The organism is Acidobacteriota bacterium (genome assembly GCA_016716715.1).
Classification (GTDB): Bacteria; Acidobacteriota; Thermoanaerobaculia; order UBA5066; family UBA5066; genus Fen-183.
Genome location: JADJVE010000003.1, coordinates 112,276 through 169,331, shown reverse-complemented (window position 1 = coordinate 169,331; position 57,056 = coordinate 112,276). Strand labels below are relative to the sequence as shown.

At 70.0% G+C, this 57,056-nt stretch carries 51 protein-coding genes (2 of these 51 only partly in view); 15 read left to right on the top strand and 36 right to left on the bottom strand.

The genetic code is table 11. The features are described from left to right. Window position 1, top strand: a 1-nt sliver of a protein-coding gene (locus IPL89_05635; protein MBK9062663.1) for an SPFH/Band 7/PHB domain protein. It extends 956 nt beyond the left edge of the window; just 1 of its 957 coding nucleotides falls inside the window; its start codon lies beyond the left edge, outside the window; the stop codon is cut by the window's left edge — 1 of its three bases falls inside, at window position 1. Between the two features lie 12 nt (window positions 2-13). Here the strand turns inward: IPL89_05635 and IPL89_05630 are convergent, their stop codons facing one another. The 5 genes from IPL89_05630 to IPL89_05610 are packed head-to-tail and all read right to left on the bottom strand — an operon-like array spanning window position 14 to window position 4,732. Beyond that, window positions 14-286, bottom strand: a complete 273-nt coding sequence (locus IPL89_05630; GenBank protein MBK9062662.1) for a UBP-type zinc finger domain-containing protein — start codon at window positions 284-286, stop codon at window positions 14-16. Next, window positions 283-1,239 (bottom strand): L-histidine N(alpha)-methyltransferase, encoded by a 957-nt coding sequence (gene egtD / locus IPL89_05625; GenBank protein ID MBK9062661.1) that lies wholly within the window; start codon window positions 1,237-1,239, stop codon window positions 283-285. The genes IPL89_05630 and egtD overlap by 4 nt, the downstream gene beginning before the upstream one ends. Continuing rightward, entirely contained in the window at window positions 1,224-2,549 is a 1,326-nt protein-coding gene (gene egtB / locus IPL89_05620; GenBank protein MBK9062660.1) for an ergothioneine biosynthesis protein EgtB, read from the bottom strand. Before egtB ends, egtD begins: the two co-directional genes overlap by 16 nt. 15 nt (window positions 2,550-2,564) lie before the next feature. After that, entirely contained in the window at window positions 2,565-2,936 is a 372-nt protein-coding gene (locus IPL89_05615; protein ID MBK9062659.1) for a hypothetical protein, read from the bottom strand. Window positions 2,937-2,947: 11 nt separating this feature from the next. Next, window positions 2,948-4,732 (bottom strand): CocE/NonD family hydrolase, encoded by a 1,785-nt coding sequence (locus tag IPL89_05610; protein MBK9062658.1) that lies wholly within the window; start codon window positions 4,730-4,732, stop codon window positions 2,948-2,950. Window positions 4,733-5,061: 329 nt separating this feature from the next. Between IPL89_05610 and IPL89_05605 the strand changes: the two genes are divergently transcribed. Further along, complete coding sequence (locus tag IPL89_05605) at window positions 5,062-6,885, top strand: long-chain fatty acid--CoA ligase (protein MBK9062657.1); 1,824 nt, start codon at window positions 5,062-5,064, stop codon at window positions 6,883-6,885. A 7-nt stretch (window positions 6,886-6,892) separates the two neighbouring features. Here IPL89_05605 and IPL89_05600 read toward each other — a convergent pair whose 3' ends face one another. The 4 genes from IPL89_05600 to IPL89_05585 are packed head-to-tail and all read right to left on the bottom strand — an operon-like array spanning window position 6,893 to window position 10,933. Continuing rightward, the gene (locus tag IPL89_05600) at window positions 6,893-7,933 is read right to left on the bottom strand and encodes a fatty acid desaturase (protein ID MBK9062656.1); all 1,041 of its coding nucleotides are present in this window, start codon (window positions 7,931-7,933) and stop codon (window positions 6,893-6,895) included. A 25-nt stretch (window positions 7,934-7,958) separates the two neighbouring features. Beyond that, window positions 7,959-8,510 carry a 3-isopropylmalate dehydratase gene (locus IPL89_05595; protein ID MBK9062655.1) on the bottom strand — a complete coding sequence of 184 codons (552 nt, stop codon included), beginning with the start codon at window positions 8,508-8,510 and terminating at the stop codon, window positions 7,959-7,961. A 1-nt stretch (window position 8,511) separates the two neighbouring features. Further along, window positions 8,512-9,801 carry a 3-isopropylmalate dehydratase large subunit gene (locus IPL89_05590; GenBank protein ID MBK9062654.1) on the bottom strand — a complete coding sequence of 430 codons (1,290 nt, stop codon included), beginning with the start codon at window positions 9,799-9,801 and terminating at the stop codon, window positions 8,512-8,514. Between the two features lies 1 nt (window position 9,802). Then, a complete protein-coding gene (locus IPL89_05585) occupies window positions 9,803-10,933 on the bottom strand; it encodes an isocitrate/isopropylmalate dehydrogenase family protein (protein MBK9062653.1) in 1,131 nt (376 codons plus the stop codon). Between the two features lie 154 nt (window positions 10,934-11,087). Here IPL89_05585 and IPL89_05580 point away from each other — a divergent pair, with 154 nt between their 5' ends. The 3 genes from IPL89_05580 to IPL89_05570 are packed head-to-tail and all read left to right on the top strand — an operon-like array spanning window position 11,088 to window position 16,252. Then, window positions 11,088-12,869 carry a long-chain fatty acid--CoA ligase gene (locus IPL89_05580; protein ID MBK9062652.1) on the top strand — a complete coding sequence of 594 codons (1,782 nt, stop codon included), beginning with the start codon at window positions 11,088-11,090 and terminating at the stop codon, window positions 12,867-12,869. 36 nt (window positions 12,870-12,905) lie between these two features. Continuing rightward, entirely contained in the window at window positions 12,906-14,903 is a 1,998-nt protein-coding gene (locus IPL89_05575; protein ID MBK9062651.1) for an oligopeptide transporter, OPT family, read from the top strand. A gap of 2 nt (window positions 14,904-14,905) precedes the next feature. Continuing rightward, window positions 14,906-16,252, top strand: a complete 1,347-nt coding sequence (locus IPL89_05570) for a hypothetical protein (GenBank protein MBK9062650.1) — start codon at window positions 14,906-14,908, stop codon at window positions 16,250-16,252. A 5-nt stretch (window positions 16,253-16,257) separates the two neighbouring features. Here the strand turns inward: IPL89_05570 and IPL89_05565 are convergent, their stop codons facing one another. Further along, entirely contained in the window at window positions 16,258-17,694 is a 1,437-nt protein-coding gene (locus tag IPL89_05565; GenBank protein MBK9062649.1) for an NAD-binding protein, read from the bottom strand. A gap of 58 nt (window positions 17,695-17,752) precedes the next feature. Further along, window positions 17,753-18,250 carry a CBS domain-containing protein gene (locus IPL89_05560; protein ID MBK9062648.1) on the bottom strand — a complete coding sequence of 166 codons (498 nt, stop codon included), beginning with the start codon at window positions 18,248-18,250 and terminating at the stop codon, window positions 17,753-17,755. Between the two features lie 145 nt (window positions 18,251-18,395). On the opposite strand from IPL89_05560, the gene IPL89_05555 reads away from it, so the two are divergent. Both IPL89_05555 and IPL89_05550 read left to right on the top strand, forming a co-directional pair. Then, window positions 18,396-18,701: a hypothetical protein gene (locus tag IPL89_05555; GenBank protein MBK9062647.1), complete on the top strand. Its 306-nt coding sequence runs from the start codon at window positions 18,396-18,398 to the stop codon at window positions 18,699-18,701. Between the two features lie 94 nt (window positions 18,702-18,795). Next, window positions 18,796-20,361 (top strand): malate synthase A, encoded by a 1,566-nt coding sequence (locus IPL89_05550; protein ID MBK9062646.1) that lies wholly within the window; start codon window positions 18,796-18,798, stop codon window positions 20,359-20,361. Window positions 20,362-21,652: 1,291 nt separating this feature from the next. On the opposite strand, the gene IPL89_05545 is transcribed toward IPL89_05550, so the two are convergent. The 4 genes from IPL89_05545 to IPL89_05530 form a co-directional block, all read right to left on the bottom strand. Beyond that, complete coding sequence (locus IPL89_05545) at window positions 21,653-23,068, bottom strand: DUF1501 domain-containing protein (GenBank protein ID MBK9062645.1); 1,416 nt, start codon at window positions 23,066-23,068, stop codon at window positions 21,653-21,655. Between the two features lie 2 nt (window positions 23,069-23,070). Further along, window positions 23,071-25,080 carry a DUF1800 domain-containing protein gene (locus tag IPL89_05540; GenBank protein MBK9062644.1) on the bottom strand — a complete coding sequence of 670 codons (2,010 nt, stop codon included), beginning with the start codon at window positions 25,078-25,080 and terminating at the stop codon, window positions 23,071-23,073. Between the two features lie 186 nt (window positions 25,081-25,266). Next, window positions 25,267-25,677: a hemerythrin family protein gene (locus tag IPL89_05535; protein MBK9062643.1), complete on the bottom strand. Its 411-nt coding sequence runs from the start codon at window positions 25,675-25,677 to the stop codon at window positions 25,267-25,269. 12 nt (window positions 25,678-25,689) lie between these two features. Then, window positions 25,690-26,631 carry a GDP-L-fucose synthase gene (locus tag IPL89_05530; protein MBK9062642.1) on the bottom strand — a complete coding sequence of 314 codons (942 nt, stop codon included), beginning with the start codon at window positions 26,629-26,631 and terminating at the stop codon, window positions 25,690-25,692. An 83-nt stretch (window positions 26,632-26,714) separates the two neighbouring features. Between IPL89_05530 and IPL89_05525 the strand changes: the two genes are divergently transcribed. Then, complete coding sequence (locus tag IPL89_05525) at window positions 26,715-28,124, top strand: PKD domain-containing protein (protein ID MBK9062641.1); 1,410 nt, start codon at window positions 26,715-26,717, stop codon at window positions 28,122-28,124. A 13-nt stretch (window positions 28,125-28,137) separates the two neighbouring features. On the opposite strand, the gene ligD is transcribed toward IPL89_05525, so the two are convergent. The 5 genes from ligD to IPL89_05500 form a co-directional block, all read right to left on the bottom strand. Continuing rightward, window positions 28,138-29,082 carry a non-homologous end-joining DNA ligase gene (ligD, locus tag IPL89_05520; GenBank protein ID MBK9062640.1) on the bottom strand — a complete coding sequence of 315 codons (945 nt, stop codon included), beginning with the start codon at window positions 29,080-29,082 and terminating at the stop codon, window positions 28,138-28,140. 10 nt (window positions 29,083-29,092) lie between these two features. Next, window positions 29,093-30,511: a DUF1501 domain-containing protein gene (locus tag IPL89_05515; GenBank protein ID MBK9062639.1), complete on the bottom strand. Its 1,419-nt coding sequence runs from the start codon at window positions 30,509-30,511 to the stop codon at window positions 29,093-29,095. Window positions 30,512-30,518: 7 nt separating this feature from the next. Further along, window positions 30,519-32,414 (bottom strand): DUF1549 domain-containing protein, encoded by a 1,896-nt coding sequence (locus tag IPL89_05510; GenBank protein ID MBK9062638.1) that lies wholly within the window; start codon window positions 32,412-32,414, stop codon window positions 30,519-30,521. 61 nt (window positions 32,415-32,475) lie between these two features. Continuing rightward, window positions 32,476-33,876, bottom strand: coding sequence for a DUF1501 domain-containing protein (locus IPL89_05505; GenBank protein ID MBK9062637.1), 1,401 nt, complete (start codon window positions 33,874-33,876; stop codon window positions 32,476-32,478). A gap of 8 nt (window positions 33,877-33,884) precedes the next feature. Next, window positions 33,885-35,804 (bottom strand): DUF1549 domain-containing protein, encoded by a 1,920-nt coding sequence (locus IPL89_05500; protein MBK9062636.1) that lies wholly within the window; start codon window positions 35,802-35,804, stop codon window positions 33,885-33,887. 115 nt (window positions 35,805-35,919) lie between these two features. On the opposite strand from IPL89_05500, the gene IPL89_05495 reads away from it, so the two are divergent. Continuing rightward, entirely contained in the window at window positions 35,920-37,431 is a 1,512-nt protein-coding gene (locus IPL89_05495) for a protein kinase (GenBank protein MBK9062635.1), read from the top strand. On the opposite strand, the gene IPL89_05490 is transcribed toward IPL89_05495, so the two are convergent. Next, on the bottom strand, window positions 37,428-38,111 hold the full coding sequence (locus tag IPL89_05490) for an HAD-IA family hydrolase (protein ID MBK9062634.1): 684 nt from the start codon (window positions 38,109-38,111) through the stop codon (window positions 37,428-37,430). The two genes, IPL89_05495 and IPL89_05490, sit on opposite strands and share 4 nt — an antisense overlap. 110 nt (window positions 38,112-38,221) lie before the next feature. Here IPL89_05490 and IPL89_05485 point away from each other — a divergent pair, with 110 nt between their 5' ends. Continuing rightward, window positions 38,222-40,843, top strand: a complete 2,622-nt coding sequence (locus tag IPL89_05485; protein ID MBK9062633.1) for a protein kinase — start codon at window positions 38,222-38,224, stop codon at window positions 40,841-40,843. A gap of 38 nt (window positions 40,844-40,881) precedes the next feature. Here the strand turns inward: IPL89_05485 and IPL89_05480 are convergent, their stop codons facing one another. Continuing rightward, a complete protein-coding gene (locus tag IPL89_05480) occupies window positions 40,882-41,070 on the bottom strand; it encodes a hypothetical protein (GenBank protein ID MBK9062632.1) in 189 nt (62 codons plus the stop codon). A gap of 255 nt (window positions 41,071-41,325) precedes the next feature. Between IPL89_05480 and IPL89_05475 the strand changes: the two genes are divergently transcribed. Beyond that, the gene (locus tag IPL89_05475; GenBank protein MBK9062631.1) at window positions 41,326-41,964 is read left to right on the top strand and encodes a DUF1345 domain-containing protein; all 639 of its coding nucleotides are present in this window, start codon (window positions 41,326-41,328) and stop codon (window positions 41,962-41,964) included. Between the two features lie 32 nt (window positions 41,965-41,996). On the opposite strand, the gene IPL89_05470 is transcribed toward IPL89_05475, so the two are convergent. Then, window positions 41,997-43,124, bottom strand: coding sequence for a 4Fe-4S binding protein (locus IPL89_05470; protein ID MBK9062630.1), 1,128 nt, complete (start codon window positions 43,122-43,124; stop codon window positions 41,997-41,999). A gap of 87 nt (window positions 43,125-43,211) precedes the next feature. Between IPL89_05470 and glnA the strand changes: the two genes are divergently transcribed. Continuing rightward, window positions 43,212-44,630: a type I glutamate--ammonia ligase gene (gene glnA, locus IPL89_05465; GenBank protein ID MBK9062629.1), complete on the top strand. Its 1,419-nt coding sequence runs from the start codon at window positions 43,212-43,214 to the stop codon at window positions 44,628-44,630. Here glnA and IPL89_05460 read toward each other — a convergent pair. From IPL89_05460 to IPL89_05410, 11 genes are all read right to left on the bottom strand, one after another. Beyond that, window positions 44,618-44,914 carry a hypothetical protein gene (locus tag IPL89_05460; GenBank protein ID MBK9062628.1) on the bottom strand — a complete coding sequence of 99 codons (297 nt, stop codon included), beginning with the start codon at window positions 44,912-44,914 and terminating at the stop codon, window positions 44,618-44,620. The two genes, glnA and IPL89_05460, sit on opposite strands and share 13 nt — an antisense overlap. Further along, complete coding sequence (locus IPL89_05455; protein MBK9062627.1) at window positions 44,911-45,198, bottom strand: EutN/CcmL family microcompartment protein; 288 nt, start codon at window positions 45,196-45,198, stop codon at window positions 44,911-44,913. The genes IPL89_05460 and IPL89_05455 overlap by 4 nt, the downstream gene beginning before the upstream one ends. Continuing rightward, window positions 45,195-45,797 carry a BMC domain-containing protein gene (locus IPL89_05450; protein MBK9062626.1) on the bottom strand — a complete coding sequence of 201 codons (603 nt, stop codon included), beginning with the start codon at window positions 45,795-45,797 and terminating at the stop codon, window positions 45,195-45,197. Before IPL89_05450 ends, IPL89_05455 begins: the two co-directional genes overlap by 4 nt. A 10-nt stretch (window positions 45,798-45,807) precedes the next feature. Then, window positions 45,808-47,172, bottom strand: a complete 1,365-nt coding sequence (locus tag IPL89_05445) for an aldehyde dehydrogenase EutE (protein MBK9062625.1) — start codon at window positions 47,170-47,172, stop codon at window positions 45,808-45,810. Window positions 47,173-47,254: 82 nt separating this feature from the next. Continuing rightward, a complete protein-coding gene (locus IPL89_05440; GenBank protein MBK9062624.1) occupies window positions 47,255-47,572 on the bottom strand; it encodes a EutN/CcmL family microcompartment protein in 318 nt (105 codons plus the stop codon). Window positions 47,573-47,605: 33 nt separating this feature from the next. Beyond that, the gene (locus IPL89_05435; GenBank protein MBK9062623.1) at window positions 47,606-47,926 is read right to left on the bottom strand and encodes a BMC domain-containing protein; all 321 of its coding nucleotides are present in this window, start codon (window positions 47,924-47,926) and stop codon (window positions 47,606-47,608) included. Window positions 47,927-47,980: 54 nt separating this feature from the next. Next, window positions 47,981-48,607 carry a hypothetical protein gene (locus tag IPL89_05430; protein MBK9062622.1) on the bottom strand — a complete coding sequence of 209 codons (627 nt, stop codon included), beginning with the start codon at window positions 48,605-48,607 and terminating at the stop codon, window positions 47,981-47,983. 5 nt (window positions 48,608-48,612) lie between these two features. After that, window positions 48,613-49,251 carry a hypothetical protein gene (locus IPL89_05425; GenBank protein MBK9062621.1) on the bottom strand — a complete coding sequence of 213 codons (639 nt, stop codon included), beginning with the start codon at window positions 49,249-49,251 and terminating at the stop codon, window positions 48,613-48,615. Further along, the gene (gene deoC, locus IPL89_05420) at window positions 49,248-50,690 is read right to left on the bottom strand and encodes a deoxyribose-phosphate aldolase (GenBank protein MBK9062620.1); all 1,443 of its coding nucleotides are present in this window, start codon (window positions 50,688-50,690) and stop codon (window positions 49,248-49,250) included. The genes IPL89_05425 and deoC overlap by 4 nt, the downstream gene beginning before the upstream one ends. Window positions 50,691-50,747: 57 nt before the next feature. Continuing rightward, complete coding sequence (locus IPL89_05415; protein MBK9062619.1) at window positions 50,748-51,980, bottom strand: ABC transporter permease; 1,233 nt, start codon at window positions 51,978-51,980, stop codon at window positions 50,748-50,750. Between the two features lie 16 nt (window positions 51,981-51,996). Further along, on the bottom strand, window positions 51,997-52,854 hold the full coding sequence (locus IPL89_05410; GenBank protein MBK9062618.1) for a DUF4878 domain-containing protein: 858 nt from the start codon (window positions 52,852-52,854) through the stop codon (window positions 51,997-51,999). Window positions 52,855-52,986: 132 nt separating this feature from the next. Here IPL89_05410 and IPL89_05405 point away from each other — a divergent pair, with 132 nt between their 5' ends. After that, on the top strand, window positions 52,987-53,913 hold the full coding sequence (locus IPL89_05405; protein MBK9062617.1) for a hypothetical protein: 927 nt from the start codon (window positions 52,987-52,989) through the stop codon (window positions 53,911-53,913). Window positions 53,914-53,969: 56 nt separating this feature from the next. Continuing rightward, window positions 53,970-54,506 (top strand): hypothetical protein, encoded by a 537-nt coding sequence (locus IPL89_05400; protein ID MBK9062616.1) that lies wholly within the window; start codon window positions 53,970-53,972, stop codon window positions 54,504-54,506. An 18-nt stretch (window positions 54,507-54,524) separates the two neighbouring features. Here the strand turns inward: IPL89_05400 and carA are convergent, their stop codons facing one another. Both carA and aroF read right to left on the bottom strand, forming a co-directional pair. After that, the gene (gene carA, locus IPL89_05395) at window positions 54,525-55,619 is read right to left on the bottom strand and encodes a glutamine-hydrolyzing carbamoyl-phosphate synthase small subunit (GenBank protein ID MBK9062615.1); all 1,095 of its coding nucleotides are present in this window, start codon (window positions 55,617-55,619) and stop codon (window positions 54,525-54,527) included. Between the two features lie 11 nt (window positions 55,620-55,630). Next, entirely contained in the window at window positions 55,631-56,632 is a 1,002-nt protein-coding gene (gene aroF / locus IPL89_05390) for a 3-deoxy-7-phosphoheptulonate synthase (GenBank protein MBK9062614.1), read from the bottom strand. 89 nt (window positions 56,633-56,721) lie between these two features. Between aroF and IPL89_05385 the strand changes: the two genes are divergently transcribed. After that, window positions 56,722-57,056, top strand: partial view of a hypothetical protein gene (locus IPL89_05385; protein ID MBK9062613.1) — the start only. The gene runs 451 nt beyond the window's last position; the window shows 335 of its 786 coding nt (coding positions 1-335); the start codon lies at window positions 56,722-56,724; the stop codon falls past the right edge of the window.

Here is a 57,056-nt window from a genome sequence, read left to right as displayed (position 1 = left end):
AGCCGGGCCGGAATCAGTACTCGGCGGTGTCGTCGTCCGGATAGCAGTAGAGCCAGCTCTCGCCGGGCTCGGCGGAGGAGATCACCGGGTGGCCGGAGCTCTTTGCGTGCTTGCTCGCATGGCGATTCGGCGACGAGTCGCAGCAGCGCGTGCCGCCGCACGTCTGGCAGGTCCTCAGGTGAACCCACGTTGAGCCGATCTTCACGCATTCCTCGCACTCGAGTTTCTGCGCGGGGAAGATCTTTTCGAGCTTCGCGATGTGGGCGCAGGCGCCGGGCAGCTTCATGTTTCCTCCTCCGCGCGGCACAGGGTCAGGGCGAACTTCGCGGACCGGTCGATCCAGCGGCGCTCGCGGCGGAAGCCGGCTCCCGCGACGAGCCGGTCGACGTCGGCCGGCCGGTACTTGTGCGAGCTCTCCGTGTGGATCGCCTCGCCGGCCTCGAAAACGGCCGCGAAGGAGGCTCGCGGGATCGTCACGCGCTGCCGTACGAGGCTCACGAGGTGCATCTCGACGCGGCGCGCCCGCGCGTTCCAGACCGCGTGATGGCACCACGCCGGGACGTCGAAGTCGGCGCCAAGCTCGCGGTTCAGGCGGACGAGAACGTTCCGGTTGAACGCCGCGGTCACGCCGAGCGGGTCGTCGTAGGCCGCGAGGAGATCCCGCGCGGGCTTCACGAGGTCGGTCCCGAGGAGGAGCGCGTCGCCGGGGCGCAGGCGGCGACGCACGACGGCAAGCAGCCGCGCCGCGTCCGGGGGATCGAAGTTCCCGATGTTCGAGCCGAGGAAGAGGACGAGGCACGCACCCGCCCCGCGCCGCGCCGCCGTCGCATCCGCGAGGCCGCGCTCGTACGCCGCACGGTGACCCGTCGCCGTCACGCCCGGGATCTTCGCGAGGCGCGCGAGCGACGCGGACACAGCCGCGGCCGAGAGGTCGACGACGTGGACGTCCGGCTGCTTCCGCCCGGAGCGGAGGGCCTGAACGACGACGGCGAGCTTCTCGCCGCTGCCCGAGCCCAGCTCGACGGCTCGGACGGGTCCGCGCAGGGCGCGCGCGACGGCCGGCGCCGCTCGCCGGAGAAGCCGCGTCTCGGCCGCCGTGATCCGATACCACGGCAGCCGGCAGATGGCGTCGAAGAGGCGGGATCCGAGCTCGTCGTAGAAGTACTTCGGCGGCAGGGAGCGCGGCGTCTTCGCGAACCCGGCCTTCACGTCGGCGGCAAGGCTCACGGGTGCACGCACCGGAACTTCGCGTAGACGTGGGGATAGCGCGCCTGGAACCAGTTGCGGAACGTCCGCCGGACGAGCGGCGCGGGCGTCGCCGGGGACGCACCCTTGAGGACGTAGTGGCGGCCGTCGAAGAAGTCCGCGGAGTAGCGCGGATACGTCGCCATCGGCGCGAAGCCCTCGAACGGCGCGAACGGCGTCGACGTCCACTCCCAGCCGTTCCCGACGAGCTCGTGCACGCCCCACGCGCTCGCCCCCCCGGGCCGGGACCCGGCGGTCACCGGATCGTCGCGGTCGCCGCCGAAGTTTCCGTGCTCCGGCGCGGGCGCCGCGTCGCCCCACGGGAACGCGCGATCCGGCCCGTCCGGCGTTCCGAATGCGGCGCGATGGTACTCGGCCTCGGTCGGAAGGCGCCGCTTCCTCCAGCACGCGAAGGCCGACGCTTCGGCGTGGCTCACCCAGACGGGCCAGGCGGGCGGCAGCGGGACGAGACCGAACTGCCCGACCCAGAACCAGACGCCGCCCTGCCGTCGCCAGAAGGGCGGATGCGAGACACCCTGCTCGAGGAGCCACTCGGCATCCCCCTCCCGCCAGAAGGAGGAATCCGAATAGCCGCCGGCCTCGACGAACTCGAGGAACTCCCCGTTCGTCACGGGCAGAGGGTCGATCGTGAAGGCCGGAACCATCCGGCTCGTTCGCGGAAATTCGTTGTCCCACCCGAAGGGGATCTCGTCCCTCCCGGCGCCGAGCGTCGCGACGCCCGCGGGGACGCGCACCGCTTCCGCGTGGTCTGCGTGGCTCGCCGCCTCGTGAGCTGGCGCGCCCGCGGGAGCGCGCTTCTCCGCGTACGGCAGCCGATGGAGCATGTACCGCAGCGTCTCCTGGTGCATGAGCTCGTGCTCGAGCACGGTGAAGACGGCGTCGCGGTGCTCCTCGCCGCTCCCGGACGCGAGTGCTTCCGCGACGGCCGCGTCCGCGCGCCCGACGTACGCGAGCACCGCCTCGCGCGCGGGCCACCCGACCGCCGGCGCGGCGCCGCCCTCTGCCGGCGGGTCGATGCCGCGCTCGAAGAGCGTTTCGAGTACGGCGTCGAGCGGCGGACGACCGAGCGCTTCCCGGAGAAGCTTGATCACGGCGAAGGCGGCGAGATGCCCCTCGTAGAAGACGAACGGGTGGCGGAGCGCGATCGGGCGCGCCCGATACGCGCCCGGAGTCAGCGTCTCGTCGAAGAACCGCCGCGTCCCGGCCCGTGCCGCGCGCCACCGGGAAAGGGCGGAGAGGTCCGCCGCGGGCCGGGGCGCGGAGCCATGTTCCCGCCCGCTCATCGAGGCGAATTCTAGCTACTTCGCCTTCGTGGCCGCGCGCGTCGGAACGCGCGTCGGGCCGGGCGTCGGAAGCACGAGCCGGCCGGCCCGAATCTCGACGTTCCCCGCGGCCCCCCCGCCGGTCCGGTAATGCCCGTCCTTCGGGACCTTGCCGGTCTCCGGCCGCCTGCCCTGCGCGCCGTCGCCGAACACGACCTCGCCGCTCTGGGCGTTCACGACGAAGGTGCGGCCGTCCGCGAGATTGATCTTCTTGTCGGAGGCGGAAAAGACCCTCACGTTCGGGTACGGCACCGGGACCGGTCCGCCGGGCGGGGGAGCCTTCTCGGCCGCATGCGCGGCTCCGGCGAGCGCGAACAGGGCGGCGGCGATCGCCGGCGTGCGTTTCATCGCTCCTCTTCTCAGGGCGCCGTCACGAGCGGAAGCTCGACGAAGCTCGCCTGTCCCGGCGCGTGGTAGATGCGCTGCGTCGCCTTTACGAAGTCGGCCGGCTTCGCCCAGAAGATGCTCGGGACGAACGTCTGCGGGTTGCGGTCGTAGAGCGGGAACCACGTGGACTGCACCTGGACCATGATGCGGTGCCCCTTCTTGAACACGTGGTTCGCGTTCGGGAGCGCGAACCTGTACGCGAGCGGCTTGCCGCTCTCGAGCGCCTTCGGCGTCTCGAAGCTCTCGCGGTAGCGCCCGCGGAAGACGTCCATCGCGACCGGCAGCTGGTAGCCGCCCATCGCCGGCTGCAGCGGCACCTCGGGCGGGTAGACGTCGATGAGCTTCACGACCCAGTCTGAGTCAGACCCGCTCGTCGAGGCGACGAGGTTCGCGACGGGCTCGCCGGCGATCTTGACGGGCGCCGTCAGGACCTCCGTCTCGAAGACGAGGACGTCGGGCCGGGTCGCGACCTCGCGCTGGTCCGTCACGAGCCACGTGCGCCAGGCCGTGTTGTTCTCGTAGCTGGAAACCGGATACGGACGCCCGCGGAACGGCACCGGCTTGGCCGGGTCGGAGACGTACTCGGAGAACGCGGGCGCGCCGGCCTTCGGCGCCTCGAACGACGCCCTCTGCCCCGCCGCGACGTAGAGCGGCGTCGCCTTCGGCGCGCAGCCGCTCTCGCAGCCCGCGGGCCAGGCGTTCAGGCGGCGCCACGCGTTCGTGCCCGTCTCGAACGCGGTCACCGGCGCGATCCCGGACTTCGGGGCGCCGTCCTTGAGGTGCTCGTCGAGGAACGGCCCGAGGACGTTTCGCCGGAACCAGAGCGCCGTGTCGGAATCCCACTTCACGGCGCCGAGCGCGCTCCCCTCGCGAATCTCCTGCCCGTGGTGCCACGGCCCGAGGACGAGGAAAACCATGTCGTTCTTCGCGTCCTTCGGCTCGATCGCCTTGTAGACGGCGGGCGCCCCGTAGATGTCCTCCTGGTCGAAGAGGCTGTGGACGATCAGCACGGGAACCTTGAGCGGCTGCGCGGCGAGGATCCGGTCCAGGGCCTGGTCCTGCCAGAACGCGTCGTAGGTCGGATGCGCGAGGATTTTCCGCCACATCCCGACCTGCTCGAGGCCGCGGCGGCGCCCCAACTCGCCCGCCGTTCCCGCCTCGAGGTACGCCGCGTAGTCGTCGTAGTGCGAGGACCACCACTTCACCTCGCTCTTGCGCGACGCTTCCTGGTCGTAGTGGTACGACAGCCCGCCGATCTGCCGGAACGCGCCGTTGTGGAACCAGTCATCGCCGCGCCAGCCGTCCACCATCGGGTTCATCGGCACGGAGCACTTGAGCGCCGGGTGCGGGTTCACGAGCGCCATGAGCGGCGTGAAGCCGTCGTAGGAGATCCCGAGGATCCCGACCTTCCCGTTCGACTCGGGGACGTTCTTCACGAGCCAGTCGATCGTGTCCCACGTGTCCGTCGCGTGGTCGACGGGCGTCGGGTTCTGCGGCCCGTGGAGCGGCCGGTTCATGACGTAGTCGCCCTCGGAGCCGTGCTTGCCGCGCACGTCCTGCGCAACGCGGATGTACCCGCCCTCGACGACGGTCTCGACCGGGTTGTCGTAGCCGTCGAGCGCCATCCCGAGGTGCGAGCTTTCGTTGCGCTTCGTGAGCGCGTCCGCGTCGTACGGCGTGCGCGTGAGGAGCATGGGCGCGGACTTCGCCCCCTTCGGCACGAGGATCACCGTGTGAAGCTTCACGCCGTCGCGCATCGGGATCTCGGCCGTGCGCCGCACGTAGTCGAATCCGTCGTACGTCGGTGTGAACGTCGCCGGGATCTCGCTCGGGTAATCCGGGTACTTCGGCGGCGCGGGCGCCGGCGTCGGCGCCTGCGCGCGTGCCACGGTTGCGAAGAGAATCGCGGAGAGAAAGAAGAGAAAGGAGATTTTCTTAGAAAGAGTGGGCAAGGGCGGCCTCCGATTCTTCCCCTGAGACGGCGGATCATGGCACGGCCGCCGTCGAGCTGCGCCCTCCCCCTCTTCCCCTCTAAGAAGATCCTCCTCTTCGTCTCTCTCTCGCGGCTGTAGACTCGCTGTCCGCCATGAGACCGCCCCCGTACCGCTCGATCACCGACCTCTTCCTCGCGCGCGTCGCCGCGACGCCGGACGCGCCCGCGTTTCTGCATCCCGCGGAAGGGACGTGGAGGACCTTGTCGTGGCGCGAGACGGCGTCGCGCGTCCGCGACCTCGCCTGCGGGCTCCTGTCTCTCGGCCTCGCGCCCGGCGACCGCGTGGCCATCGTCTCGTCCACGCGGCTCGAGTGGATCCTCGCGGACCTCGCGATCGGCTGCGCCGGCGGCGTCACGGCGACGGTCTACCCCGTCTCGACCGAGGAGGACACGTCCTTCATCCTGACCGACTCGCGGGCCGCGATCGTCTTCGCCGAGGACGCCGCGCAGGCGCGGCGGATCGCGAGCCGCAGCGACGCGCTCCCCCGCCTCCGCCATCTCGTCCTGTTCGACGTGTCGGCCGGCCTTCCGGGCGACACGCTGTCCCTCCTCGACCTCGCGGCCCTCGGGCGCGCGTGGGACGCGGCGAACCCCGGCGGGTTCGAGGCCGCCGCCTCGGCCGCCGGGCCGGCCGATCTCGCGACGCTCATCTACACGTCCGGAACCACCGGTCGGCCCAAGGGCGTCGAGCTGCCGCACGACTGCTGGCTCTTCGAGATCGAGTCCATCGGCTCGCTCGGCCTCCTCGGGCCTGACGACCTCCAGTTCCTCTGGCTCCCTCTCTCGCACGTGTTCGGCAAGGTGTGCGTGACGCTCGGCATCGGCTTCGGCTTTCCCACGGCCGTCGACGGCCGCGTCGATCGCATCGGCGCGAATCTCGCGTCCGTGAAGCCCACGTTCGTCTGCGTCGTGCCGCGCATCTTCGAGAAGGTGCACGCGAGGATCCTCGAACAGGCCCGCGCGGGCGGGAAGGTGAAGGCCGCGATCTTCAACTGGGCCCTGTCGGTCGGAATCGAGGTCGCGCGGCGCCGGAGCGAGGGGCGGCGCGTCGGAGCGCTTCTCGGGGTGCAGCGCCGGATCGCGGACGCTCTCGTCTTCCGGAAAGTCCGGCAGCGCTTCGGCGGGCGCCTCCGCTTCTTCATCTGCGGCAGCGTCGCCCTCGCGCGCGAGCTCACCGAATTCTTCGCCGCGTTCGGCGTCACGATCCTCGAAGGCTACGGCCTCTCCGAATCGACGGCGATGACCGTCTCCAACCTGCCGGACCGGAACCGCTGGGGCACGGTCGGGCTCCCGATCCCCGGCATCGAGGTGTCGTTCGCGGGGGACGGCGAGATCCTGCTGCGCGGGCGCGGGATCATGCGCGGCTACTTCGGCCTCCCGGAAGAGACGGCCCGCACCCTGGACCCCGACGGCTGGCTCCATACGGGCGACATCGGCGCCCTCGACGCGGCCGGCCACCTCACGATCACCGACCGGAAGAAGGACATGATCAAGACCTCGGGCGGGAAGTTCGTCGCGCCGCAGCACGTCGAGGGAATGCTGAAGCTCGAGACGTCGCTCATCGGCCAGGTCCTCCTGCACGGCGAAGGGCGCCGTTTCTGCACCGCGCTCGTGAGCCTCTCCGAGGAGGACCTTCTTTCGTGGGCGCGGACCGAGGGCCCGGTCGACGCGACCTATGCGGAGCTCGTGCGCGACGAGCGCATCGTCACGCTCATCCACCGGCACGTCGAACACGTGAACGCGAACCTGGCGCGCCACGAGGCGATTCGCCGCTGGGCAATCCTGCCCGCGGAGCTGAAGGTCGAGACCGGCGAGCTGACCCCGAGCCTGAAGGTGCGCCGCCGGGTCGTCGAGCAAAAGTACCGCGACGTGCTCGAAAGCCTCTACGCCGAGACGCCGCCTCCGGACCCTGCCTAGGTCCGGTTCAGGCTTCTACCGGCACGGCCGGCACGCGGACCGTCGACTCCGCGAGGGCGACTGGAACGCCGCCGCGGTCGGCCCTCACGACGCGCGACCAGAGCGAGATGCCGGGGTCGAAGAGGAACCGGAAGAGGAGCTTCGTCCACGAGCGGTGCCAGAGGAGCGTGTCGTACGCCTCGGGCGCGGCGGCCCGCACGAGCGGCAGCCGATGCCACGGCACCCACGGGAAGTCGTGGTGTTCGTTGTGGTACCCGACGTTGAGCGCCGGGACGTTCAGGAAGCCGTAGTAGCTCGAGGTCTCCTGATTCGTGCCGTGGACGAGGTAATGCTCCTGGATCCAGCGGGCCCCCAGCGGGTGGAGACCCACGGAGAAGAAGAACGCCGCGCCGAGGAAGAGGAGCGCCTTCGGCCCGAGAAAGAAGAGGACGGCCGCGTCGTAGGCGACCTGGACGGCGATGTTCACGACGACCCAGCCGTCGAAGAGGGAGATCTCCTTCAGGCGCGGCGGGCGAGAGAGCTGGAAGAACGGGAAGAAGAGGAGCCAGAGCGCCTTCCGGAACGCGGAGTTCCCGACGAGGCGCGCCTCCCAGCGGTTCGGAAGGTCCGCGTCCAGCTCGTAGACGCCCTGAAAGGCGTGGTGCTTCAAGTGATACTTCTGGAACGACACGGCGCTCGGGAACAGGTGCGGCAGGTTCGCGGCCATCGCGAAGACCTTGTTCCACGGGCCGCTCTTCACGACGAGGTTGTGCGCGCAGTCGTGGATGAGGACCCAGAGCGCGTGGCTCGCGAACGCGCCCACGAGCCAGGCGACGAGGAGAATGAGCCAGACGGGCTGTCCCGAGAGGAGACCTGCGAGCGCCGTCTGGAAGGCGACGAGCGCGACGATGAGGACGCCGCTCCACGGGTTGCGCCCCGCGAGCTTCCGGATGTCGGCGTGGGCCTTGAGGATCTCCTTCGCGCGCGCCGCGTGCGGCTCGCGGCCGGCCGCGAAGACGAATGTCGAGGGCGCCGCAGCAGGCGCCGGGGAGGAATCCTGGCTGCTCATGGGAGCCCCCTTTACCGGGGCCAGCTTATCCCCCGAGTCGGACCTGCGCCATCAATCTCGCGCGCGTGAACGAAATCAGCCCGCCCGCGTCGATGATCGCCTGCCGCGCGAACGGGAGCGGCACGACGTCGTAGGCCGTGCGCTTCGTCCGGTTTTCGACCCCGCCGCGCTCGAAGGCGATCTCGTCGCCCTCGTCCGCCGTGAAGCCGGGCGCCACGACGACGTTCAGGCCGAGGTTGATCGCGTTCTGCAGGAAGATGCGGGCGAAGCTCCGCGCGACGACGACGACGTCGAGCCCCTTCAGGCACGACGCGGCCTGCTCGCGCGACGAGCCGCAGCCGAAGTTCTCCCCTCCGGCGATCACGGCGCCCTTCGGGATCGCCTTCGCCTTAACGGCCGCCTGGAAGGCGGCGTGGTCCGCGAACGCGAGGGCCGGGGTCTCCGAGGGGAGGACGGTCGCCATGAAGCGCCCCGGGTAGATCACGTCGGTCGAGACGTCGTCGCCCAGGCTCAGGATCACGCGGGCGGTGTCGGCCTTCTTGACGCGGGTGGTTTCGGCCTTCTTCGCGCGGGCCATCTCAGCGCTCCTTTCGCGGGTCGGTGATGACGCCCGTGAGGGCCGATGCCGCCGCGACGGCGGGCGACGAGAGGTAGACCTCCGCGCCCGGGTTTCCCATCCGTCCCTTGAAGTTCCGGTTCGTCGTCGAGATCGCCGTCTCGCCGTCGCCGAGCGCGCCTTCGTGGACGCCGAGGCACGGGCCGCAGCCCGCGTTCATGACGACGGCGCCCGCGGCCATGAAGTCGGAAAGATAGCCGAGCTTCAGCGCCTCGGCCCAGATCCTCCCGGATGCGGGAAAAACGAGCATGCGCGTCCCGGCCGCCACGTGTTTGCCCCGGACGATCGCCGCGGCCTCGGCGAGGTCGTCCAGGCGGCCGTTCGTGCACGACCCGATCACGACCTGCTGCACGGGCTTCCCGGCCACCGCGGACACGGGCTTGACGTTGTCGACCGTGTGCGGGCACGCGACGAGGGGTTCGAGCTTCGAGACGTCGACCTCGATGGTCTTCTCATACGTCGCGTCCGCATCGCTCGTGACGAGATCGAGCGGATCGGTGACGCCGGCCTCTTCGCGCAGGTACCGCACGGTCTCGGCGTCGCCCGGCACGATGCCGGCCGTCGCGCCCGCCTCGACCGACATGTTGCAGAGGACGAGCCGCCCCGACGTCGAAAGGTTCGCGATCGTCTCGCCCGTGAACTCGAGAACGCGGAAGTTCGCGCCCTGCGCCGTGAGGACCCCGATGAGGTGGAGGATGAGGTCCTTCGGGCCGACGTGCTTCTGGAAGGAGCCGGAGACGGCGACACGGATCGTCGCCGGGACCTCGATGTTCAGGGCGGCGCCGAGCGCCCACGCGCTCGCCATCTCCGTGGCCCCGATCCCGAAGGCGAACGCGCCGAGCGCGCCGTGGCTCGTCGTGTGGGAGTCCGTCCCGACGACGACCATCCCGGGCCGCACGTAGCCGCGCTCGGGGAGGATCTGGTGGCAGATGCCGCCGACGTCGCCGCGGACATCGTGGAACTTCGCGATCCCGTGCTCGGCGACGAACGCGCGGACCCTCTTCTGGTTCGTCGCGGTCTTGGCCGACTCGGCCGGGACGCGGTGGTCGAAGATGATCGCGATCCGCGAGGGGTCCCAGGGCTTCGCCGGAAGGCCCGTGCCCTCGTAGATCTCCTTGAACTGGTTGATGACGAGCGCGGCGTTCTCGTGCGACATCGCGAGGTCGACGCGCGGCTCGACGACGTCGCCCGCCTTGACGGCCGGTTTTCCGGAGGCTCGGGCGAGGATCTTCTCGACGGCGGTGAAACCCACGTCAGGCCTCCTTCGGCAGCGCGCGGGCGACGGCCTCGCCCATCTCGGAGCAGGTAGCCGTGCCACCCATGTCGTACGTCCGGACCTTGCCGTCCGCAAGGACCTTCGCGACCGCCGCCTCGACGGCGCGGCCCTTAGCGCCCTCTCCGAGCCAGTCCAGCATCATCTTGGCGGCGAGGATCGTCGCGATCGGGTTGACCTTGTTCATTCCCGTGTACTTCGGCGCCGAGCCGTGAGACGGCTCGAACACGCCGAGCTTCAGGCCGATGTTCCCCGAGCAGCCGAAGCCGAGGCCGCCGACCATCTGGGCGCAGAGGTCGGAGATGACGTCGCCGTAGAGGTTCGGCGCGACGAGGACGTCGTAGCTCTTCGGGTTCTTCAGGAGCCACATGCAGATAGCGTCCACGTTCGCCTCGTCCATCTCGATCTCGGGAAACGCCTTCGAGACCTTTCGCGCTTCCTCGAGGAAGACGCCGTCCGACGCGCGGACGACGTTCGCCTTGTGGACGACCGTCACCTTCCTGCGCTTGTTGGTCCGGGCAAACTCGAACGCGGCGCGCACGATGCGCTCGGACCCCCTGCGCGTATTGATCTTGCACGAGATCGCGTAGTCGTCCGGCCGGAGGTCCTTGAAGGGCGCAAAGGACGGCGACAGCTTCGCGAGCGTCTGCGACAGCTCCGGCGGCACCGGCGAGAACTCGACGCCCGCGTAAAGATCCTCGGTGTTCTCCCGGAAGATGACGAGGTCGAGGCCTTCCTTGTAGTTGAGCGGGTTGCCCGCGTAACCCTTGCAGGGCCGGAGGCACACGTAGAGGTCGAAGAGCTGCCGCATCCGGACGATCGGCGAGCGGTAGACGAGCCCCTGGGCCCTCAGGGCGGGCGCCAGCTCCTCGGCGGCGGCCTTCGACGGCTTGGACGTGATCGCGCCGAACATCGCGGCGTCGACGCTCCTGAGCAGCTCGATCGTGCGGGCGGGGAACGCATCCCCTTCCGAGCACCAGAAATCCCACCCGATGTCGCCGTGCGGGTACTCGGCGTCGAGGCCAACGGCATCCAGGACCTTGCGCGTCGCATCCATCACTTCCACGCCCACGCCGTCCCCGGGCAGCCACGCGATCCGGTAACGAGACATACACACCTCTCCATCTGAAAAGTACCCCCTGGAAGGCACGGCGCGGAGGAGGCAGGTGCATCAGTGCCCGGCATGAAGCTCCTGAATCAGGGTTTAACGCCGTCCCCGGACGCAGGATTACAGGCTGGAGGGCTCTGCATTGGCTTCACGGACGATCCCCGAGCTCCTTCTCGCCCGCGTCGACGCGACGCCGGACGCCCCTGCGTTCCTTCACCCCGACGGCAAGGCCTGGAAGACGCTCACGTGGCGCGACACCCTCGTCCGCGCGCGCGAGCTGGCCTGCGGCCTCCTCGCTTCGGGCCTGAAGCCCGGACAGTGCGTCGCGATCGCGTCGTCGACGCGCGTCGAGTGGGCGCTGGCGGACCTCGCGATCGGCTGCGCCGGCGGCGCGACGGCGACGATCTACCCCTCGTCCTCCGACGAGGATACGGAGTTCATCCTTCGGGACTCGGGGGCGCCGGTCGTGTTCGTCGAGAACGCGGCGCTCGCTAAGAAGGTGCTGAGCCGCCGCAGCGCGCTCCCCGAACTCCGGCACGTCGTCGTCTTCGAGGCGCCCGAAACGCCGGTGGAGGGCGCGACGTCGCTCGGGGCGCTCACGGCGCTCGGGCGCACGTGGGATTCCGCGCACGCCGGCGGCTTCGACACGGCCCTCCGCGCCGTCAAGGCGGACGACCTCGCCGCCGTGATCTACACGTCGGGCACCACGGGCCGGCCGAAGGGGGTCGAGCTGCCCCACGACTGCTGGGTCTTCGAGGCGGCGTCCGTGGAGACGACCCAGACGATCGGATACCGCGACGTGCAGTTCCTCTGGCTGCCGCTCGCGCACGTCTTCGGGAAGATGTGCCTGACGCTCGGCGTCCAGATGGGTTTCCCGACGGCGATCGACGGCCGGCTGGACAAGATCGGCGACAACATGGCCGCCGTCGAGCCGACGTTCGTGTGCGCGGTGCCGCGCGTCTTCCAGCAGGCGCGCGCGAAGGTCATCCGCAAGGCGCTGGCCGAGGGCGGCGCGAAGGCGGCGATCTTCAAGTGGGCGCTCGACGTCGGGCTGGACGTCGCGCGGCGGCGGCAGGCCGGGCGGGCGGTGGGGCTGCTCCTCGACGCGAAGCACCACGTCGCGGACCGCCTCGTGTTCTCGAAAATCCGCGCCCGCTTCGGCAAACGGCTCAAGTTCTTCTTCAGCGGCAGCGTCGCGCTGCCGCGGGGCCTCACGGACTTCTTCGCGGCGTCGGGCATCGCGATCGCCGAGGGCTACGGCCTGACGGAGTCGACCGCGATGACGTTCTTCAACCGGCCGTGGGCGAACCGCTTCGGCACGGTCGGGACGGTCGTGCCCGGCATGGACGTGAGGATCGCCGAGGACGGAGAGGTCCTGCTGCGCGGGCGCGGGGTCATGCGTGGCTACCGGAATCTCCCCGAGGAGACGGCCGCCGTGATCGACGCGGACGGCTGGTTCCACACGGGCGACATCGGGACGCTCGACGCGGACGGATACCTCTCGATCACCGACCGCAAGAAGGACCTCGTCAAGACGTCGAGCGGCAAGTACGTCGCGCCGCAGCGCGTCGAGGGGCGCCTCACGACGGAGACGCCGCTCGTCGCGCAGGCGGTCTTCCACGGCGAGGGGCGCAACTACGGGACCGCGCTTCTCGCGCTGTCGGAGGAGGAAGTCCGCGCCTGGGCAGCCAAGAACGACCTCGAGGATCGCGCGCACGAGGATCTCGTGAAAGACGAGCGTCTTCTCGCGCTCCTGCGCCGGCACGTCGACAAGGTGAACGAAGGCCTCGCGCCGCACGAGGCCGTGCGGAAGTTCGCCGTGCTGCCGCGCGAGCTGAGCGTCGCGGCCGGCGAGCTGACGCCGAGCATGAAGGTCCGCCGGAAGGTCGTCGAGGAGCGCTACAAGGACGTCCTCGACGCCCTGTACGTGGAGCGCTAAGTCGCTCTGTCAAGATCCCCGGACACCGGAGGACTGATGGACGCACCCGACTCGAAGTCGCTGCCCGAGAACGCCTACGAGCCGCTCAAGCCCGGCGAGACGTACGCCCCGGTCGTGCCGGCGACGCAGGCGCCGCCCGAGACGACGTGGCGCTCCGTCCTCTGGGGCCTGTTCTTCTGCGTCGTCTTCACAGTCGCCTCGGCGTACTCGGGCCTCAAGGTCGGCCAGGTGATGGAAGCCGCGATCCCGATCTCGATCCTCGCGATCGGCCTCGCGCGCGTCTACACGCGCCGCTCGCACCTCCTCGAGAACGTCATCGTCACGACGATCGGCGGCGTCGCGGGCGGCATCGTCGCCGGCGCGATCTTCACGCTCCCCGCGCTCTACACGCTCAAGCTCAACCCTCACCCCGCCCAGACGATCTTCATCTGCCTCGCGGGCGGGTGCCTCGGGATCCTCTTCATCATCCCCCTGCGCCGCTACTTCGTGAAGGAGATGCACGGGCAGTTCCCGTTCCCGGAGGCCACCGCGATCACGGAGGTCCTCGTCACGGGCGAGAAAGGCGGCGCGCAGGCGAAGCTCCTGATCCAGGCCACGGTCATCTCCGGCATCTACGACTTCTTCGTCACGACGTTCCAGGTCTGGAAAGAGTACGTCGACTTCCAGTTCCTCCCGTTCATGAAGGACGCCGCGGACAAGGCGAAGGTGATCGTGAAGTTCGACGCCGTCGCCTTCATCCTCGGCCTCGGCTACGTCATGGGCCTGCGCGCGTCGATGATCCTCGTCGCCGGGGGCGTCCTCGCGAACTTCGTCCTCGTGCCGCTCATCTGGATGCTCGGGCGGCACATCCCCGAAGCCGTCTACCCCGCCCTGAAGCCGATCGCCCAGATGTCCGCCGAGCAGATCTACCGTGGCTACGTCCGGTACATCGGCGTCGGAGCGATCGCGACGGCCGGGATCTTCGGGATCCTGAAGTCGCTGAAGATCGTGGCGGGTTCGTTCGGAATCGCGGCGAAGGCGTTCCGGGCGGGGACCGGCGTCTCGTCGGAGCGGACGGATCGCGACATTTCGCTGATCGCGATCCTCCTCGGAACGGTCCTGTCGGCCGTCGCCGTCGGGGCCTTCTTCGGGACGCTCGGCTCGACGCTCACCGCGGTCCTGATCGCGCTCGCCCTCGCGCTCGGCTTCTCGTTCTTCTTCGCGTCGGTCGCCGCAAACGCGATCGCGACGATCGCGCGCAACCCCGTGTCCGGGATGACGATGCTCACGATCATCATCTCGTCGGTCATCCTCCTGAAGTTCGGCGTCTCCGGGACGACGGGCATGTTCTTCGTCATGGCGCTCGCCGGGATGGTCTGCACGGCGCTCTCGGTCTCCGGCCAGATGATCACGGACCTCAAGACCGGCTACTGGCTGGGCTCGACGCCGGCTGCCCAGCAACGTGTCAAGTTCATCGGCGTCCTCGCGTCGGCGATCGCGGTGGGACTCACGATCTTCCTTCTCGCGAAGGTCTACCAGTTCGGCGAGGTGGCTCCCGGGGACGCGCGCGAGGTCCTCGCCGCGCCGCAGGCCTCGATCATGAAGGTGCTCGTCGAGACGTTCATGAACCGGCAGCCCATCGCGTGGTTCCTGTTCGGGACGGGCGCCGCGATCGCGGTCGCCATGGAGATGCTGCGGGTTCCCGCGCTCATCTTCGCGCTCGGGATGTACCTGCCGCTGGAGCTGAACTCACCCGCTCTCGTGGGCGGAATGATCTCGCACTTCGTGATCCGCAAATCCGAGAAGGCGGGCGGCGCGGCGGGCCGCACGATGCGCGAGCGGGCAATCATCATCGCGTCGGGCCTCATGGCGGGCGGCGCGCTCGGCGGCGTCTTCGGCGCCGCGCTGCGCCTCTTCGGGTGGTACCGCGAGGATCTCGTCAGGACGCCCTTCTACGGGAACGACGCCGTCTCGCAGGGGGTCTCGATCGCCTTCTTTGTCGGCCTCTGCCTCTATCTCTGGATCGACTCGACTCGAAAGGTCAAGGAGAGCTGAACATGCCGCTCACGGGACTCGACGCCTCGACCGCCGAAGCGCTCATCGGGATCGACACGCTCTGGGGCGGCGACGTCATGAACCCGTCCGGGACGGGCCGGTTCATCGCGGACTGCTGGTTCTCGGACGAGCCCCTGCCCGCCGCGTACACGCACCCGTCGGCCGCTCCATTGCGCGCGAACGGCGGAGTGGGCGCGAAGGCCCCGGACAAGGCGTCGATCGAGGCCTACGTCGCCGCCGTGGACGTGAAGGGCGCGATCGGGCGCGTGATCGAGGGAGCCCGCAAGGCGGGCGGCCTTCGCGGCGCGTACCTCGAAGGCCTCGGCCTGTGCAGCGAGGTCATGTGGGACCTCGGGATGGAGATCCTCGGCAAGGGCCCCGAGGTGCCGTACGAGCGCTGCGTGAAGACGATTCTCGGCCGCTCGCCCGAACCGTCGAGGCCGGAGGAGAAGCGGCGGCGCGTCGCGGATCTCCTGGCGCACGCCGGACACGCGTCGAGCGGCGGGGACTCGCTCCTCGCGGCCGTGGACGCGTGGCGCCGCGCGCGTCTCGTGCCGGGCAAATCGATTCCGGCGCTCGGCGACGCCTTCATCGCGCACTACGACGCCCTAACGGCGAAGAACCTGCTCCCGTTCCTGCCGAAGGAGCTCGCCCGCGTTCCCCGGGCGAACGTCAAGTTCCTCGCGATCGAGAACGCATGGTTCTCGGGCTCGATGAACTACCTCGGCCACGCGCGCAAGGCGGACGGCTCACCCGAGTACGAGGCAACGTACGAGCTGAACGCGTCTCTCCAGATCTCGGTACCCGAGTTCCAGCAGCTCGTGAGCCACGAGGTCGTGCCGGGGCACGTGACCACCTTCGCCTACCTGCAGGACCTCTTTGTGAGGGGGCTCGTCGGGTTCGAGGCGTCGGTCCTGACGATGAACACGCGCGCGGCGGTTCTCTTCGAGGGCATCGCGAACAACGGCGTCCTCGTCGCGCACGGCGTGAAGGAGCCGCACGAGCTCCCGGACCGCGACCTCGAGCTCGGCCTCCTCCTCGCGCTCCTGCAGGACGATGCGAAGAACCACTCCTCGTACCTCACGTGGAAGGAGAAGCTCCCGCAGGCCGACGTCGCGAAGACCCTCCGGAACGAGTTCCTCGTCTCCGCCGAGCGCGCGGACAAGCTCTCGGGCGCGTGGGGCCGGCACCCGCTCCTCGGACGGATGTACCTGCCCGCCTACCGCGCGGGCACCGAGCTCGTCGCCGACCTGCGCCGCCGGCATTCACCGGAGAAGGTTCTGCCCGCAATGTACGGCGTGAACGGCCTCGTCGACGCAACGACGCTGCCGCGGATGCTGGAGGGCTGACCCGGTCAGGTCGGGGGGGCCGCGAGCGGCCGCCGGCTCCAGGCGAGGCCGGCGTCGCTCCGACGCAGGACGTGCAGCGCGTCGCCGGAGACGACGGCCGTCTCGACGCCCTCCTCGAGCGCCGCGGCCACGAACATCGGCGCGGCGACGCGCGCCGCGCCCATCGCGACGTCCACGTCCAGCCCGGCCTGCACCTTCGCGGCGAGGCCGGCGTCGAACAGGCGCACGACCGTCCGGATCTTCGGGTTGAGCTTCCGGGCGAGAAGCGCGACGCCGAGGTTGACTGCGTCGTCGCCGGTGACCGCGACGACGGCGCGCGCCGTCGCGACCCGCGCTTCCTCGAGGACCGCGAGCCGGCGCGCGTCGCCCGTCACGACGGCCGCGTGCGCCCCGTCTCCCCGCGCCCCCGCGGCCGCCGGGTCCACGTCGACGGCGACCGTCGCGATGCCCGCGCGCGCGAGTTCGGCCATCGTGCGCGATCCGACGTTTCCCAGGCCGACGACGACGACGTGGCCGGAAGCAGGCACGCGGCCACGCCCAAGGAGGCGCTCGAACCGCTCCGTCACGACGAAGGCCGTGAGAATGGACGTGAGCGTCGCGAGCGTCGCCGACCCGAGCACCATGAGGAGGCAGCCGAAGAGCTTGAGCGCGGGCGACGCCTTTAGGGGCGTGATGTCTCCGTAGCCGACCGTCGTCACGGTCGTGACGACGAAGTAGAACGCGTCCACGAGGGACAGGTCCATGCCCCACGAGAAGACGAAGACGGAGAGCGCCGTGAGGCCGATCAGAGCCGCGAAGACCCACCTGAGGCCGAGCGGCGCGCTCTTCCAGACGCGGGCGAGGCCGGAAGAGAAGGGACGGCGGCCCTCGGCCCGAGGCGGGTTCCGCCGCGAGACGAGCCGGGCGCGCGCCTCGTGTTCCTCGAGGACGAGGAGCGCTCCGTCCTCGCCCCGGAGCACGACGTCCAGCTTCCCCTCCGAGGCGAACGACGCGAGGACCGACTCGCCGAGCGCGGCGCCGGCGAACGCGGGCGCGGCGAGCGCGGAGACCGAAAGTGCGCGCCGGACGCCGTGCGTTGCCTCGAGCTGCTGCGCAAGGTTCTGGTCGAAGAGGCGGGCCACGACCGGGAGGTCCGGCCTGAGCCGCCGGGCGTCGAGCGCGATCTCGAGGTTTATGGGGTCGCGGTCCGTGACGGCGAGGAGCGCGCGCGCCTCCATGAGGCCCGCGGCCTTCAGGAGCTCCGGATCCCGCGCGTCGCCCGTCACGACCGTCGCGCCGGCCGCGGAAGCCGCACGCATCCATTCCGAGCGCGTCTCCTGCGTCACGACGACCACCCGCTCGCCGAGCCGGGTCAGGAGCTCGACGATCCGGAACCCGACGTGCCCCATCCCGCACACGAGAAAGGGCCCGGGCGCCGGGTCGCGGGAGGGCGGACTGCTCATCGGAGGCGGCCGCCATTATCGCGGACGCGCTGCACCCCTCCCCGGCCGGACCCCTGGGTCAGTGCTTCTCGATCCGCGGGGTCGCCTCGCGGCGGGCAACCTGCCGGAGGAGCTCGCCGGCCCGAGGGCCTTCCTCGGCCATGGGAATGTCCGACAAGCTGATGACGCCGACGACGTGGCGGGCGTCGTCCACGACCACGATGCGCGATTTGCGCTCGGCCGCCATCCGCTCCTCGGCGAACCAGAGCTCGTCCCCGTCGCGGCACGTGACGAGCCGCTTCGTCATGATGTCGGCTGCCTCGGCCGTGAGCGGACGGCCCTCCGCGATTCCGCGCACGACGAGGTCGCGATCCGTCACGACGCCGACGAGCTGGTGCTTCACGTCGACGACCGGGAGCATCCCGATCTTCCACTCGCGCATGAGGTCGGCGCACTTCTTGAGGGAGTCCTTCTCCCGGCAGGTCACGACCTTCTTCTTCATCACGTCCTGGACGTACATGGACGCCTCCTCGCGGCGCGTCCCGCACCGGGTCCCCGCGATCCGGACGTGAACCACCGCTGAATGCAACGTGGGAGCCGGAACGGGCGCACCGCGAGGGATACACGTGCATCATGTGGCGCCGGCGCCGCCCGGCAGGATTGATGCAATGGCACGATTCTCCCAACGGCCGGGGCCGTGGAGAATTCCCACGGAGACGAGCATGGCGATCATCCCCGTAACCCGGGTGAAGGTCGAGCGCGCCGGCCGCGTCCTTCTCGACGGCAGCCCGGTCACGCTCGCGGCGCTCAAGAAGGCGCTCCCGGGCCTGAAGAAGAAGAAAGCCCGCATCCGCTACTACCGCGAGGGCGCCCGCACCGAAGCCACGAAACAGGCGCTGGCCGTGTTCGAGGCGGTGATGGACAGCGGCCTCCCCGTCGAGCTCTGCGACGACGAGGCGCAGTTCCAGGGAGACAGGATCGGGCTGCCGAAGGAAGAGAAGCCCGACGACGACTCCTGGTGGGGCTGAACCGCGGCGCCGTTCCAGCCACGGCCCTACATTTGCTTCATGAGTCCCGGGGCGGAGCTTCGCCTCCATAATCCCGGGCCTCGGAGGGAGTCTGATGGACGGCATCCAGGTCCTGTCGCGCGCGCCCGAGGCGACGGACGCGATCCTCACGAAGGAGGCACTCGACTTCGTCGCGCGCCTTCACCGCACGTTCGATCCGCGGCGGCAGGAGCTCCTCGCACGCCGCGCCGAGCGCCAGAAGCGGTTCGACGCCGGCGAGCCGCCGGCTTTCCTCGCCGAGACGAAATCCGTCCGCGACGCCGCATGGAGGGTCGCGCCAGCGCCGTCCGACCTCCAGAAGCGCTGGGTGGAGATCACCGGGCCCGTCGAGCGCAAGATGATGATCAACGCGCTCAACTCCGGGGCCTGCGTCTTCATGGCCGACTTCGAGGACTCGCTCGCCCCGACGTGGGCGAACGTCGTCCAGGGCCAGCAAAACCTCAAGGACGCCGTCCGCCGGACGATCGCGTTCACGAGCCCGGAGGGCAAGGAGTACCGCCTCGCCCCGGAGATCGCGACCCTCCTCGTGCGGCCGCGCGGATGGCACCTCCCGGAGAAGCACGTCCTCGTGGACGGTGCGCCGCTCTCGGCGAGCCTCTTCGACTTCGGCCTCTACCTCTTCCACAACGCCTACGCGCTGAAGGAGCGCGGCACCGGCCCGTACTTCTACCTCCCGAAGATGGAGAGCCACCTCGAGGCGCGCCTCTGGAACGACGTCTTCGTCGCGGCGCAGGAGGGCCTCTCGATTCCGAAAGGGACGATCCGCGCGACCGTCCTCGTGGAGACGCTGCCGGCGGCGTTCGAGATGGACGAGATCCTCTACGAGCTGAAGGACCACATGAGCGGGCTCAACGCGGGCCGCTGGGACTACCTCTTCAGCCTCATCAAGAAACTGCGCGCGCACGCGGACGTCCTGCCCGACCGCGGGCAGGTCACGATGAACGTGCCGTTCATGCGCGCCTACGCCGAGCTCCTCGTGAAGACGTGCCACCGCCGCGGCGCGCACGCGATGGGCGGGATGGCGCCGTTCATTCCGACGCGCAAGGACGCCGAGGTGAACGAGCGGGCGCTCGCGAAGGTCCGGGCCGACAAGGACCGCGAGGTCGCCGACGGTTTCGACGGCACATGGGTCGCGCACCCGGACCTCGTCCCGACGGCCTGGGAGGTCTTCGAGAAGGCCTTCGGGACGAAGCCGAACCAGAAGGAGCGCCTGCGTGAGGACGTCGTCGCCGACGCGCGGAGGCTGACGGACCTCGCCGTGCCCGGAGGCACCATCACGGACGCCGGCCTCCGCCTGAACGTGAATGTCACGCTCCAGTACCTGAACTCGTGGCTCCTCGGAAACGGCGCCGCGGCAATCTACAACCTGATGGAGGACGCCGCGACGGCCGAGATCTCGCGCGCCCAGCTCTGGCAGTGGATCAGCCGGAAGGCGACGCTCGCCGACGGCAGGACCGTGACGAAGGATCTCTACCGGAAGGTGCGCGACGAGGAGCTTCCAAAGGTCGGAGGGCTCGCGAACGGCCGGATGAAGGACGCGGTCGAGATCCTCGACCGCCTCGTCCTCGACGACACGTTCGCGGAGTTCCTCACGCTCCCCGCGTACGCGTACCTCGAATAGGCCTCAACCCGGGGCGGGCCGGCCCCCCCCCACCCCCCCCCCCCCCCCCCCCCCCCCCCCCCCCCCCCCCCCCCCCCCCCCCCCCCCCCCCCCCCCCCCCCCCCCCCCCCCCCCCCCCCCCCCAACCACCCCCCCCCCCCCCCCCCCCCCCCCACCCCCCCCCCCCCCCCCCCCCCCCCCCCCCCCCCCCCCCCCCCCCCCCCCCCCCCCCCCCCCCCCCCCCCCCCCCCCCCCCCCCCCCCCCCCCCCCCCCCCCCCCCCCCCCCCCCCCCCCCCCCCCCCCCCCCCCCCCCCCCCCCCCCCCCCCCCCCCCCCCCCCCCCCCCCCCCCCCCCCCCCCCCCCCCCCCCCCCACCCCCAAACCCCCAGAAGGGGGCCCCCCCGAGAGCCCCCCCCCCCCCCCCCCCCCCCCCCCCCCCCCCCCACCCCCTCCACCCCCACCCCCCGCCCCGCCCCCCCCCCCCCCCCGCCCCCCCCGCCCCCCCCCCCCCCGGCCGCCGCCCGCCCCGCCGCGCCGGACAAGGAAGGGGGGGGGGGCCCGGGGGGGGCCCCGCCCCCCCCCCCCCCCCCCCCCCCCGCCCCCGCCCCCGGGGGCCCCCCGGGCCCCCGGCAGCCCCGGGGGCACAGGCCCCCCCCCCCCCCCCCCCCCGCCCCCCCGGGCCCCGGGCCCCCCGCCCCCGCGAGGCCCACGGGCGCAGGGGGCGGCCCCCCCCCCCCCCCCCCGCCCCGCCCGCGCGCAGGGGCGCCCCGCGCCCGCCCCCGCGCCCCCCGGCCCCCGCCCCCCCGCCGGGCGCGCCCCGCCCGCCCGCGCCCCGCCCCCCGCCCCCCCCCCCCCCCCCAGGGGCGGGCCGCCGCCCCCCCCCCCCCCCGCCCGGGCGCCCCCCCCCCCCCCCCCCGGGGCCCCCCCCCCCCCCGCCCCCCCGGGGCCGGGGCCCCGCCCCCCCCCCCCCCCCCCCCCCCCCCCCCCCCCCCCCCCCCCCCCCCGGCGCGGGGCGGAAGCGGGGGCCGGGGGGCCAAAAAAAAAAAAGGGGCCCGGGCCCGGGCCCCCCCCCCCCCCCAGCGGCCGCCCCCCCCCCCCACGCCGGGGGGCGCCCCCCCCCGCGCCAGCCGCCGGCCAGGGCCCGGCCCGGCCGGGCCCCCCCCCCCCCCCCCCCGCCCCCCGCCCCCCCCCCCCCCCCGCGCCCGCCCCCCCCCCCGGCGGGGGGGGGGGACCCGCGGGGGGGGGGGAAGGCGGGGCCGGGGCGTCAGGGCCACGCGGGGAGCTTACCGCCCCCCGCGCGGCCCGGGTTCGATCAGGGGTTCAGGAATCCGAGGTCGTTCGTCGGGAAGCGGTAGAGATTCGGGAAGACCGTGTTGAGCTCGGCCGGCGTCGCGCCGAGCCAGAGGCCGAGCGTGGCCGCGTACTGGTCGACGGCCGTGTTCGGGATCCAGCGGCCGCGGCTGTCCGTGTCGTACGCCGTCCCGAGCGCGAGATCGGGGAAGGGCGTCAGGTTCAGACCGGCGTTGCCGTAGAAGTCGGCCGCCTTGATCGCGCCGCCCATGACGAGCTGGTGGCTGCCCCACGCGTGGTCCGATCCGACGGACGTGCCGGAGCCGGACGGCGCCATCGTGCGGCCGAAGTCCGACATCGTGAACGTCGTGACGTTGTTGTGGAGGTTCTGGTTGAACATCTCCTGATAGAACGCAGCCATGGCCTTCGAGATCTGCGTGTAGAGGCTCGTGTGGGACGCGAGCTCGTCCTGGTGCGTGTCGAACCCGCCGATCGAGCAGAAGAAGACCTGCCGGCTCACGTTGAGGGACACCTGGTTCTGCTTGATGATCTTCGCGACCTGCTTGAGCTGGTTGCCGAGGCCCGTGGCCGGGAAGGTGGCCGTGACGACCGGATCCGACGCGAGAGACGCCTGGATGTCGAGGCCCTGCTGCGTGATGTCGCTCGTCGCCTTCACGAGCGGGACTCCCGTGTCGAAGGTGCGGAGCGAGTTGAAGGCCGTCTTCCGCGCGTTGTCGACGGCGTTCGCTGCGAATCCATTCAGCGGGAAGATCGCGTTCAGAGCCGTCGGCGCCGGGGCGACGTTCAGGGACTTGATCGTCTGGCCGATGTTGAACTGGTTGTTGCCCGAGAGGGAGAGGGATGCGGGGAACGACGTCCCCGTGTTTAGATCGGAGACCATGTCGATCACGCGTCCGCCCCAGCCGTAGAGGGATTTCGCGTCGGACTGCGGCGCCATCCACGAGGACTGCTGGTCGCTGTGCGAGAAGAGCTGGTACGGGCGATACGCCGCGTTGGAGTTGTAGAGCGCCTTCGTCGTCGGCCAGCGCGTCATCGGCCCGACGTTCGAGACGACGGCGAGCTTGCCCGCGTTGTATAGCGCCGCGAGCTCGGGCATCGCGGGATGCAGGCCGAAATTGAGGCCGAAGCTCGTCGGGGCCGTGAAGGCGGTGGCCCCCAGCGGCGCGATCGCGAGCGACGCCCCGCGCGACTGCGCGTAGGCGTTGTACCCCGAACCGCCCCCGGCGGTGACCGGGATGACCATGTTGTTCGCGTCGTTGCCGCCGAACATGAAGATGCACACGAGCGCCCGGTACTGGTTCGGCGGCGCCGCGGAGGCGGCGTGAGCCAGCAGGCCGAACCGGTCGAGGCCCTGTTCGAAGGCGGCGAACCCGGCGGCGCCGCACGCGAGCTTGAGGAAGTCCCTGCGATTCGTCATGTTTACCTCTCGACCTGGAACTGCGAGGACGTGGCGACGAGATACGTCGCCTGCTGCGCGCGCTGCTTCGGGCTGGACGCCGGGATCGCGTTGACGGCCGTCACGATCGCCGTCTTCGCGCCTGCGGACAGGAGGCCGCGGCAAAGAAGCTGGTTGAGCTGTTCGACCATTGCGGCCGGGTCGTTCGAGAGCGACTGGATGACGCTGAGGTCGAGCGACGTGCCGAATGGATTGTTCGCGCCGGTCGGGATGGACGAATAGACGAACGTATTCACGAGGTTCGCCCGCCGGAGCGCCGTGAGCGCCGACTGGATCCCGAACTCCGGCCCGAACATCGTCGACGAGCCCGGCAGCTGGTTGTCGTTCGGGTAGTAACTGAAGACCGTGTCCGGGTTGAAGAGGTTCTGCCCGATGTTCGTCAGCTGAGTCGCGAGGACTCCATCCGACACCCCCGTGCCGTTCGCCGCCCTCGCGCCGAGCGCCCGAAGGAGCGCGATCGTGAAGTACACGGGGTCTCGGAGGATGCCGAAGTTCGGATCCGTGGCGCCCGCCAGCGCCTCGGAATCCGTCACGACCGCGCGGACGACGGCGGCGAGGTCTCCCTTGACGCCCGAGCCGTTGTTGTTGAACTTGGCCGCGACACGCCCGACGTAGGCCGGACTCGGGTTGGACGTAACGAGGCCGCGGATCAGCTGCGTCGAGACGTACGGCGCCGTGTTCGCGTGCGCCATGATCGCGTCGATCGCCTGGTTGACCTCGATGTCCCCGTTCGTGTTCGCGTTGAACGTCCAGGCACAGCCCGTCGGCGTGATCGGGTTCGACCAATCGCAAAGGAACGACTTCTTGCCGCGGTCGTGGCTCGCCTCGACGAGGACCATGTTGGAGTTGTAGTTGGACGTGCCGGCCACCGGAGGCGCCGCGAGCTTCCAGCCCGTGAAGACGCGAGAGAGCTCGTTGATGTCGTACTGCGTGTACGTCGGGATCGTGTTGCCGCCGAGGTCGAGCTTCGGCGTCCCGTCCGTGTTGAGCTGCACGAGCCCGATCGAGAAGAGCTGCAGGATTTCGCGCGCGTAGTTCTCGTTCGGGTTCTGGAGGGTCGAGGTCCTCATGTTGAGGTAGTCGCCCATCGCCGGATTCAGCGTGAGCTGGTAGAGGATGTCGCGGTAGTTCCCGAAGGCGTTCCCCACGAGGATGTTCAGGTAGGGAACCATGTGGCTCGGCTGGATCTCCTGCTGGCCGGAGATCACGAGGAACTTGTGCAGGGCCCAGACGACGCGCTGGCGGAGCTGGTCCGGGTAGTAGAGCGCGTTGTAGATGAACGTGTTCTGGAGCGGGTACATCGTGTAGTTGTCCCGCTGACAGGTGCCCGTGCAAGCCCCCGGAATCGTGTCCGGGAAGAGCGCCGACGGAACGAAGTAGTTCGGCGGAATCGAGAACTGCTCGTTCAGCCAGCCGTTCATGCCGACGTCCCGGATGTGGGCGACGAGCTGCGGCGTCGCGCCAAAGCTCGTGAGGTTCGCCACCGCGGCGTACGTGGACAGCGGCGAGGCCGGCAGGTCTTCGAAGTATCCCGAGACGTCGATGAGGAAGTGAACGGTTCCCGCCGGCATCTCCGTGAAGACGGCGATGTCTCCCGTGGTCCCGAGGCGGGCGATGAAGTTGTTCGCCCGTGTCCGGCCGGCCTTGAAGTTGATCGCGGTGGCGCCGGTGGGCGACGGTGTCCCGGTCGGAAAGATCGCGAGGTCGCCCGCGGTCGACGGGTTGACCACGGTCACGTTCGTGACCACGGCGCGCGCCGTGATCGGGACACCGCACGCGCCCGCGAGCTGAAACGCGCGCGCCCCGCCGGCGACGAGCGCCGGGCCGCCCGCGGCGCCGTTCGGGTTCCGCGTGTCGACCGCGCGGCAGGGCGTGATCGGGTAGAACTTCGACTGGGGCGACTGGGCCAGGGCCGCCCCGGGCAGGAGCAGCGACAGGAGAGCGACCGACCGGGCCGAAAGGCAATACTTCATCCCGTACTCCCGCGGCATTGCCGCACGTCGATGGAATCTGTTCAGTTCTGCCGGACACCCGGCTGAATGTGACCTGGATCTCTAGAGGGGAGTGTCGGCACCTATCGCGGCAACCCGTCCGGCGCCGAACGTCTTGCGGCGCAACGGTTTAGCTGAGACGGCGTCTCGGTCCAGCCGGACGCCGCGTCAGACCGGGGACCGGCTCGCGGCTTTCGAAGCCAGGAAGTTCGCGAACGCGCGGTCCTGGGTCCTCACGTGGCCGGAAAGCCACGAGCGCAGACCGGCGACGGCGACGTGGGTCATGGGCAGCTCCCCGCCCTCGTAAGCCGCGCGGAGCTTCTGGAGCTCGGCGAGGAGCTCGCCGTGCTCGCCGTGGTGAGCCTCGTAGCCGGGATAGCCCTCCATCCGCATCATGAGCTCCTCGGCGAGGAAGTGGACGCGCGTGTAGTCGAGGAGTTTTTCGAGGATCTCGTCGGCGACTTCGCGGCTCTTGCCCTCGGCGACCGCGCGGCCGAGCGCCTCGACGAGGTCGATCTGCAGCGCGTGCTCTGCGTCGAGGGCCGGAACGTCGAGGCGGAGGTCGCGGTCGAGCGCCACGCCCGGACGATATCAGGGCCGGAGCGTGGTTCGGTACCAGTCGACGGTCCGCCCGAGACCCTCGGCGAGCGTCGTCTTCGCCCGCCACCCAAACAGGCCCGCGGCGCGCGAGACGTCGAGGCGCCGGCGCGGCTGGCCGTTCGGCTGCGACGCGTCCCAGCGGATCGCGCCGGCGTATCCGGTCGCGTCCGCGACGCGGCGCGCGAGGTCGCGCACCGCGATCTCCTCGCCGGAGCCGAGGTTCACAGGCTCGGACCCGTCGTACGCCTCGGCCGCCGCGACGATCCCCTCGACCGCGTCGTCGACGTAAAGGAACTCGCGCGTCGGGGAGCCGTCGCCCCAGAGGATCACCTCGGCGGCCCCCGCGGCTTTCGCCTCGAGGAACTTCCGGATCATCGCGGGGATCACGTGGCTCGTCGCGAGGTCGAAGTTGTCGCGCGGGCCGTAGAGGTTCACGGGCAGGAGGTAGATCCCGTCGAAGCCGTACTCCTGCCGGTAGGCCTGGAGCTGGACGAGAAGCATCTTCTTCGCGAGGCCATAGGGCGCGTTCGTCTCCTCGGGATACCCGTTCCAGAGGTCCTCCTCGCGGAACGGCACCGGCGTGAACTTCGGGTACGCGCAGATCGTCCCGAGGCAGACGAACTTCGCGACGCCCGCGCGGCGCGATTCCTCGATGAGCTGGATCCCCATGACCGCGTTCTCGTAGAAGAACCGCCCGGGGTGGGCCCGGTTCGCGCCGATGCCGCCGACGACGGCCGCGGCGTGGACGACGACATCCGGTTTTTCGCGCGCGAGAAACGCGCGCACGGCGTCCCGCTCGCGCAGATCGAGCTCGGCCGCGCGCGGCGCGAGCACGTCGCCGGCCCCGCGCCGCCGCAACGTTTCGACGAGCGCCTGCCCGAGGAACCCTCCTCCCCCGGTGACGAGGACGCGGCGGCCCGCCCAGTAGCTCATGTGCGGCGGAGTCTAATGGAGTGACGCCCGTCAACCTCGATCGGTGGTGCTCCGTCTACACTCCCGCCCGACGGAGGATCTGCATGGCACCGCGCGCTCTCGTTTTCGCTCTCGCAGCCCTGTTCGCCGCATCGGCGGCGAGCGCCGACGTCGTGATCCCGTCGACCGTGTACCGCCGCGGCGCGGGCGGCGCGGAGTTCCGGAGCGACGTGCGGATCTTCAACCCGACGAACGCACCCGTGAACGTCACGCCGATCCTGTACGACCAGGTCTCGGGCCAGACGATCACGAAGCCCGTGGAGACGATCCCGCCGCGCGCCCAGAAGGCGTACGACAACATCGTCGGGACGCTCTTCGGCAAGACGCTCGACGACGGCGCCTTCGGGCCGATCCGTTTCCAGACGACGGGAACGGTGATCGTTTCCTCGTCGGTCAACAACTACAACGCGTGCGGCAACGGGTCGGTCTCGGGCCAGTGGCTACCCGGCCTCGACGCGACGGCTGCCCTGAAGACCGGCACGCTCGTCCAGCTCGCCGCAAGCACCGACGGCGCGACGGGCTACCGGTCGAACGTCGTCTTCACGAACTCCGGCGCCTCCGACGCCACCGTGACGACCCGGCTGCGGCAGGGCGACGGCACGCTCGTCAAGGAAGTCGTGGTCGGGCCGCTGCCGGCGAACGGCTTCACCCAGATCGGCGCGCTCGCCGCCTGGCTTCCGAGTCCGAACACCATCACGAGCACGAACCTGTGGCTGGAGTTCACGAGCGACCAGCCGGTCCTCTCCTTCGCCTCCGTCATCAACAACGCCTCGGGCGACCCTTTTGCGATCGTCATGACGGCCGAGCCGAACGTCTCGGCCCCTGTTCTCCCGCCCGTCGCGTCGTACGGTACGAGTCCCGCCAGCCCGGCGCCGGGCGTGGCCGTCACGTTCACGGACACGTCGAACAACTCGCCGGTGAACAGGTTCTGGGCCTTCGGTGACGGAGCGTTCGCCGCGAACTCGGGGACCACGACGGCACACACGTACGCGGCCTCCGGAACCTACAAGACCGCGCTCTTCGTGGACAACACGGCCGGCGCGAGCAGCACGACGAAGGACGTCGTCGTCGCTTCCGCGACGCCGATCGCGGTCACGATCTCGGCGACGACGACGAACAACACGAAGTGGACGTTCATCTGCCAGGTGGGTCCTTGCAGCGGCGCGGGCAACAACAACGTGAACCTGAAGGTCGGCCAGCCCTACGCGATCACGTGGACGACGCCCGCCTCCGAAGCCAAGACACACGGCGTGGGCGGCCTTGCCACCCTCGGGATCGGCACGGAGTGCGACGTCATCCGGGCGAACCAGCCGTGCACGGTGAGCTTCACGCCGACGGCCGGGATGCTGAACTTCCCCGGACCCCTGTACACGTACGTGTGCACGCAGTCGACGTGCGCGCCGTCGCAGGCGGTGCACGACGCCATGCAGGGCACGATCACGATCGTTCCATGAGCCCTATTACCTTCTAGGAAATCTCCCTCTCGGCCCAGCGGCATTCCCGCGGGTCCTTGTCCTCGCGCAGCCCGAGGAACGACGGCTGGCGGAGCCGGAGCTCGCCCGTCCACTCGGCATACGCAACCTGTGCGACGAGCGCCGGCCTGACCCAGGCCGCATCCTTCACGCCGTGCGGCGGCGGCGTGAACGGACACGCGTCCTGGTGCAGCGGCTCGAGTTTCTCGAGAAGCGAGAGGAGGATCTTGTCCGAGAACCCGGTCCCGACCGCGCCGCAGAAGCGCAGGTTCTTGCCTTCGTAGAGGCCCACGAGGAGGGCTCCGAAGTGCGGGCGCGGATCGCTCGGCAGCGTGAGCCCGCCGATCACGAACTCCTGCTCGCGCCGCACCTTGACCTTCAGCCAGCGCAGGGAGCGCCGGCCGGACTCGTAGGGCGAGGAGAGATCTTTCCCGACCACTCCCTCCCATCCCTTCTTCACGGCCTTCGCGAACGCGGCGGCGCCGTCCGTCCCGAGCCGCTCCGCGAGCGCGAGAGGCGGCGCCGGGTGCTTCCCGACGAGCGCCTCCAGAGCGGCGCGGCGCTCGCCGAGCGGAAGCGACATCAGGGAGACGCCGTCCGCGTCGAGGCAGTCGAAGAGGACGAGCATCGGAGGCCTCGCGCCCGGCTCGTTCCTCCCCTGGAGAAGCTGAAAGCTCGCCACGCCGCGCTCGTCGAGCACGACGAGCTCGCCATCCACCGCGAGATTCCCGCCGGGCAGCGCCTCGACCGCCTTCACGATGTCCGGCAGCTCCTCGGCGATGTCGATCCCCCGGCGCGTGGCGAGCGTGACGCGGCCCTTCCGGCGGATCGCGACGATGCGCCAGCCGTCGTACTTCGGCTCGAAGATCCATCCCCGCCGGCTGAACGGCTCCTTCACGCGCGTCGCGAGCATCGGAGCAAGAGGCGAGAGGGGCCTCACGGCGTCATTTTCATCCGAACAGCCGGTCGATGGGCGCGTAGACGCCCGCGCCGGCATTCGGCACGTACTCGAAGCCGCGGCCGAGCGGGTCGTCATGCCGCGTCGTCGTCCAGTCGATCCCGAGCGCCGAGTAGACCGTGCATGCGAGGTCCTCGGCGCGGAGCTCCGTACGGCCCGTCACGCCCGAATCGGCGATCGTCGCGCCCGCCGCGTCCGTCGCGCCGATGACCTGCCCGCCCTTCACGCCGCCGCCCGCGAAGACGGCGCTGTAGATCTCGAAGTGGTCGCGGCCGGCCGCGTCGCCGAGCGCCCCGACCGTCCGGCCGAACTCCCCCGCGACGACGATCAGCGTCTCGTCGAAGAGCGTCTTGCCGGCGGTCTTCCCGGGCGTCGCCTTGAGGTCCCCGATCAGGCTCGCGAGCCCCGGGTCGAGCTGCCCAGCCTGGCTGTAGAGGCTCACACGCCCGGCCGCGACGTTCGGCGCCTTGTCGTAGATGGCGCTGTGCATGTCCCAGCCGGTCAGCGAGATCATGACGAAGCGCGTGCCGCGCGCGCCGGCGAGGACCTGCTTGGCGACGAGGCAGGCGTTGCCGAAGGGTGAGTTGCCGTAGCGCTGCGAGTCCGCCGTCCCGAACTTGAAGAGGTCGTTGACGGCGGGCGTGTCCATGAGCAGCTTGGCCTGCGTGTAGAAGTCCACCGCGTCGGCCGCGTCCTTCCCGAGTGGCTGGCCATTCCGGAGCGCGGCGTCGAGCTCCTGGAGGGTCTTCCAGCGGTTCACGATCGTGGAGCCATCCGGGTGCGTCAGGCTCGTCAGCCCCGTCGCCGAAGCCTGGGCGGCGAACGGCGCCGTCGTGGACGGGAAGTAGCCCTCGTCGGAAAGCGCCGACTGAGGCGTGTTCAGCGCGAGGAATGCCGGGAGGACGTCGTTCGGCCCGCGCTGCTTGTCGAGCTCGAGCGCCGCGACGGAGCCCATGTTCGGCGCGACGGCGCCCGTCGCGCTGGCCGGGTTGCGCGCGATCTGGAGCCAGTTCTCGCTGATCCCGTGGACGAGCGCCGCCGCCTTCATCGAGCGCACGATCGAGAGGTCGCCGAGGCGGTTCGCGAGGTTCGGCATGAGGCCGGCGGGAAACCGCAGCCCGGAGCCGAAGCTGGTGGGCGCGAAGTCCGGCGGCGTCCACGCGCCCTCCTTGAGGTCCCACGTGTCGACCTGGCTCGGCGCGCCCCTGAGGAACACGAAGATGACGTTCTTCGCCGTGTTCTTCGTCGTCACGGCCGCTGATCGGGCGGCCCACGCCGCCGCGGGCGACTTGAGGAACCAGGACGCGACGAGGCCGGAACCCCCGAGGCGCAGGAAGCCGCGGCGGGACAGATCCGCGCCCGTGACCGGGGTGACGCCGGGAACCGGGAGGCTCGGGAGAAGCGTCTTCACGTCGGGCTCAGTAGTTGTAGACGAAGTCGAGCTTGTTGAGGAGCACCCACTGGAGGTCGTTGGCGAAGGTGGCCGTCGAGCCCGAGTAGCGGGTCGTGAAGAGCGAAAGGCACAGCGCCGTCTCCGCCGGCGTCGGATAGCGGGACAGCGTCTGGAGATAGAGCGACGTCACGATCTGCGGAGCCGTCGCGTTCGCCGTCACGAGCCTGTTAACGGCGGTCCCGGCGAAGTTCCCGTGCGTCCGGATCGTGACCTGGTCGTTGTTCATCAACGTGAGCGCCTGCTGGATCGAGAACTTGCTCGAGCGCGGGTTCGTGTCGCGGTCGCCGGAAACGAAGGGCGTCATGAGCCTCCCGTTGAGGTCCGGCCCGCCGTTCTGCATCTGGATGTTCGGGAGCTGCATCGCCCAGTCGACGGACATGTTCGAGCGCACGCCGGTCGCCTTGACGATCGCGTCCCAGACCTCCTCGGCCATGAGCCGCTGGGCGAAGTGACGGGCGAAGTAGGGCGTGAAGCCTTCGCTCCACGTTCCCGGGTAGGAAGACGACAGCTGGTACGCGTTCGACTTCGCCATCACGCCGAGGATGTAGCGCAGGTCGTAACCGTGCGCAGCGAAGTCCTGCCCAAGCCTCGCGAGGAGGGCCGGGTGCGTCGGCTGGACCGTCCACGCCCCCGGCGGCGGGCTCGCCGGGTCCTGCCGCATCGGGTCGAAGGCGTCCGCGGGCTCGACGATCCCGAGCTTGAACATCTCCTTCCAGAGATAGTTCACGGCCGCCCGCGCGAACTGCGGGTCGCTCGTCACGAGGCGCCCGAGCCACTGGCGGTAGGTTTCATTCGGGATTTGTGGGGCGGCGACGGGGTTAAGCGGCGTCCGCAGATACGCCGGAGCGATCGACGTCAGCCCCGGAGGGGTCGTCGTGTAGTACGCGTTCGTGCGGATGGTCTTGTTGCCGGTCGTCGTGTTCAGGCGGTAGTCGTAGTTGCCCGTCCGGCGCTCGCCGATCGTGTAGACCTGATCAGCGTCCTTCCCCGCAAACGGCATGTCCGTCCAGGAGTAGAACGCGGCCAGCCCCCAGAAGTCCTGCCGCTTCACGATCGAGCCCCAGAGGTTGATCGCGTCGAGGTGCCCCTGGCCGTTGTGGCAGGACGTGCAAAACACGACGTTCGTCCCGAGAAAGATCCTCGACGTCGCGACCGCGAGGTTGTCGTACGTGTCCTGCGGGGGCCCGTTGTTCTGGAACTGGCGCACGAGGTAGTTCGCCTGCCCCACCGTCGTGTTCGCGCCCTTCGCCGTGATCAGCTCGCGCGCCATCACGTCCCACGGCTTTTTCGACCGCACGGCGTCCTGGAAGTACGCGTGGTACGCGGCGTTGGGAACCTCCCAGAGCGTTCCGGTCGCGCTGCGGCTCGTGTTCTGGAAGAGCTCGTCATAGAAGAACGTCCAGCGGTCGACGAAGGCGTCCGAGGCGAGGAGCGTGTCCACCATCCGCGAGCGCTTGTCGGGAGACGGGTCCGCGACGAAGGCGACCACGACGTCGGCATCGGGGATACGGCCCGTGAGGTCGAGCGTCACGCGGCGCAGGAATTCGGTGTCGGACGACGGCGGCGCGGGCGGCACGTGGTCCGCTTCCATCTTCCCGAAGATCTCGTCGTCCACGTAGTTGACGCGCCGGATGCGCGCGACGGGGCGGAACGCGGTCCCCGCTGCGACGGGGCGCGCGGCGGCGAACGCCCGCGTCGTGCGCGACACGGCCTCGCGGCGCCGGAGGCCGTCCGGGTCGGCGTGCGACGGCGCGAACGCGCAGTCCGAGGACGCGAACACGGCCGAGGACGCGAGAAGGAGAGCCCCGGCAACACAAGTTTTCCAGCGTGCGCTGCCGCCGCTGGTCGCTCTGTTTGTCATTTGCAGAAAGTCTAGCGCAGCTGGTGCGACGCCGTCTCAGGGTATGCGCGGGACGCGGCCGTCAACCGAACAGGCGATCGATTGGCGCGTAAACGCCCGCGCCTGCGTTCGGCACGTACTCGAAGCCGCGGCCGAGCGGATCGTCGTGGCGCATCGTCGTCCAGTCGATGCCGAGCGCCGAGTAAACCGTGCACGCGAGGTCCTCGGCGCGGAGCTCGGTCCGTCCCGTCACGCCCGAGTCCGTGATCGTCGCGCCCGTCGCGTCGGTCGCGCCGATGACCTGCCCGCCCTTGATCCCACCGCCCGCGAAGACCGCGCTGTAGCCCGCGAAGTGATCGCGGCCCGCCTGGCCGTTCAGCGCGCCGACCGTCCGGCCGAACTCCCCCGCCATGACGATCAGCGTCTCGTCGAACAGCGTCTTGCCCGGCGTCTTCCCGGGCGCGGCCTTGAGGTCGCCGATCAGGCTCGCGATCGCGGGGTCGACCTGGCCCATCTGGCTGTACAGGCTCGTGCCCGTCTTGCCGTAGATGTTGCTGTGCATGTCCCAGCCGCCGACCGACACCATGACGAAGCGTGCCCCGCGCCCGCCCGCGAGGAGCTGCTTGGCGACGAGGCAGCCGTTGCCGAAGGACGAGTTGCCGTAGCGCTGCGAGTCCGCCGTCGTGTACTTGAAAAGGTCGTTGACGGCCGGCGTGTCGACGAGGACCTTGGCCTGGTTGTAGAAGTTCACGGCGTCGGCCGCGGCCTTGCCGAGCGGCTGCCCCGAGCGCAGCGCCGCGTCGAGCTGCGCGAGGTCGTTCCAGCGCGTCCCGAAGCGCGTCGCGCCGTCGGGGTGCGTGAGGCTCGCGAGCCCCGTCGTGGACGGCTGGACGACGAACGGCGCGTACGTGGACGGGAAGTAGCCCGCGCCCGAGAGACCGGCCTGCGTGTTCAGCGACAGAAACGCCGGGAGGACGTCGTTCGGCCCGCGCTGCTTCTCGAGCTCGAGCGCGGCGACCGCGCCCATGTTCGGGGCCTCCGAGCCGGTCGCGCCCGTCGGGTTGCGGGCGATCTGGACCCACGTCTGCCCGAGCCCGTGGACGAGCGCCGCGGACTTCATCGAGCGCACGATCGAAACGTCTCCGAGCCGGTTCGCGAGTTTCGGCATGAGGCCCGCGGGGAAGCGCAGGCCGCCGCCGAAGCCCGCCGGCGCGAAGTCGGACGGCGTCCACGCGCCCTCCTTGAGGTCCCACGTGTCGACCTGGCTCGGCGCGCCGGGCAGGAAGACGAAGATGACGTTCTTCGCGGTGTTGCGCGTCGTCACGGCCGCGGACTCGGCCGCCCACGCCGCCGCGGGCGACTTCAGGAACCACGAGGCGACGAGGCCGCTCGCACCGAGCTGCAGGAAGCCGCGGCGGGACAGGTCCGGGCCGTTCACCGGGGTCGCGCCGGAAACCGGGAAGCTCGGCAGGAGCGATTTCATGGCGGCCCTCAGTAGTTGTAGAGGAAGTCGAGCTTGTTGAGGAGCGCAAACTGGAGGTCCTCGGCCACCTGGGCCTTCGTCTCCCCGTTCGGCGGGCTCGCGAAGAGCGCGACGCCCGCGGCGAGCTCGGACGCGTTCGGGTTGCGCGACAGGGTCGAGAGGTAGAGCGACGCCACGATCTGCGCGGGTGTCGCGTTCGCCGCGACGAGCTTCTGCACGGCGGATCCCGCCGTCGCGCTCTTGATGCGGCTCGTGACGGTCGTGTCGTTCAGCATGAGGAGCGCCTGCGACACCGAGAACTCGTTCGACCGCGCGTCGCCGTCGCGGTCGGCGCGCAGGAAGGCGTTCAGGAAATTGCCGATGACGCTGCCGCCGCCCGGCTCCTGGACGTCGGGCAGCTGCATCGCAAGCGTCACGTTCGGCATGCCGCCGCTCACCGGAATGCTCGCCCCGACGTTCGTCGCGCGCGTGATCGCGTCGAACATCTCCTCGGCGGTCAGGCGGCGCGCGAAGTGCCGCGCGAAGTACGGCGCGTAGGACTCGCTCCACGTCCCGGAGTAGAAGGACGAGAGCTGGTAGGCGCTGGACTTCGCCATCACGCCGAGGATGTAGCGCAGGTCGTAGCCGTGCCCCGCGTAGTCCTGCGCGAGCTTCGCGAGGAGGGCCGGGTGCGTCGGCTGAATGGTCCACGAGCCGGGTGGGGGGCTTGCCGCATCCTGCCGCATCGGGTCGAACGCGTCCGCGGGCTCGACGATGCCGGCCTTGAACAGCTCCTTCCAGAGATAGTTGACGGCCGCGCGTGCGAACTGCGGGTCGTTCGTCACGAGGCGTCCGAGCGCCTGCCGGAAGCCCTCGCCGTTCGCCGGCGCGCCGCCGCCAGGGGCAAGAGGCGACCTCAGGTACGCCGGGTCGATCGACGTCATGCCTGAAGGGCTGGTCGTGTAATACGCTTTCGTGCGGTCGGTCTTGTTTCCCGTCGTCGTGTTCAGCGAGTAGTTTCCGGTCGGGCGCTCGCCGACGGTGTAGTAATAGTCCGCGTTCGTCGTGCCGGAGCGCGGCGTCGAGACCCGCGAGTAGAACGAGGCCAGACCCCAGAAATCCTGCCGCTTCACCGTCGAGCCCCAGAGGTTGATCGCGTCGAGGTGGCCCTGCCCGTTGTGGCAGGACGTGCAGAAGACGGCGTTCGTCCCAAGGAAGACGGCCGCGGTCGAAGCGGCGAGGTTGTCGTACGTGTCCTGGGCCGGTCCGTTCGTCTGGATCTGACGGACGGCGTAGTTCGCGGCGCCCACGGATGTATTCACGCCCGTGGCGCCGATGATCTCGCGCGCCATGACGTCCCACGGCTTCCTCGAGCGCACGGCGTCCTGGAAGTACGCGTGGAACGCGTTGCGGCCCTGCGAGTAGAGGCGGCCGCTGGAGCCGAACGCCGTGTTCTGGAACATCTCGTCGTAGAAGAAGGTCCAGCGGTCGACGAAAGCGTCGGAGGCGAGGAGCGTGTCGATCATCCGGCCGCGCTTGTCGGGCGACGGGTCGGCGAGAAACGCGGCCGCGGTCGCGGCGTCCGGGATGCGGCCCGTGAAATCGAGCGTGACCCTGCGGAGGAACTCGGCATCGGTTGCGAGCGGCGCCGGGACGACCCGCGCGGCGTCCATCTTTCCGAAGACTTCGTCGTCCACGTAGTTGACCCGGCGGAGGCGCGCGGCAGGCTGGAACACCGGTCCGGCCGCCGCGGGATGGGACGACGCGAACGCTTGTGTGCCGCGGGACAGGGCCTCGCGCCGGAGGCGCCCGTCCGGGTCCGCGTGCGACGGCACGAAGGTGCAGTCGGCGGCCGGAACGGACTCCGGGGCCGCGGGAACGAGCTCCGGCCCGGCCGCCGGCTCGACGGCCAGGATCGACAGGAGGGCGAGGCTCGGAAGCAGGCTCATTGAGACTCCGACGCAGTAAACGCCGGGAAGATTACCCCTTCCCCGGAAAAATGCGATCGGGCGGCCCGTCCTGCCCCCGAAGTTGCTACGCTAGGGCACCGGCCGCGCCGCCACCATGAACCTCGATCGCCTCCGCCAGAAATTCTTCGAAGGGCTCACCCGCTACCGATGGCTCGAAACCGTCGGGCGCGGCGGCATGGGCATCGTCTTCAAGGCGCAGGACCTGGACCTCGAGGATGTCGTCGCGATCAAGGTGCTTTCGCCCGACTGGGAGACGGACGACCAGCAGCTGCTCCAGCGGTTCAAGCGCGAGATCAACCTCAACCGCAAGATCAAGCACCCGAACGTCGCCCGCATCCACGACTTCGGGATGAGCGGCGACTTCCCCTACATCACGATGGAGTACGTCCCGGGCAAGGACCTGCGGACGGTCATCCAGACTGAGGGGCGACTCACCCAGGCCCGCGCGATTTCGATCCTCCGCCAGATCGCCCTCGGGAGCGACGCGGCGCACAAGCTCGGGATCATCCACCGCGACCTGAAGTCCCAGAACGTCATGCTCGAGGACTCGGGCGCCGTCGCCATCCTCGACTTCGGTCTCGCGCGCGGGAAGACGACCGAGCAGCTCACTCTCGACAGCGTCATGGTGGGAACGCCGCACTACATGTCGCCCGAGCAGGCGCTCGGCCGTCCGACGGACGCGCGGAGCGACGTCTACTCGATCGGCGTCATGGCCTACGAGCTCCTCACGGGCCACGTGCCCTACGACGGCGAGTCGCCTCTCGTCATCGCGATGAAGCACGTCTCCGAGCCGCCGCCCGACGACCTCCGGCACATGACGCACATCGCGCCGGAGTTCATCGCGATCACGTACCGGGCGCTCGCGAAGGACCCCGCCGCGCGCTTCGCTTCCGCCGCGGACCTCGAGGCCGAGCTCGCGATGCTCCCGCCGTTCCGCGAGGGCGCGCCCGCTTCCGGGGAAGCTCCCGCCCTCGAGGTTCCCGCGCCCCCGGTCCCCGCGAGCCCGAGCCCGGGCGTGCCCACGCCGGCGGTCACGCAGGCGAGCGCGATGCTCGACCTGGCGGGCATGCCGACGCCCGTCCGCCCGACGACGGCCGTCCCGTCCAGCGTGGTCCCGACGCCGCCCGTCGCGAAGAACCGTCCGCCCGTGATCCTCCTCGTCGAGGGCGACGCGAAGAGCCGCAAGTCGCTCGCGGACCTCCTCGGGCGCCACGGCTGCCGGACGCTCGAGGCCAAGGACGGCCCCGAGGCGCTCGAGCGGCTCCTCCAGGACACCGTCGACCTCCTCCTCATGGACGTGCAGCTGCCCGGGATGGACGGCTTCGACGTCACGCGCGTGATCAAGGCGCAGCCGCAGACGGCCGCGCTGCCCGTCGTTCTCACGACGGCGCGCCTCGACCGCAGCCACTTCGCGTTCGCGATTCAGTCGGGCGCGACGGACGTGATCGGCAAGCCTCTCCTCAACGAGGCGGTCGTCGGCCGGATCTGGCACATCCTCACGCACCACGGCTTCCTGCCGCCCGCGGGGAACGAGCCGGTGCTGGCCGCGATGAAAAAGACGCTCCCCTCGGCGATGACGCCGCCCTCGACGCCCGGCAAGCGCTAGGAAAGCAGCGGCAGCAGGTCGACGAGGCGGCGCACGTAGACCGCGGGCTGCGGCGCGCCGCGCCCGTGCCGGTCGAACCAGATCGGAAACCAGCCCGCAGCCTGCGCGCCGAGGACGTCCGTCGCGAAGGAGTCGCCCACGTAGACGCGCCGCCCGGGCCCGCCGCCGGCGGCCTTCCACGCCGCGTCGAAGATCTCCCGCGCCGGCTTCATCGCGCCGACGTCCTCGGAGAGCACGACGTGCGTCACCCAGCGGTCGAGGCCGAAGCGCGCGATCTTTCCCCGCTGCGTCTCGCGGAACCCGTTCGAGAGGATTCCCGCGACGCCGTGGCGCGCCGCGTGCTCGAGGACCTCGAGGGCGCCCTCGACGAGCGTCCAGTTCCGGCCGTACGCGCCCATGTAGAAGTCGCCGATTCTCCCGGCATGCTCGGCATCGAGGCCGAGCGTGCCGAGCGGGTCCGCGAAGCGTTGCGTGGAGAGCGTCGGCCGGTCGATCTCGCCCTTGCCGTAGCGGTCCCAGAGCGCGAGGTTGCTCTTCCGGTACGCCGCGAGCCACGCGTCGAACGGGACGGCGCCGAATACGGGCGCGTGCGCGGCGTGCGTCTCGCGGTGCGCGCCCTCCTCGGCCGCGTGGTGATCGACGAGCGTGTCGTCGAGATCGAAGAAGAAGAGCGGCTTCACGCGGTGCGGGGCACGGGAACGATTCTAGCCCGCGCGCCACCGAGACGATCGGCAAGTTAGACTCTCTCGCTCTGACGCTCGCCAACGGAACCCGTCTCGGACCCTACGAGGTGATCTCTCCGCTCGGAGCGGGGGGAATGGGAGAGGTCTACCGGGCGAAAGACCCGCGCCTCGGACGGGACGTCGCGGTCAAGGTCCTGCCAGAAGATTTCCTGGAAGGTGAAGAGAGAAAAGAGCGCTTCGCGCGCGAGGCGAAGCTGCTCGCGAGCCTGAACCATCCTGGAATCGCCACTCTTTACTCATTCGAAGAAATCCCCTCTTCGTCCGCTTCCTCTGCGCGCCACATCCTCGTCATGGAGCTGCTCGAGGGCGAGACGCTGCGGCAGGCGATCGCGGCCGGCAAGCTCCCGCTTCGCCGCGCCGTGGACTGGGCGATCCAGATCGCCCGCGGCCTCTCGGCCGCGCACGACAAGGGCGTCATCCACCGCGATCTCAAGCCCGAGAACCTCTTCGTCACGAAGGACGGGCGCGTCAAGATTCTCGACTTCGGCCTCGCGAAGCTCGCCGAGGACGCGGGCGCGGGGCAGGGCTCGAACCTCCCCACCGCGGCGCGCGGCACGGAGCCGGGCGTGGTCCTCGGAACCATGGGTTACATGGCGCCCGAGCAGGTGCGCGGCAAACCGGCCGACGCGCGCAGCGATCTCTTCGCCTTCGGCGCAGTGCTCTACGAGATGCTCGCGGGAAGGAAGGCGTTCGGCGGCGATTCCAGCGCCGACGTCATCACGGCCATCCTCCGCGAAGAGCCCGCGGACCTCTCGCTCACGAACCAGGCCATCCCGCCGGGCCTCGAGCGCATCGTGCGCCGCTGCCTCGAGAAGGCCCCGGAGCAGCGCTTCCAGTCGGCGGGCGACCTCGCCTTCGCCCTCGAGAGCCTCACGTCGGATTCCGCGACGCGCGCCGCCATCACCCCGGGCGTCGCGCCGTCGCGCGTCGTGAAGAGGCGCGCGCTCCTCGCCGTCTTCGCGGCCGCGCTTCTCGCCGCCGGCTTCTTCGCGGGGCGGCTCGGCCGCAAGTCCGCTTCGGCGCCGACTCTCCTCTTCGAGCGGCTCTCGTCGGACCCCGGCATCGAGCGGTCGCCCGCGCTCTCCCCCGACGGCGAGACGGTCGCGTACGTCAAGTCCGTCGCCGGGAAGCGGCACATCCTCGTCCAGCGCGTCGGGAGCGACAAGCCGATCGACCTCTCGGCGGACTCGCCGGAGGACGACCGGTTCGACCCCGTCTACTCGCCGGACGGCTCTCTCATCGCGTTCCGTTCGGGCAAGGAGGGCGGCGGCATCTTCGTCATGGGCCCGCTCGGCGAGTCCGTGCGGCGCGTTACGGACACGGGCTACGGCCCGGACTTCACGCCCGACGCGAGGGAGATCGTCTACGCGGAGGAAGCGGCCCTGTCGCCGCTCGCGCGGGGGACGCGCGCGAAGATCTGGGCCGTCGAGGTCGCGACGGGGAAGAAGCGCGAGATCTTCGGTCCCGACGCGATCGAGCCCGCGGTGTCCCCGCACGGAAAGCGTGTCGCGTTCTGGGGCCTCGTCGGCGACACGGCGCAGCGCGACATCTGGACCGTTCCGCTCGCCGGCCTCAGGCCCGGCGAGAAACCCGTCGCCGCCACCTCCGACGCGGCTGTCGACTTCAGCCCGTTCTGGTCGGCCGACGGGTCGTTCCTCTACTTCGGGAGCGACCGCGGCGGGAGCTTCAACCTCTGGCGTCTCCCGATCGACGAGGCTTCGGGCGCGGCCCGTGGCGCGCCCGAGCCCGTCACGGTTCCGGTCACGTGGGCGGGGACGTTCCCGGGCACCTTCCGCGGTTCCCGCAACGGCAAGCGCCTCGCCTTCACGTCGCCTGCCGAGCTCATGACGATCGAGAGGCTCGCGCTCGACCCGAGGACGCTCGAGCCACAGGGCCCGCCAACGGTCCTCCGCAGGAGCTCGACGGCCTTCGAGGACCTCGGCATCTCCTCCGACGGCGCGACTCTCGCAACGCGGACAGTGGGCCGCCTCGAGGATCTCTGCCTCGTCTCGACGGACGGCCAGAAGCTCCGCCGCCTCACGCACGACTCCTTCCGGAACCGGGGGCCCTCGTTCACGGCGGACGGCGCACGCGTCGTCTTCTACTCCACGCGCGACGGCGACTACGGCGGCTACTCGATCGCCGCGGACGGCAGCGGCCTCGCGCGCCTGACGCCTCCGAAGTCGCTCTTCTACCTGTATCCGGCGCTCTCTCCGGACGGGAAGTACGTCGCAGCGGCGTCCTTCGACACGCGGGTCGCCGTCTTCCCGCTCTCCGCGAAGGACGGGGCGCCGGCCGCAGGCCCGGCCGTCGCCGACTTCCGGTCCCGCTGGGCGTGGAACTGGTCGCCGGAGAGCGACCGCTTCCTCGCGGCCGGCCCCGGCGGCGAGCTTGCGCTCGAAGTGCTCCTCTGTACGCTCGCGAAGAAGTCCTGCGAGGGCCTCGGCCTGCGCGCCTACGTCGCGCAGTTCGCCCCCGACGGCAAGCGCGCCGTTGCGACGGCTCCCGACGGAGTCCGGGTCCTCGACCTCACGACGAGGCAGTCCCGCCTCATCCTCCCGGCCGCGGAGGGCACGCTCCAGCGCATCGCGCTCTCGCACGACGGGCGCGCCCTCTACTTCCTCAGGAACGTGACCGAGAGCGACATCTGGGTGGGCACGTTCCGGTGACGCTGGCGGCGGGCGCGCGCCTCGGCCCGTAAGAGACCCTACTTGTCGATCTGGATGGTTTCCTTACGGCCGCTGTTGGCCACGGCGGCCATGAGCCCGACACCCACCGCAATGAGGGCGCCGATCGCGATCCACACGCCGCTCACGTTCGCAAGAACTCCGAGTTTCCAGAGTGCCGCTAGAATTCCTGCCAGCAGGAGCACGTAACCGAGGAAAAATGTGCCCATCCACTTCATTTGTTTGCCCCCCGAGGGAACCGGCCGGACAAAGGCTCTGTGGACCCGGAAATCAACGCCTGCCGCGCCAGTAGAAGCCGCCGCCGCCGAGCACGAGAATCAGGACCACGACGATGAGGATGGTTTCCGTAGACATGGGTGCCTCCGTCCCGCACAGGAGCACGACACGTGCCAAGACAGCCGGCGGGACCACACCTCCCGGCAACGGTAGAATTGAAGACGCGTGACGCTCGATAAGTTGCCCAAATGACGGCGCCGAAGGTCATCCCGTCGGAGGCCCGCTGGCCCGTCCTCGTCGCGCTCCTCGCGCTCGGACTCCTCAACTTCGCCTTGCCGCCGACGCTCATTCTCGGGCCGCGCTGGATCGTCCTCGCCGTGCTCGTCGCCCTCGCCATCCCGACGGCGCTCGCGCACCGGGCCCGTCGCACGTCGCTCGTGCGCAATCTCGGTTTCGCGATGAGCGGCGTCGTGACCCTCGCCCTCGTCGGCTCCCTCGCGCTCCTCATCGCGGGCCTGCCGAAGAAGAGCGAGACGCCGGCCGAGCTCGCGAAGTCCGCGGCGTGCCTCTGGATCGCGAACGTGCTCGTCTTCGCGATCTGGTACTGGAGGCTCGACGCGGGAGGGCCGTTCGCCCGGGACGGGCGCGGCGCGCACACCGAAGGCGATTTCTTCTTCCCCCAGATGATGGACGGATGCCCGGGACCGAAGAACTGGTCCCCCCGGTTCGTGGACTATCTCTTCGTCGCCTTCAACAACTCGACGGCTTTCTCGCCCACCGACACGCCCGTCCTCTCGCGCTGGGCGAAGGTCCTGACGATGCTGCAGTCGGCCATCTCGCTCCTGGTCGTGGGAGTTCTCGCGTCGCGGGCCGTCGGCCTGATCTGACCGACTGGTCCGGCGCCCGCGAACCCGCGCTCTCAGACCCGCCGGCCGAGAATCGCCGATCCGATCATTCGGGCGGTTCCGAGGATCCCGAACCGCTCGACGAGGATCTTCTTGTAAAGCGCCATGTGGGTCTCCGGCGGCGCGGCCGGACTTTCCTTCTCGACGAGGCGGAGCGCCTCCGAGGGGCAGACGCCGATGCAGGCGCCGCAGCCGATGCAGCGGCCGTGATCGACGGCCGTCTTCCCGTCCCGGGCCTCGAGCGCGTCCATCGGACAGCGCGTGCGGCACGCTTCGCAGTCGATGCAGGCTTCGCCCTCCACCTCGGCCCGGAAGTTCGAGTGGATGACGTCCGCGGGGCGCGGGAACTCCTTCGCCATCCGAAGGACGCCGCAGCAGCAGCCGCAGCAGAAGCAGATGAAGAGCGGGTCCTGCGCGTTCTCCGGCTGGACGACCATCCCGTCGCGCTCGGCCCGCTCGAGAAGCGCGAGAGCCTGCTCGCGCGTCAGCGCCTCCGCCGAGCCCGTCTCGAGAAGGTGGCGCGCGACGCCCTTCAGGGCGAGACAGGTCCTCCGCTCGTCGGTCTGGCGGCAGGGCTCGCCCGTGAGGTCCCGCCCCTGCCGGCAGACGCAGTTCATCACGGCCCAGGGTCCCTCGCCGCCCGAGACGAGCTCGCGCGCGTCGTCGTAGCGGCCGACCGTGCGCTCCACGACGATTCTCGCGTTCACCGGGATCGTGCGCATCTGCTTCGTCTTCGGCCCGAGGAACGCGCCCGCGAAGCCCTCCGCGATGTACCGCTCCATGTCGCGCTGCAGCTCGGGAGTGATCCGGTCGACCTGGAACTCGTACATGCCGAGCGCCAGCATCGCCTTGCTCCACTTCTTTTTCCGTCCGCCGCCGTGGGCGCCGCCCATGATCGAGCCCTTCGCGGCGAGGCGGTCGAGGAGCGTCTCGAGCTCCGCCGCCGTCCAGCGCCCTCTCGGCGCGCGGCGGTGGATGCGCGCGAGCGGCTCCGGAAGGGCGGAGAGGAGGAGCGCCGCCTCGGCCTCCTCGGGAGTGAAGAGCCGGCGGAGGATCGAGAGCTCGACGCCGCTCTCCGTCGCCGGGAAACCGACCGGCATGACGTCGATGTGCTCCTGGAGCTTCCGATAGACGTCTTTCACGATCGGCCCCTTACGCCCGCCCGGCTGGTTCAAACGGCCCATGGCCCGGGCGTATTTTGAGGCCTAACGTCGGCATGGGGGGACCCGATGTTCCAGCAATTCGACGAGGCCGCCGCGCACATCCGCCAGCACGGCATCACGATGGTCGACCTGAAGTTCTGCGACCTCGCAGGCCGCTGGCGGCACGTGACGCTCCCCGCCGAGCGGTTCACGCCCGAGCTGATGGAAGACGGCGTCGGATTCGACGGCTCGTCCGTGGGCCTGCGCTCCGTGAAGTCCGGCGACCTTGTCCTCGTCCCCGACCTCACGACGGCCTTTCTCGACCCGTTCCCCGAGGAGAAAACGCTCAGCTTCCTCTGCCGGATTCTCGAGGCCGACGACCGCTCGCCGGTTCTCTTCGACCCGCGCACGATCGCCAAGCGCGCCGAGGAGCGCCTCCGCGCGAGCGGAGTCGGAACGAGGAGCCTCTGGGGCCCGGAGTTCGAGTTCTACCTGTTCGACGGCGTCGCCTACGAGAACGGCGTGAACGTCGCGAGCTACCGCGTGGAATCGTCCGAGGCGGACTGGCGGAGCCACGAGCTCGGCTCGGGGTTCACGATCCCCCGGCACGGCGGCTATCACGCGCTCCCGCCGCAGGACCACCTCGACGACGCGCGGACGAAGATCTCGCGCATCCTCGAGTCGGTCGGCGTCCCCGTGAAGTACCACCACCACGAGGTGGGCGGGCCCGGCCAGTGCGAGATCGAGATCCCGCTCCTCCCGCTCCTCGACGCGTGCGACGCCGTCCTCATGGTCAAGTACGTCGTCCGGCGCGCCGCGAAGAAGATGGGGCTCACGGCCACGTTCATGCCGAAGCCGCTCTACGGCGAGGCGGGCAGCGGCATGCACTGCCACCAGCTCGTCTTCGACGGCGAGCGCAATGCCTACTTCGACCCCGCGGGTTACGGCTGCGTGAGCGAGACCGGGCGCTTCGCGATCGGCGGCCTCCTCCACCACGGCGCGGCCGTGATGGCGCTCACGAACCCCTCGACGAACTCGTACCGCCGCCTCGTCCCGGGCTTCGAGGCGCCCGTCACCGCGATCTACTCGCTCGGAAACCGCAGCGCGGCGATCCGGATTCCGAAGTACGCGAACCGCCCCGAGAGCGCGCGGTTCGAGTTCCGCCCGCCCGACGCCACGTGCAACCCGTACCTCGCGATGGCGGCGCAGCTCCTCGCGGGCCTCGACGGCATCGAGAAGAAGATGGACCCGACAGCGCTCGGCTTCGGACCGTTCGACGGCGACGTCATGGCGCTGCCGGCCGAGGTGAAGGCGAAGATACGCGCCCTCCCGACCGCGCTCGACGAATCGCTCGACGCGCTCGAGACCGACCACGCGTTCCTCGTGAAAGACGGCGTCTTCCCCGCCGACCTCGTCCCGCGCTGGATCCAGAAGAAGCGCGAGGAGGACCGCGAGGTGAGGAACCGCCCGCACCCCTACGAGATCGAGCTCTATTACGACCTCTGAGGCGACCCGGTAACCGGCACGTCCACTTCGTCCACGATCGCCACGATGAGCGACCTCACCGGCGCCTTCGGATCACCGAGGATCTGGCGCGCTGAGTTCCCCTCGTCTTCAACGAGGACGGTCTGGCCCACGCCGGCCCCGACCATGTCGAGCGCGAGGATGTACCGGGCGCCGTCGAGCGTCCCGTCCGGCAGGACCGCTCCCACGAGGAGTTGCTTTCTCCCGGCGTAGAACGGGTGCTGGACGGTGCAGACGACCGTCCCGAGGACGCGCCCCATGATCATGGCGCCCGCTCCGGACTCTCCAGCGCGTGCTGGTCGACGATTCCGACGATGGCGTGGTCGACCGGAATGAACCACGGGTCGTGAAGGAGGGCCGCCTCGCGAGACGCCTCCCACGTGACGAGGTCGCCGGAGGAAGCCTGCGCGGACGCGTCGGTGGCCACGAACGGCTCGCCGTCGTCCTTGAGGTCCGCCGTGAGCGGGCGGACGATGAGGAGCTTGAGCCCCTTCATCGCGTCGGGCTTCATCGTCGCCACGAGCGTGCCGATGACCCTGCCCAATTTCATCCCCGGAACTCCTTGAAGAATCGGCTCCCCGAGCCGAGGGCTTCGCGGACGGCCGGATCGGCCCGCGGGATGACGGCGGTCGAAGCGCCCGTGGCGCCCGCCTTCTCGAGGGAGGCCCGCGCGAGGTCGATCGCGGCCTCGACGTCGTGCGTCTCGCCCCAGAGGCTCGCGATCGCCTTGCCGCCAAGGCCGTCCCCGACGCGCAGTTCCACGAGCTCCACGAGCGCCCCCTTGAGCGCGGCGTCGACGGCCCGAACGAGCGCCGGCGGCGTCGCGGCCTGCAGGACGCCGAGCGTGTCGCCGGGCGCGGGCCAGCGGATGGCCCCTGTCCCGATCGCGGGCGCGAGTCGCGCCTCGGCGTTCGGGAGGAGCATCTCGTCGACGACGGAGGGTCCCGCGGCGTCGAGCGCGCGGCGCCACGAGCGCTCCACCGGCCCGACCTCTCCGCCGAACAGGATCAGGTAGTGGCCGCAGTGGATCGTGCCCGTCCGGAGCACGTCCACCTCCGCTTCCTTGGCGAGGGCGTCGAGAACGCGCAGGCCCGGCGGGATCTCGCCAAAGAGGAGCATCGCGAGGGCGGGGCCGGAGCTCTCCTCCATCACGTCCGCGTCACACGATCCGGAAATGGTCGACGAGCGTGCAGCGCCGCCACCGGGAGAACGACCGCGGGCTCGTCAGCCCCTCGCCGGTCGGGGATGCGATGGTGAACGACGTGTGCCCTTCGCCGCCGTACCCGAGTCCGGCGAGGTTCGGTCCGTTCTTCACGAAGATCGAGCAGTTGCAGCGGCGCGCCATGGTCGAAAGTGCCGAGAGGTCGTGGGAGTGCATGGAGGCGGTGTGGAAGCAGGCGCCCTCGGCCGCGACGGCGAGGTCGATCGCCTCGTTCACGTTCTTCACGCGCGTCAGCGGGAGAACCGGCATCATCTGCTCCGTCCAGACGAGGGGGTGCTCGTTTGGGACCTCCACGAGAACCGTCCGCACCTCGGGCCCCGCCGTGATGCCCAGCTCGCGCAGGATCACCGAAGCGTCCTTCCCGATGAACTTCTTGTTCACGACGGCGTGGCCGCGCGGCCCGGCCCCCTTCTCGAAGATCACGTTCTCGAGACGCGAGAGGTCGCGGGCGGGAAGCTCGAACGCCCCCGCCTTCTTCATCGCACCCTTCAGGGCGTCGGCGATGGAGTCGACGGCGATGACCTCTTTTTCGTCCGTGCAGATGACGTTGTTGTCGAAGGAATGCCCGAAGACGATGTCCCGCCCGGCCTTTTCGATGTCGGCCGTTTCGTCGACGACGGCGGGCGGATTGCCGGGCCCGGCGCAGATGGCCCGCTTGCCGGAATTCATCGCGGCGGCCACGACCGCGCCGCCTCCCGTGACGACCAGGAGCCGGATCCTCGGGTGCTTCATCAGCTCGCCCGCCGACTGAATGGACGGCTCGGCCATGCAGACGACCGTGTTGGGCGGCCCCCCCGCCTTCACGATCGCCTCGTCCAGCAGGCGGACCGTCTCCCGCGAGACCTTCGCGGCGGACGGGTGCGGGTTGAACACGACGGTGTTCCCCGCGGCCACCATTCCGATCGAGTTACAGATGATCGTCGAGGACGGGTTCGTGACCGGCGTGATCGCCCCGATGACGCCGAACGGAGCCGGCTCGACGAGAACGAGACCGTGGTCTCCCGACACGGCTGTGGGCGTCAGTTCCTCGGGACCCGGGGTCTTGTTCGTGACGAGGAGGTTCTTCCGGAGCTTGTCCTCCACGCGCCCGAGGCCCGTCTCCTCGACGGCCATGGCCGCCAGGGAACGCGCGTTTGCCCGCATGGCTTCGCGCATCGAATCGACGATCGCGTGCCGCTTCTCGAGGCCGATCGCGTCGAGGGCCCGGAACGCGACGGCCGCCGCAGCGACGGCGTCGTCGAGGCTCGAGAAGGCACCGCCTCCCGCCGAGGGCGGTCGGGCCCCCGTGCCCGCCTCCTTCATGAGCTCCCGGGCGATGATCTCGGCCAGGCGGCGGATCTGCCCGGGGTCGTGAGCCGAGCTCACGGGTCAACCCGCTCCATCGTCAGGCGCCCCGGTACCCGTGCTCGGACGAGTGCTTCTCGAAGAGGGTCTGCCCGCCGATCTCCCAGGTGTCGACGATCGCCATGATGACGGCGTCGCAGGGGCGGTCCTTCGTGACCTCGGTCTGACGGGCGGAGGAGCCGGACGCGTAGAGCACGTACTCGCCGACGCCGCAGCCCACCGCGTCGTTCGCGACCACGAAGCCGCCCTCCTTGAGGTTCTCGGGGTTCACCTGCCGGAGCAGCAGAAACTTGAGCCCCTCGATTTTCGCGTCCTTCCGTGTCGCCACGACGGTCCCGACGACTTTTGCCAGGAGCATGGCCTCACCGCCTCCCGTTCACCATCGCTCGACCTACTTCTTGCCGCCGTGCGCGCCGATCTCCTTCTCGACCTCCGCCTTTCGGCCGAGCGGAAGGACGAGGTCGACGTTGACGTGCGGGCGGGCGATGATGTGCGTGGTGACGATGTCGCCGACGCGCGTTGCCCCGTTCTGGCCCGCGTCCACGGCCGCTTTCACGGCCGCGACGTCTCCCCGGATGATGGCGGTCACGAAGCCGCCCCCCGTCTTCTCGTAGCTCACGAGCTCGACCTTCGCGGCCTTCACCATCGCGTCGGCCGCTTCGACCATCGCGGCGAAGGAGCGGCATTCGATCATCCCCAGTGCTTCAGCCATTTCGATCCTCCCTGTCCGTTTCTGCTTTGGTGACGTTACGACGTTTCATGACGTTTATGAGGACTTCGCGGCGCGCCCGGAAAGGCCCGCGATCGCCCGCTCGGCCGCGGGCAGGGCGACGTCGATGTCGCGGTCCGCGCCCGCCAGGTAGACCCGTCCGAACGAGCCGAACGTGACGATCTCCAGCACCTTGATGTCCGCCGCCTTCTCCGCCTCGTTCGCCGCCAGAGCGGCGTATGCGGCAGGCTGGCATTCCAGGATGTAGAGGGACTGGCCCGCCACGATCATGTGGCCGTGGCGCGTGCGGTTGATGAGCTGGGTCTGACGGTCGTCGAGGCCCCGGATCACGGTCGAGGACAGGATCTCGGGTTTCAACCGGTCGCCCTCGGTCTTGCCGATCTCCCGGAGAATCGCCTCGCCTGCGCGACGCACCTCCGCCTGCTCGTCGTGGTGGACTTCGAGCAGTCCGTAGAGCCGCTCGACGATCTGCATCCCGGGCGTGACGGATGTGGATTTGACCGCGATGTCGGTGAGCCGGTTGACGGCGATCCCGGGGGAGACCTCGATGAAGAGAGAGGCCTGTCCGCCAACGGGGAGGAAGCCCTTCGCCACCGTCCCGATGAAGGCCGCGTGCTGCTCCTGAAGGGAGTCGAGAAAGACGTAGCTCCGAAGGTCGATCACCGCTCTCAGTCCCTCCGGCCCTTCTGCGCCTCGCGCCCGGTGAGCGACTCGATCGCCCGGATGGCGGCGACCGAAGCCACGTCGATGTCCCGCTGCGCGCCACCGAGGTAGACGCGCCCGAACGCCCCGGTCATCCGCACGTCCACGACGTTGATCTCCGCGGCCTTCTCGGCCTCGTTCGCGGCGAAGGCGGCGTAGGCCGCGGGCTCGACCTCGAGGATGTACAGCGACTCGCCGGCCACGAGCATCATTCCCTGCCGGTCGCGGTTGATCAGCTGCGCCTGGAGGGCGTCGACGCGCCGGATGACCTGCGACGAGAGGACCCGCGGCTTGATCCGGTCGGCCTCGTTCAGGGAAAGCGCGGCGAGGATCGCGGCGCCGGCCTGCCGGACCTCGGCCTGCGAGACGCTGTGGATCTCGAGCATTCCGTAGAGGCGCTCGACCACCTGCATGCCCGGGCGGACGTCGGTCGCCTTCACGGCGACGTCCGTCACGCGGTTGATCTCGATGCCCGGCGAGATCTCGACGATCAGGGAGGCTTCGTGCGCGACCGGGAGGAAACCCCGGGCGACCGTCCCGATGTAGGCCGCGACCTGCGGCTGCATCGAGTCGAGGTAAACGAAGCTCCGGAGATCGGCCATCAATACGACCCTTTCGCTTCCTTGCGAGAGTCGACGGCGATCCCCCGAGCTTCCTGGACGATCTTCACGCCGACGGAGGCTCCGATCCGCGTGGCGCCGGCGGCGATGAGCTTCTCGGCGTCCTCGGCCGACCGGATCCCTCCCGACGCCTTCACGCCGAGCTTGCGGTCGACGGCTCGGGCCATGAGCTCCACGTCGTGAGCCGTGGCGCCGCCCGTGGAGAACCCCGTCGACGTCTTCACGAAGTCCGCCCGGGCCTTGCGGGCCGCCACGCAGCCGGCGACTTTCTCGTCGTCGGTCAGGAGCGACGTTTCCAGGATCACCTTGAGGATCGCGCCTCCGTCGTGGGCGGTCTCGGCCACGGCCCGGATGTCGTCCTCCACGTACTTCAGGTCGCCCGACTTGAGCGCCCCGACCGCGATCACCATGTCGATTTCGCTCGCCCCGTCCCGGACGGCCCGCCGAGCCTCGAGAGCCTTGGTCTCCCGGGACGTTGCCCCCAGCGGAAAGCCCACCACCGAGCAGACGACGGGGGACTTGCCGGCGAGCCGGACGGCGCAACGCCTGACGAAGATCGGGTTGACGCAGACCGACGCGAAGCCGAACTGGGCGGCCTCGTCGCACAGCTTGTCGATGTCCGAGTAGGTGGCGTCGGCGCGGAGAAGCGTGTGGTCGATGAACCCGGCGAGGTCCCTGGGCACCTCGCCGCCTCCGGGCGCGCCCGACACGCGGCACCCGGGCCCCACGCACGCGATCATCGAACGAACCGTATCGGCGCAGCGCGTCGCGCAGTGGCCCCCGATTGGGCAGCCGGTACAGGCCTCGCCTCCGGCCGCCGGCCCCGCGCACGTCGGCGGGACGAGGAGCGACGGATTCGAGGCGAGGATCTGCGTGATCCGGCCGATGAGCGATTCGAGGTCGGGTGAGGCCATGGACGGCGAACTCCTCGAGCCCGGCGGACGGCGCGGGTCCTCCGGCGCGTTCCCCCGGCTCTTGTCGATGGCGTCGATCATAGCGACTCGGCGCTGGTGGCGCTCCACGGTGCAATCGGTGGACAGGAAGACGTCGACGATTCCGAGCGCGAGCTCCTCGGCGAGGTACCCGGCGCCGAGCGTCAGGACGTTTGCGTCGTTGTGCTCCCGCGCGTTCCGCGCGGTTGCGAGGTCGAAGGCCATGGCCGCGCGGACTCCCGGGATCTTGTTGGCGACCATGGAGGACCCGATGCCGGCGCCGTCGACGACGACCCCCCGCCACGCCCGTCCCGAGGCGACGGCCTCGCCGGCGGCGCGCGCAAAGACGGGGTAATCGCACGGCTCCGTCGAGCTCGTCCCGACGTCGAGGACGTCCCTGCCCTGCGCGTTGAGGTGCCGCTTGATCGCTTCCTTCAGCGCAAAACCGCCGTGGTCGGCGGCAAGGACCACCGGTCCCGCAGCGGGTTTCATTTCACGAAGTGTACGCCCGGAGAAACGGCGCGATCACGCTCGCCGCGGCGCGCCGCCTCACTCGTACCGGAGCGCATCCGACGGGTTCAGACGCGCCGCACGCCGCGCCGGGAGCGCGGACGCGGCGAGGACAAGAAGGAGCCCGACGCCGAGGATGGCGGCGACGTGCAGCGGCTCGGGACGGAACGGCATCCACGCGAGGTAGTACACCTTCGCGATCTCGGGCGGGAAGCGTACGACGTGGAACGTGGTGAGGAACGCGCAGACGAGGAGGCCGAAAAGGACTCCGAGCACGAGGCCTCCGCCGCCGAGGATGAGGCCGGAAAGCCGGAACGTCCGCGCGATGACGCGAGGGGGCGCGCCGAGCGCCGCGAGCACGCCGACGTCGCGCGTTTTCTCCGCGAGGAGGACCACGAGCGACGACACGACGGTCCCGGCCGCGACCGCGACGATCAGGGTCAGGACGACGAAGAGCAGCGTCTGCTGGACGGCGAGAGCCTGGAAGAGGTCGCGGTTCAGGACCTTCCAGTCGAGCACCGTCGCGCCCGGGCCGAGGAGCGCCCGCGCCGAGGCGACGGTCTCCGTGGACCCGGAGGCGCTCTCGAGCTTCACCTCGAGGACGCCCACGCGCGCGTCCGGGGGGGCGATGCGGTCGAAGTCTCTCAGCGCGAGAACGGACCACGAGTCGTCGACCTCGGAGAATCCCGTTTCCACGACGGCCGCGACGGTCAGCGCGGTCCGCGCCGGCGAAGCGACGCCCGCCGAGAGCGCCGGGGACGCGGTCTCGAGGACGACGCGCGAGCCGACCGTGACGCCGAGCCGCCGCGCGAGGCCCGACCCGAGGAGGACGGGGGTCTCCCCCCTGGCCCGGAGCGAGGCGAACGCGGCCTCCACCCCCGGGACACGTCCGAGGAGGCGCGTCGTCGCGAGCCCGGCCGGGAGGTCGAGAGCCTTGACGAGGGCGTCGGCGCCCTGCGGCGCGGCGGCCGACAGGACGAGCGCGGGCGCGAAGCCCGTGCGGGCGACCGCGGAGACGTTCGGGAGGGCCTCGAGGGCTCTTCGGGCCTCATCGGGGGCCGTGGCCGCGTCGGGCATCACGATGATCTCGGCGCTCGTGCCCGCAATGCGCTCGGCGAGGTCGTGCCGGTAACCGGACATGAGGCCCATCGCCACGACGAGAGACGCCGCCCCGAGCGCCACGCCGCAGAGCGCGAGGACCGAGACCGTCTTCGGCAGCCCCCGCCTCGAGCCCGCGAGGAAGCGTTTCGCGAGGAAGGCGGGGACATTCACAAGTGGAGTTTACGGTCTAGTTCTTCCACTCTTCCCGCTGGACCTTCCAGGCGCCGCCTTCCTTGACCATGTGGACGACGCCGTTCGCGACGCTTCCGTCCTGTTTGCCCGTGACGGTGAGGTCGGCTTTGTCGCCCGTTTCGACGACCTTGAGGACCTTGATTTCGGTCGGGGACATCAACTTCACCATCCCGACCATCTTCTTCGCCTCCGGGTCGTCGAGATTCTTGGCCTGCTCCTTCGTGAAGAGCTTCTTGAGAGCCGGGAGGTCCTCCTTCTGGATGGCCCTCAGGAAGTCCGCGTAGACCGCGGCCTGCGGGGACTTCCGCGCGGCGGCGGTCTCGGCAGCGGTCGGCGGCACGACCTTCGGTGCGTGCGTAATGTCGGCCTTGAACGAGACGTCGAAGCTGTACGTTTCTCCGAAGAACTCGCTCTCCTTCGCGCTCTTGTAGCTTCCTTCGACCGTCTTGCCGTCGAAGACCTTCTTCGTGAAGACGTCGGCGGAAGAAAGCCCGCTCGGGCTCGCCTTCTTGAAGCCCTTGTCCCGGAAAGCCGTGGAGATCGGCTTGCCGTCGGCATCGAGCCTGATCTCGAACGCGTGGAGCTTGCCGGCGTCGGCCATGTTCATGCGCTCGAACTGGTCCTCGAGCGCCTTGGCTTCCAGCGGGACGTCGGTCAGGATGACCTCGACGTCCTCCTTCGTCTTGTCGAAGAAACCGGGGACGGCGCGCGCGTAGGCGAAGGACACCTTCGTCGCCTTGCCGTTCACCGTGATGGTCCCTTCGGCCTTGCCGTCGGCCGCGCGCGCGGCCGGGGCGGCGAGGAGGCCGAAGGCCGCGAAGAGTGCAAGGGATGTCCGCGCGAAAGCGCTCATGGGGTGCCTCCTGATGTGCTGTTGAGAAATGGTATCAGCCGATGCACGAAAGACGGCCCCGCGCGCCACGCGGCATAGACGATCTATGCCGAAGAGACGCAGTGCACGTCTCCTCCCTTGAGGAGATGTCCCATGCGCCACACGCTCGCCCTCACAGCCCTGCTCGTCGCCGCACCGCTCCTCCACGCCCAGGCGCCGCCGGCGAGGACTCTGCCGAAAAGCCCGACATTCAAGACCGGGGAGTCGCCCGAGGCGCCGATGACGCCGCTCGCACGGAAACTGAAGTCCGATTTCGAGGCCGCAAACGCGGCCGCGCGGGCGGCGCTCTCGCGCCTGAAGGCGCAGCCGGTCCCGAGGCCGCCCACGCAGGAACAGAAGCTCGCGCTCGCCGCGCACCAGGCGGGCGTCGACAAGCCCTGCGACCGGACTCTCTTCAACCTCGAGGGCGCCGCGGCGAACTTCACGATCCAGCCCGGCCAGCTCATCCTCCTGAACGGCTGCTTCAAAGGCTCCTCGAACGCCGAGGTTCGGATCGAGGGGGGCTCGTTCCCCAACGGCGCCCTTCTCCTCGAGGTTCAGGACCGGGGCGACGGGTATTTCTATGGGAAGGTGCCCGACATCGCCGGCGTGCCCGATCAGCCGGTCTCCGTCTGCGTTCGCTTCTTTTCGGACGGCTTCAAGACGTCTCCGCGGAGTGGGTCCTTCTACGCGAAGAGGCAGACGTGGGACGTCCTTGTGGACGATCGGGTCTGCCACGGCCTGCGGGTGGACGGCGCCATGCCATTTGGGGGATCGGGTCCGGTGGTCCCTTGTGAGGCCCCAAGCGGCCCCGCGGTGCACTCTTGGTCTTCAAAGGCCCGGGCGAGCGGCTACGGTCTGACCAAGTTCTGGTGGATATCCGTGGTTACCGACTCTCTGGGCCACAGCAACTATGTCTCGCCCACCAGCGTGAGGCCGTCTGACGACGGAAGCACAGTCCTCGTCACCGCTCCGAAAAACTGCACCTACGGTGCATACCGGGTTCGTATCGAAGGTCCAGCCGGCCCGCCGCCCTTTTGAGGCGCCCCTATTACCTGAGTTCGCCGCGCGCGTCTTCCCTCGCAAGGAGGCCTCTCATGCGCCTTTATTCCGCGATCGCTCTCTCCCTTCTTATCGCCGCTCCCCTCGCAGCCCAGACGCCGACCGCAGCCACGCTCAGGGCCGACTTCGACGCGGCGAACGCCGCCGCCCGTTCGGCACTCGCGCGGCTGAAGACGCAGGCGATCGCCAAGCCGCTCACGCAGCAGCAGAAGCTCGGCGCGGCCGCGCACACGGCGGGAGTCGACAGGCCGTGCGACCGGACGCTCTTCAACGTCGAGGGCGCCGCCGCGAACTTCCGGATCCAGCCCGGGCAGCTCATCCTCCTGACCGGGTGCTTCAAGGGCGCTTCGAATGCCGAGGTTCGCATCAAGGGCACCTTCTTTCCGCCGTACGGCTATCTGCTCCTCTCGATTCAGGAGCGCACAGACACCTACTTCTACGGCGCGGTGCCGGACGTCACGGGGGTCCCCGACCAGCCGGTCGCCATCTCCATTCGCTTCCTCTCCGACGGCTTCACGACCACGCCGAAGAACGGCTTCTTCTACAGAAAGAACCACTGGGCGACGGAATAGGAGACGGGAGCGGCCCCGTCAGCGCGCGGCGTGCGCGACGAGGCTGACGAACTCGTCGAAGAGGGCGTCCGAGTCGTGCGGGCCGGGAGCGGACTCCGGGTGGTACTGGACCGCGAAGACGGGCTTGTCCGTGAGCCGGAAGCCCTCGCACGTGCCGTCGTTGAGGTTCACGTGCGTGAGCTCGGCGTTCTTCGGGAGCGAGTCGGCGTCGACCGAGAACCCGTGGTTCTGCGAGGTGATCGCGACGTGCCCCGTCTGGAGGTTCTTCACCGGGTGGTTCGCGCCACGGTGGCCGAACTTGAGCTTGAACGTCGTCCCGCCGACGGCGAGGCCGAGGAGCTGCTGGCCGAGGCAGATTCCGAAGACAGGCCGGCCCGAAGCGACGAACTCCTTGACGTTCGCGACCGGCCCCGGCAGCGCGTCCGGGTCGCCCGGCCCGTTCGAGAGGAAGACGCCGTCGAACCCCTGCGCGAGGATCTCCTTCGCACTCGTCGTGGCGGGAAACACCGTGGACTTGAGGCCGCGGGCCGCGAGCATCCGGAGGATGTTCGTCTTGATCCCGTAGTCGATCGCCGCGATGCGCCCCTTGACGGCGGCGCCGGGCGGCATCGGGAAGTCGTACGCCTTCGGCGTCGACACGGTGAGCGCGAGGGCCGCGCCCGCCATCGCGGGCTGGGCCTTGACCTTCTCGAGGAGCGCCGCGGCGTCGGCGTCCGAGGCGACCTCGGAAGAGATCGTGCCGCGCATCGCGCCCGCGCTCCGGAGGTGCATGACGAGCGCCCGCGTGTCGAGGCCGTCGATCCCCGGGACGCCGGCCTTCGCGAGCGCCTCGGCGACGGTCTCCTTGCCGCGCGCGTTCGAAAAGCGATCCGGGAAGTTCCGCGCCGCGAATCCCGCCACCTGGATCCGGTCCGACTCGACGTCCTCGTCGTTGAGACCGTAGTTGCCGATGTGCGACGCCGTCATGACGACGATCTGGCCGCGGTAGGACGGGTCCGTGAGCGTTTCCTGGTAGCCCGCCATTCCGGTGTTGAAGACGACCTCGCCGAAGGAGGTCCCTCCCGCCCCGACGGCGCGGCCCTCCCAGCGGCGGCCGTCCTCGAGAAGAAGAATGGCGCGGGCGCTCACAGCGTCCTCCCGACGGCGGCGGCGACAGGCCGCAGCTTCTCCATGAGGTTCGCGAAGAGCTCCGGCGTGAGGGCCTGCGGGCCGTCCGAGAGCGCCTCGGCGGGCCGGTGGTGAACCTCGATCGCGACGCCGTCGGCGCCGGCGGCCACGGACGCGAGCGACATCGGCAGGACCTTGTCGCGGCGCCCGGTGCCGTGGGACGGGTCGACGAGGATCGGGAGGTGCGAGAGGCGCTCGACCGCGGGGACGACCGCGAGGTCGAGCGTGTTGCGCGTGAAGTCGTTGAACGTCCTCACGCCGCGCTCGCACAGGACGACGTTCGGGTTGCCCTCGGCGAGGACGTACTCGGCCGCGAGGAGGAACTCCTCGAGGGTCGCCGACATCCCGCGCTTGAGGAGTACGGGCTTGCCCGAGCGGCCCGCGAGCTTGAGGAGCTCGAAGTTCTGCATGTTGCGCGCGCCGATCTGGAGGCAGTCCGCGTAACGCGCCACGAGGTCGACGGTGGCCGTGTCGAGGACCTCGGTCACGACGGGAAGGCCCGTGGCCTCGCGCGCCGCGGCGAGGATCTTCAGCCCCTCCTCGCCCAGTCCCTGGAAGGAGTACGGGGACGTGCGGGGCTTGTAAGCGCCGCCCCGCAGGAGGTGCGCGCCGAGGTTCTTCACGGCCTTCGCGATCGTGACCGTCTGCTCGAGGCTCTCGACCGCGCACGGGCCCGCCATGACGACGAGTCGCGTCCCGCCGACCGGCACGCCGCCGATCGAGACGACCGTGTCCTCGGGGTGGAACTCGCGTGAGACGAGCTTGTAGGGGTGCGAGACGCGAATGACCTCGAGAACGCCGGGGAGGTTCTCGAAGGCCGCCGGCCCCACGGTGCCCTTGTTCCCCGTGATGCCGATGGCGGTGCGCTGGGCCCCCGGAATGGGGTGCGCCTTGAGCCCGAGCTTCTCGGCCGCGCCAACCACGCGTTCGACGTCGATCCCGGTGGCGGTGCGGTCCATGACGATGAGCACGGCTGGCGTTCCCTCGGCCGCGTTTATACTTCATCTCGCCGCGATTCCCCGATTCCCGCGCGGCCCCGGAGGTCCCGATGCCCCGTTACGGAAATGCCCGCGCCGCCGCCCTCCTCATGGCGCTGGCCCTCGGCTGGGCCGGAACCGCCACGGCGACCTACGTCATCTACACGAAGGACGGCAAGCGCATCGAGGCGCAGGAGAGGCCCGTCCTCAAGGGCAAGCGCCTGAACTTCCTGACGCCGCTCGGGAGCCCGCAGTCCATCGCGCTCGACGAATTCGACCAGGAGCGCAGCGACAGGGTGAACAAGGAAGGCCTCGGCAACGCCTACCCTCTCGACGACCCGACCGGACAGCGCTCCTCGCTCCCGAACCCCGAGGCGAAGAAGCCGTCGCTCTCCGAGTACATCAA

Bases quoted from the DNA above. Each gene is read 5' to 3' on its own strand.
- IPL89_05630 (MBK9062662.1), bottom strand. From the start codon at position 286: ATGAAGCTGCCCGGCGCCTGCGCCCACATCGCGAAGCTCGAAAAGATC.
- egtB (MBK9062660.1), bottom strand. From the start codon at position 2,549: ATGAGCGGGCGGGAACATGGCTCCGCGCCCCGGCCCGCGGCGGACCTC.
- IPL89_05615 (MBK9062659.1), bottom strand. From the start codon at position 2,936: ATGAAACGCACGCCGGCGATCGCCGCCGCCCTGTTCGCGCTCGCCGGA.
- IPL89_05610 (MBK9062658.1), bottom strand. From the start codon at position 4,732: ATGCGCGACGGCGTGAAGCTTCACACGGTGATCCTCGTGCCGAAGGGG.
- IPL89_05605 (MBK9062657.1), top strand. From the start codon at position 5,062: ATGAGACCGCCCCCGTACCGCTCGATCACCGACCTCTTCCTCGCGCGC.
- IPL89_05600 (MBK9062656.1), bottom strand. From the start codon at position 7,933: ATGAGCAGCCAGGATTCCTCCCCGGCGCCTGCTGCGGCGCCCTCGACA.
- IPL89_05595 (MBK9062655.1), bottom strand. From the start codon at position 8,510: ATGGCCCGCGCGAAGAAGGCCGAAACCACCCGCGTCAAGAAGGCCGAC.
- IPL89_05585 (MBK9062653.1), bottom strand. From the start codon at position 10,933: ATGTCTCGTTACCGGATCGCGTGGCTGCCCGGGGACGGCGTGGGCGTG.
- IPL89_05575 (MBK9062651.1), top strand. From the start codon at position 12,906: ATGGACGCACCCGACTCGAAGTCGCTGCCCGAGAACGCCTACGAGCCG.
- IPL89_05570 (MBK9062650.1), top strand. From the start codon at position 14,906: ATGCCGCTCACGGGACTCGACGCCTCGACCGCCGAAGCGCTCATCGGG.
- IPL89_05565 (MBK9062649.1), bottom strand. From the start codon at position 17,694: ATGAGCAGTCCGCCCTCCCGCGACCCGGCGCCCGGGCCCTTTCTCGTG.
- IPL89_05555 (MBK9062647.1), top strand. From the start codon at position 18,396: ATGGCGATCATCCCCGTAACCCGGGTGAAGGTCGAGCGCGCCGGCCGC.
- IPL89_05550 (MBK9062646.1), top strand. From the start codon at position 18,796: ATGGACGGCATCCAGGTCCTGTCGCGCGCGCCCGAGGCGACGGACGCG.
- IPL89_05545 (MBK9062645.1), bottom strand. From the start codon at position 23,068: ATGACGAATCGCAGGGACTTCCTCAAGCTCGCGTGCGGCGCCGCCGGG.
- IPL89_05540 (MBK9062644.1), bottom strand. From the start codon at position 25,080: ATGAAGTATTGCCTTTCGGCCCGGTCGGTCGCTCTCCTGTCGCTGCTC.
- IPL89_05530 (MBK9062642.1), bottom strand. From the start codon at position 26,631: ATGAGCTACTGGGCGGGCCGCCGCGTCCTCGTCACCGGGGGAGGAGGG.
- IPL89_05525 (MBK9062641.1), top strand. From the start codon at position 26,715: ATGGCACCGCGCGCTCTCGTTTTCGCTCTCGCAGCCCTGTTCGCCGCA.
- IPL89_05510 (MBK9062638.1), bottom strand. From the start codon at position 32,414: ATGACAAACAGAGCGACCAGCGGCGGCAGCGCACGCTGGAAAACTTGT.
- IPL89_05505 (MBK9062637.1), bottom strand. From the start codon at position 33,876: ATGAAATCGCTCCTGCCGAGCTTCCCGGTTTCCGGCGCGACCCCGGTG.
- IPL89_05500 (MBK9062636.1), bottom strand. From the start codon at position 35,804: ATGAGCCTGCTTCCGAGCCTCGCCCTCCTGTCGATCCTGGCCGTCGAG.
- IPL89_05495 (MBK9062635.1), top strand. From the start codon at position 35,920: ATGAACCTCGATCGCCTCCGCCAGAAATTCTTCGAAGGGCTCACCCGC.
- IPL89_05480 (MBK9062632.1), bottom strand. From the start codon at position 41,070: ATGGGCACATTTTTCCTCGGTTACGTGCTCCTGCTGGCAGGAATTCTA.
- IPL89_05475 (MBK9062631.1), top strand. From the start codon at position 41,326: ATGACGGCGCCGAAGGTCATCCCGTCGGAGGCCCGCTGGCCCGTCCTC.
- glnA (MBK9062629.1), top strand. From the start codon at position 43,212: ATGTTCCAGCAATTCGACGAGGCCGCCGCGCACATCCGCCAGCACGGC.
- IPL89_05460 (MBK9062628.1), bottom strand. From the start codon at position 44,914: ATGATCATGGGGCGCGTCCTCGGGACGGTCGTCTGCACCGTCCAGCAC.
- IPL89_05455 (MBK9062627.1), bottom strand. From the start codon at position 45,198: ATGAAATTGGGCAGGGTCATCGGCACGCTCGTGGCGACGATGAAGCCC.
- IPL89_05450 (MBK9062626.1), bottom strand. From the start codon at position 45,797: ATGGAGGAGAGCTCCGGCCCCGCCCTCGCGATGCTCCTCTTTGGCGAG.
- IPL89_05445 (MBK9062625.1), bottom strand. From the start codon at position 47,172: ATGAAGGAGGCGGGCACGGGGGCCCGACCGCCCTCGGCGGGAGGCGGT.
- IPL89_05440 (MBK9062624.1), bottom strand. From the start codon at position 47,572: ATGCTCCTGGCAAAAGTCGTCGGGACCGTCGTGGCGACACGGAAGGAC.
- IPL89_05435 (MBK9062623.1), bottom strand. From the start codon at position 47,926: ATGGCTGAAGCACTGGGGATGATCGAATGCCGCTCCTTCGCCGCGATG.
- deoC (MBK9062620.1), bottom strand. From the start codon at position 50,690: ATGAAACCCGCTGCGGGACCGGTGGTCCTTGCCGCCGACCACGGCGGT.
- IPL89_05410 (MBK9062618.1), bottom strand. From the start codon at position 52,854: ATGAGCGCTTTCGCGCGGACATCCCTTGCACTCTTCGCGGCCTTCGGC.
- IPL89_05405 (MBK9062617.1), top strand. From the start codon at position 52,987: ATGCGCCACACGCTCGCCCTCACAGCCCTGCTCGTCGCCGCACCGCTC.
- IPL89_05400 (MBK9062616.1), top strand. From the start codon at position 53,970: ATGCGCCTTTATTCCGCGATCGCTCTCTCCCTTCTTATCGCCGCTCCC.
- aroF (MBK9062614.1), bottom strand. From the start codon at position 56,632: ATGGACCGCACCGCCACCGGGATCGACGTCGAACGCGTGGTTGGCGCG.